The sequence below is a fragment of the Vibrio sp. CK2-1 genome (assembly GCF_021726515.1).
GTDB lineage: Bacteria > Pseudomonadota > Gammaproteobacteria > Enterobacterales > Vibrionaceae > Vibrio.
In genome coordinates, this window is the sequence record NZ_JAKKCJ010000002.1 from 1 (window position 1) to 57,671 (window position 57,671).

A 57,671-nucleotide genomic window follows, 5' to 3' on the forward strand; every position below is an offset into this window, starting at 1 on the left:
CGACGTTGATAGGTTGGGTGTGTAAGCGCTGCGAGGCGTTGAGCTAACCAATACTAATTGCCCGTGAGGCTTAACCATACAACACCTAAAGGGTTTTGGTTGGACTGAATAGAAGAATACATATTGATACTTGAATGAGTGTGAGAACGAGTTAGAGATAACAGACAGCTTTCCGAATTAAGTTAAACGCTTAAGCGTTTAACAAAAGAATTTGCTTGGCGACCATAGCGCTTTGGACCCACCTGATTCCATGCCGAACTCAGAAGTGAAACGAAGTAGCGCCGATGGTAGTGTGGGGTTTCCCCATGTGAGAGTAGGACATCGCCAGGCTTTATTTTGAAAGAGCCCGTATTAAACGGGCTTTTTTATGTTCGAAGCAAAATTATTGCTGAGAATATATGCTGATATAGCTCAGCCCGGTAGAGCGCACCCTTGGTAAGGGTGAGGTCCCCAGTTCGAGTCTGGGTATCAGCACCACTATTTAGCATTGCAACGGCCTCATCAAATTAGCCGTAACAGTTTTGCTTAGCGACAATAGCACTTTGGACCCACCTGATTCCATGCCGAACTCAGAAGTGAAACGAAGTAGCGCCGATGGTAGTGTGGGGTTTCCCCATGTGAGAGTAGGACATTGCTAGGCTTATATTTTAAGGCCTCCCTGAATTGGGAGGCCTTTTTCGTATTACGCTTTTATAAATTTATTTTGTGATACCTGCCATAATGCCTTTATTAGCGGATTTTGCAGCTGAGATCGTTGACAACAAATCCCTAGTTTAAAAGGTTTAATCGGTGCGACCTTCAAACGTTGAATTTTATCTTTAACTGGACTGTTATTGATGACCACATCAGGAGCTATTCCCACTCCTAAACCAAGTGCAACCATACTAACAACCCCTTCATGACCGGATGTTTGAGCATAAATAGTAGGCTTAAACTTCATCTCTCTAAACCAAGTATTACTCCTATCTCGAGCGGTGCCGGCTTCTGGAATGATAAAAGGAATTTGAGTCCAATCAGGTTGTTTTTTTTGCAGTTCAGCAGTGAAACTACTATGGGCATTTGGAGCAATGACAGATAAGGGAATTTCACCGATTGTTTCAAACTCTAAACGCGCAGGTAGCTGTGTCGGCAAAGCGCTTATCACAATGTCGGCCTCATCGCGTAATAACTTATCAATCGCTTGTGCCGGATCTCCGGTTGAGAGTTTCAATTCGATTTTAGGGTAGGCCAGCCGGAAGTCGGTTAAAATTTCGGGTAAATGACTAAAGCTCGCAGTCACCGAGCAAAATAATCGAATTTCTCCGGTTAACTGCTGTTCATTACCTTGTTGGCTATTGCAAAACTGAGTCCACTCTTGAGTGATATGGGTGGCAACTGGAAGGAGTTTTTTTCCTGCTTCCGTTAGCTCAACACTTCGGTTATCTCTAACCAGTAGCGATTGTCCTACCTCTTCTTCTAACTTTTGGATCTGCCTACTTAAAGCGGACGGGCTAATATGCATCGCAGATGCCGTCTTACTGAAGTTTTGACTACTGCATAGATGGACAAATAAGTGAAGACTACGAATATTCATTGTGATCCTATTAACGTTATTGCACTTTTCGCAATGATTACTTGTGAATATATCACTTTGAGCAATTGAATTCGTGTTTTAATATCAAATCATCGAGTAAGGACATCTTTATAGCAACGCTTACTCAACGTTATTATGGATTAATTAAAGACAGGATTTTTAGATTATGGCTAACTATTTCAATACCTTGAATCTACGTGAGCAATTAGACCAATTAGGTCGTTGTCGTTTTATGGATCGCGAAGAGTTTTCACAAGAAGCTGATTACCTAAAAGGTAAGAAAGTCGTAATCGTAGGTTGTGGTGCTCAAGGCCTTAACCAAGGTTTAAATATGCGTGATTCAGGATTAAATGTTGCGTATGCACTTCGTCAAGCAGCAATTGATGAGCAACGTCAATCGTTTAAAAATGCTAAAGATAACGGTTTTGAAGTAGCAAGCTATGAAGAATTAATTCCTCAAGCTGATCTAGTAGTAAACTTGACTCCAGATAAGCAGCATACGAATGTGGTTGAAACTGTGATGCCATTGATGAAACAAGGTGCAGCGCTTGGTTACTCTCATGGTTTCAACATCGTTGAAGAAGGCATGCAGATTCGTAAAGATATTACGGTAGTGATGGTTGCGCCTAAATGTCCTGGTACAGAAGTTCGTGAAGAATATAAACGTGGTTTTGGTGTTCCAACGCTTATTGCTGTGCACCCTGAAAATGATCCACAAGGTGAAGGTCTAGAAATTGCTAAAGCATGGGCTGCGGCAACAGGTGGTCACCGTGCAGGTGTACTAGAGTCTTCATTCGTAGCAGAAGTAAAATCTGATTTAATGGGTGAGCAAACTATTCTTTGTGGCATGCTTCAAGCAGGCTCAATCGTTTGTTATGAGAAGATGATTGCAGATGGTATTGATCCTGGCTATGCCGGTAAGTTACTGCAATTTGGATGGGAAACTATCACTGAAGCATTAAAATTTGGTGGCGTAACTCACATGATGGATCGTCTATCAAACCCTGCTAAAGTAAAAGCATTTGAGCTATCTGAAGAGCTTAAAGACCTAATGCGTCCACTGTATAACAAGCACATGGATGACATCATCTGTGGTGAATTCTCACGTACTATGATGGAAGACTGGGCTAACGATGACAAGAACCTACTAGGCTGGCGTGAAGAAACGGGTCAAACTGCGTTTGAGAATTACCCTGAATCAAATGTAGAAATCTCAGAACAAGAATACTTTGATAATGGCATTCTAATGATTGCAATGGTTCGTGCTGGCGTTGAGCTAGCATTTGAAGCGATGACAGCTTCCGGCATCATTGATGAATCAGCTTACTACGAGTCACTACACGAATTGCCACTGATTGCTAATACGGTTGCCCGTAAGCGTCTATATGAAATGAATGTGGTTATCTCAGATACCGCTGAATACGGTAACTACTTATTCGCGAATGTTGCCACGCCGCTACTTCGTGAAAAATTCATGCCGAAAGTCGGTACAGATGTAATCGGTAAGGGCTTAAAAGAAGAAAGTAATCAAGTTGATAACGGTCAGTTGATTGAGATTAATGATGCGCTACGTAACCACCCAGTTGAGTGGATTGGTCAAGAGCTACGTGGGTACATGAAGGATATGAAACGTATTGCCGTTGGTGGCTAAATTACTTGTTATATCTCAGACTTTCGGTGTCGTTGGTGCTCATTGACTATCGTCAACTCCGCGCCAACTCCTAGAAAGTCAGAGATATTCCGACGTAATTCCGAACTAGATAAAAAAGGCTTGCCTATTGATGGGCAAGCCTTATTTTTTCGAAATTCGAAACTATTCTTTTTCGCTTAATTTACTTTCTAAGTCAGCTAGTTTTGCTTCGAGGTCATTCAGTTTTTGACGAGTACGCAGTAGAACTTGGGTTTGTACATCAAATTCTTCACGTGAAACCACATCTAACTTGTTGAGTTGTCCTTGGATCACTTGGCGAACTTTTTGATCAACGTCGGAACCAAGGTCTTTTACTGGCTGAGGCATTGATTCGTGAATTTGTTTGGCAATTTGCTCAATTTTCTTAGCATCAAACATCTGGTTAGCTCCTAAATAATATTGCGTTATTTTATGCAAATCTGTTCAAAATGTCTCGGCTTGTTATCGCGAAATAAAACAAAGGCTACCAATTTAGCTGGTAGCCTTTGTATTTAACTTATCCAATATGAAGAGTTAGTGTTTAGGCTCTTCGATAGCTGGAATACTTTCATCGAACTCTGGTAGAGGTTTATGTTCACTTGCTAAGTAGCTGTAAATGACAGGCAATACAAACAAGGTAAACAAAGTACCAATGGCAAGGCCCGCTACGATAACAATACCAATACTAAAGCGCTGAGCCGCACCTGCACCGCTGGCATAAAGTAGAGGGATTAAACCTGCAATCATCGCTGCTGTCGTCATTAAGATTGGACGAAGACGAATTTTTGCAGACTCCATTACCGCTTCCATTTTTGATTTACCGTGATGTAGTTGCTCTTCTTTAGCTACCTCACAAATCAAAATACCGTGTTTGGTGATAAGACCAACTAGTGTGATCAACCCTACCTGAGAGTAGATGTTCATGGTTGCCGCACCCCAAGCAAGGGCGATCAATGCACCACAAATTGCCAGTGGTACCGATACCATGATGACTAACGGATCTCGGATGGATTCAAATTGAATCGCAAGTACCAAGAAGATAATCGCTAGCGCCAAACCAAATGTGGCATACAGCGCACTACCTTCAGTCACGTATTGTCTTGCTTCCCCTAAATACTCATGGCTATAGCCTAGAGGTAGTTTAGTTTCAGCAATGTTTTCGAACCAATCAACCGCTTGCCCCATAGAAGCTGTTGGTGCTGGAACCGCACTAATATTAGCTGAGTTCAGCTGATTTAAGTGAGGTAGCGACAGCGGTTGAGCGATAACGTCAATATTAACTAAGCCGCTAAGTGGCACCGAATGTCCGTTAGATGCTCGAACATAATAGCCATTCATCGATTCAGGGTTGAGGCGGAATTTACGCTCTACTTGAGGTATTACCTCATAAGATCGGCCATTGAGATCGATACGGTTAACATAACCGTCAGACATCATAGTACCAATGGTCACTGCGATATCTTGCATAGTCACGCCGTAAGCTCCGGCTTTATCTTTATCAATATTGATTTTCATGGTTGCTGAATCAAAATTGAGATCCAATGTTGAGTAAACAAACAATGGGCTTTTGCCTACTTCTACCAAAATGTCACTGGCAATTTGGAATAAGCTTTCAAAGCTGTTTGGCGTAGTGATCACAAACTGCATTGGTAAGCCTGAACCCGCACCTGGTAACTCTGGCATTTGGAAAGCCGATACTGCCATACCTGGGATATCTTTCATCAGATTACCCACACGCTCGGTGACTTCCGATTGGCTCGCTTCACGCTGGCTCCACGGTTTCATCGAAGCAATACCAAAAGCTTGGTTAGATGCAGGAACACCGGTGAATGCCTGAGCGTATTGAATCTCTGGTTGATCAACCAATACATCGTTTACTTCATTCATGGTGTTTTGTAAGTAGTCTAAGTTAGCATTAGATGGACCTGTACCCATTAATACCACAACGCCTTTATCTTCCGATGGTGCTAATTCACTAGGAATGAACTTAAACAGTAGTGGCAAACTTGCCATAACAATGACCGCAAATGCGATTAGCACTGGTCGATGTTGCATTACTGCACGCAACATACGCTCATAGCGATTGGTCATGCGATCTAATACGCTGTGTACTACGACTTCAAAGCGACTCGGCTCTGAGTGGGCTTTAAGCATCTTAGAACACATTACCGGTGATAGTGTTAAGGCAATAATTCCCGACACAAATACTGCACCTGCTAGAGTTAAGGCAAATTCCTTAAATAATGAACCCGTAATACCGCCCATCAATGCAATCGGAGCATATACCGCACCTAGCGTTAATGTCATCGCGATAACTGGAACCGCAATCTCACGAGTACCAATAATCGCCGCCCTAAATGGTGGTTCGCCGAGTTTTATATGCCGATCGACGTTTTCCAATACCACGATGGCATCATCAACTACCAGTCCTATAGCCAGTACCATTGCCAGCAGGGTCATCAAGTTCCATGAGAATCCCATCGCCTGCATAACGACCGCTACACCAACCAAAGATAATGGAATGGTGATGATTGGAATGATAACCGCGCGAAGTGAACCTAGGAATAAGGTGATCACCACCAATACGATTAATGCAGCTTCCAATATGGTATGAATAACTTCATTGATTGATTCATTGATCGCAACCGTTGAATCATAAAGGATTCGCATTTCAATATTGCTAGGTAGGTTTTTTTCCAAGTCAGGCAATAGTTCTAAAATATCATGTGCAATATTGATCGGGTTGGCAGTTGGTGAGGCATCAATTGCCGCCACTACCGCTTCATCACCATTTGAAGTCGCACGATAAGTATCATGGCTTTTGGCTAATGAAACCTTGGCGATATCAGTTAGTCTAACTACTTGTCCCTTATCAGACTTGACCACTAAGCGTTCAAGTTCTGCTGTATCTTCGACCTGAGTGTTAGCACTACCGTTGTAAACAACAAATTCACCAGTAGATTGACCGGTTGCTGATTGGTAGTTGTTGGCATTTAAAATGCCCATGACATCCGTCGCGGTTAAATCGAAGGCTGCCATTTTGGATGGATCAAGCCAGATACGTAACGCGTACTTTTGCCCACCATACAGGTTGACCTTAGAAACACCATTAACGGTAAATAACTGAGGGTTAATTACTCGCTCAAGGTAATCGGTAATTTGGCTAGACTCCAGTTCATCAGAGGTAAAGCCGATATAAAGTACCGAAGTTGTTGAACCTGTCGACATGGTTACCGTTGGATCTTCCGCTTCTTTCGGTAACTGTGAACGAACCGAGTTAGTTTGTGCCAAAATATCGGCTAACGCACCATTAGGATCGGTATTCAGTTTCATCGTCACCGTAATGGTCGATAAACCTAACACTGAGCTGGAGGTCATGTAGTCGATATTATCGGCTTGGGCGATCGCTTGCTCCAAAGGCTGAGTAATAAAGCCTTGGATCAAGTTTGCGTCCGCACCATAGTAGCTGGTCGTTACCGTTACAACGGTGTTGGTCATTTCGGGGTATTCGCGAACGGACATTTTGAAGATGGCTTGAAAACCAAGCAATGCAATCAAAAGACTGATCGATACCGCCAAAACTGGACGTTTTATAAAAACATCAGTAAAGCGCATAGTGCCTCCAGTTACAGCATTGGGGTTTGGGCAGGTGGAGTGGTTGCGTCACTCTCCACAACTTTAACTTTCGAGTTATTACTCAAACGAACTTGTCCCGAAGTGACAATGGTTTGGCCTGGTTTTAAGCCTTCCATAATATGAGCAACACTGCCCGCACGTTCACCCACTTTTACTACTGTTTGGGTAACACGCTGTACGCCATCTTTTTCTTCAAGCACATAAATACTGTCGCCATAAAGGGTATATGTGATTGCTGTTTGAGGAGCGATGATTTGATCTTTTAATGTTGGTAGCACAATGCTAGCGCGGGCAAACATACCACTACGTAACTTGCCATCATTATTCGGAATATGTGCTTGTACCTGAATTAAACCGCTTTGTGCGTTAACTGCAGGGGAAATAGCACTGATAGAGCCTTCAAAGGTTTTATCGGCAAAAGAGTCGACAGTAATATTTACTTTCTGATCGACGTGAATTTTGCTGATATCAGTTTGCGGAACCGTAAAGCGTAAACGCATCACGCTGGTATCTTCTAAGCGTACTACTTCAGTACCTGTCTCTAAAAATTGACCAAGAAAGACATTACGTAGACCAACGATGCCATCGAAAGGAGCGGTAACCGTACGACGATCAATTGATGCTTTCAGGCTTGCAATATCGGCTGATAGAGACAAGTAGGTTGCTTGTGCTTCATCGTATGCTTCTTTTGATACCGAACCTTTTGCATAAAGATCTTTATAGCGAAGATACTTAGCTTTCGCTGCAGGCAACTTAGCTTGAGAGCTTTGTAATTGTGCTTTTTCTACCTTAGAGTCAACTTCAACCAGTACATCGTCTTTTTTGACACTAATGCCAGAATCAAAATGAATGCTATCAATTTGACCGCTGGTTTGTGCCGTTAACGTTACGCCTTGAATTGGCTCGATGAAGCCAATGGCATTGATGGTTGGAACCCAATCTTCGGGATCAACTTTAGTCACGGTTACCGGAAATTCCGGCTCTGGCATATTTGCCATGTACTCGGCAATTTTTTTCTGCTTAAACATATTAAAGCCAATCACACTACCAAACAGTAGTATTGCGATGATCAGCATAACGAAAGTCCACTTTTTCATTTCGTCAGAACTCCAAAATTAATGTTGAATAACCGCATCCCAACTCGCTTCAATCGCGGAGTCAAGGGCAGTATCAGTGATAATGTAACAACCAAGTACGTGTTTTCTGGCTATTGATAAACAAACATCTAAACTCAAACTAGCAAGTAAGTGATTATCTAATGGTTTAAAAACACCGAGAGCTTTCCCTTCATTAAACATAGCTTCAATTTTATGGAATAGCTTACGTTCCATTTCTGAGCCACAGCTTGGCCTCGTGGGTAAAGATTCATACTGGATTCGGTTGAGAATTACATCGACTTCATTTTGAGTCGTAGTAACATGAGCAACATTTCTCCAGATTAAAATGAATCTTTCTTTGAGAGGCATGTGTTCTTCAACACCTTGCTGTACCATATCAGCTACACGCTGTAGGACATGTATGCGCACCGCTTCAACCAAGTCATTTTTATCTTGGAAATAACGGTAGATGGTTCCCGCGGCAACACCGGCTTCTTGAGCCAGTTTGTTCATAGATAACCCTTGAAAGCCATTTTTAGCAATCATATGTTCAGCGCTATTCAATATGAGTTGTCGTTTATCTAACAGCGAATTGTCTTTAGAATTAACCATAGAAAAACCAGGTAATGAATGAACGTTCATTCATTATATTCAGGATTTATTGATTAGTCAGTAAAAATAAAAAATAAGTATTCATTTGTTACACCTTGATTAGGGTAGCAGGCGTAGAGAAAAGTATTGAGCTCAGTATGAAGTTAAACCCTCGACAAGATGAAGCAGTAAAATATGTCTCCGGCCCATGCTTGGTGCTCGCGGGTGCAGGCTCGGGCAAGACTCGTGTGATCACCAATAAAATGGCCTACCTTGTGCAGCAATGTGGCTACCAAGCGAGGCATATCGCAGCGGTTACTTTTACCAATAAAGCCGCAAGAGAAATGAAAGAGCGTGTTGGCCAAACCTTAGGCAAGAAAGAAGCTCGCGGCTTGATGGTGTCAACCTTCCATACGCTAGGTCTCAATATCATTCGCCGTGAATATAAATCATTAGGATTAAAAGCCGGCTTCTCGCTATTTGATGATCAAGACCAGTTAGCCTTGTTGAAAGATCTAACCGAAGAGCAACTCGATGGTGATAAAGATTTACTGCGCCAACTATTAAGCAGCATTTCTAATTGGAAAAATGACATGCTGACCGCCGATCAAGTCAAAGCGCAAGCACGTTCAGAACAAGAGCAGTTGTTCGCCTTTTGTTTTGAAAAATACTTGAACCAAATGAAAGCCTATAATGCGCTTGATTTTGATGATCTGATTGCCATGCCAGTACTACTACTGAAAACCAATAGTGAGGTGCGTGAGCGTTGGCAGTCTAAAATTCGCTACTTGCTGGTGGATGAATATCAAGATACCAACACCAGTCAGTATGAATTAGTACGTCTCATTGTCGGTGAAAGAGCGCGTTTAACCGTGGTAGGAGATGACGACCAATCGATTTATTCTTGGCGTGGTGCTCGCCCACAAAACCTAGTGTTGCTTAATCAAGATTTCCCACAATTAAAAGTGATTAAGTTGGAGCAAAATTACCGCTCAACCAGTCGAATTCTACGTTGCGCCAATATTCTTATCGCCAATAATCCACACGTATTTGAAAAAACGCTTTTCTCTGAAATTCCCGATGGCGAAAAGCTAAAGTTGCTTACCGCCAAAAATGAAGAGCATGAAGCCGAGCGAGTCACCGGTGAAATCATTGCGCATCGTTTCTTAAATCGTACTCAATATAAAGACTATGCGATTTTGTACCGTGGTAATCACCAATCTCGCTTGATTGAAAAGTCGCTCATGCAAAACCGGGTGCCGTACAAGATTTCAGGCGGCACTTCATTTTTTGCTCGTGCTGAAATTAAAGACATGATGGCCTACCTGCGCGTTCTGGTTAACCCAGATGATGACAATGCCTTCTTGCGAATTGTGAATACACCTAAGCGTGAAATTGGCCCTGTGACGCTCGAAAAGCTTGGTAGTTACGCCAATATGCGCGGTAAAAGTTTATTTGAGGCCAGTTTTGAGTTGGGGCTTGAGCAACATTTATCTGGCAGAGGCTTAGAATCACTGCGACGCTTTACCGCTTGGATTGTTGAAATTGCTGATAATGCGGAAAGAGGCAATACAGTTGAGGCAGTACGCTCATTGGTGCGTGACATCAATTATGAGGATTGGTTATACGAAACTTCATCGAGCCCTAAAGCAGCAGAAATGCGCATGAAGAATGTCTCTGATCTTTATACGTGGATCACTGCAGATTTAGAAGGCGATAACTACGATCAAGAAGTAAAGACTCTAAAAGAAGTGGTTCAACGCCTAACGCTACGTGACATGATGGAGCGCGGGGAAGGCGATGATGATGCCGACCAAGTCCAGTTGATGACATTGCATGCCTCTAAAGGTTTAGAGTTCCCTTATGTCTATTTAATGGGAGCAGAAGAGGGCATCTTGCCACACCAAACCAGTATCGATGAAGAAAATGTCGATGAAGAGCGTCGTTTAATGTATGTCGGTATTACCCGTGCGCAGAAAGAGCTGATCTTTACGATGTGTCGTGAGCGTCGCCAATATGGTGAGCTAATTAAACCAACACAAAGCCGTTTCTTAGATGAACTGCCTTTTGATGATGTTGAGTGGGAATTACAGAAAAAACCACAAAGCGCAGAAGAACGGATGGAGAAAGGCCAAGCCCATATTGCGAATTTACGGGCTATGTTTAAAAAGTAGTTAAGCTGATTTGTTAGGTGAGATAAACTAGGTGTTTAATAAATAAGAAAGCCTCGTACTAGCAGAGTACGAGGCTTTGTTTATGCGTCACGGTATTTATAAGCCAGCAATCATGTGCTCGATAGCCGCTTTGATCTCATCATCAGAACAATCCATACAAGTCCCTTTCGGTGGCATTGCATTAAAGCCTTCGATGGCATGCTTAATTAATGTATCTTCACCTTGTGCAATACGTGCTCCCCAATCTCCAGCATCACCTTTCTTCGGTGCGCCACTGACGCCAGTACCATGACAAGCAACACAGAAAGTGCCATACACAGTTGCGCCATCACGAGGACCTGATGCTTCAGCAGTAGCAGGTTCACTGCCCGCTAGGTAGACATCTCCAACAGGTTTAATACGATCAGCGATCGCAGCTCGTTCACTATCACTTATTCCAGAAGCAAAAGCGAAAGAAGAAAAGGTAAGTGTCGCGGTAAGTATCATTAAGGTTTGGCGAATCATATCCATAAACTCACTATATGCTTAGGCCGATAAAAAAGACCTAGATAAAAACAAAGCTTCATTGCTCTTCGAAGGAGCAGTATATCGTTATAAAATTGTAAATAAGTCGTGATTGTATCCTTTTAATAACGTGGCATAAACTATAAGATTGCAGTGACATGGTGTGCGTCACATCCTAAATAGGTTTATTTATTGCTTAATTGTTGAAAAACGCACCAAACAGTAAAAAAAGTTCAAAAAACACTAGACGGCCTAGTGTGATATACGTATTATTCCACTCCGCCGATAGGGCATGCGCCCGTAGCTCAGCTGGATAGAGCGTTGCCCTCCGGAGGCAAAGGTCGAAGGTTCGAATCCTTTCGGGCGTGCCATTCGGAAAGCGGAAATATCGGTACAAAACATTGGTGGCTATAGCTCAGTTGGTAGAGTCCCGGATTGTGATTCCGGTTGTCGCGGGTTCAAACCCCGTTAGCCACCCCATATTTTAGGTACGAGTTTATAGTCCCTAGTTACTAGGAAGATTAAAACTGGCACCTCTAGGAACTAGAAAACTAGGGACTAGGAACTTATATCGGTGAATAGCGCAGCTTGGTAGCGCATCTGGTTTGGGACCAGAGGGTCGGGGGTTCGAATCCCTCTTCACCGACCATTTTAAATAAACTTTTGTGATAAACAGAAGTTTCGGTGCAAGAAACCCGACAAATCGTGGGTTCGCCTGATATTAGAATCTTGGCTCTTCACCGATCATATTTTAAAGCCTCACTCAGGTGAGGCTTTAACTTTGGTGGCTATAGCTCAGTTGGTAGAGTCCCGGATTGTGATTCCGGTTGTCGCGGGTTCAAACCCCGTTAGCCACCCCATATTTTAGGTACGAGTTTATAGTCCCTAGTTACTAGGAAGATTAAAACTGGCACCTCTAGGAACTAGAAAACTAGGGACTAGGAACTTACATCGGTGAATAGCGCAGCTTGGTAGCGCATCTGGTTTGGGACCAGAGGGTCGGGGGTTCGAATCCCTCTTCACCGACCACCTTTAAAAAGCCACATCGAAAGATGTGGCTTTTTTGCATCTAAGCCCGACGGGTCGTGGGTTCGTCTGATGTTAGAATATTGGCTCTTCACCGACCACTTTATAAAAAGCTCTGCAGAAATGCGGAGCTTTTTTACATTTTAATCTCGCCAGATCGCGAGGTGAGTTTGATATTAGACTCTTGGCTCTTCAGCGACTACTTTTAAGAAGTTATATCGAAAGGCGTGGCTTTTGGGTATTAAAATACTGCCGCCTCTAAAGCTGACTGATTATTAGCTTTAACTTTATATCTATGTATTTCTGCTACTTTATTTATTGGTTATCTCAATATTATTTGCTTATTTATGCATTGATTGCATGACAATCTGCTGTGATCTACTGCATGCTTTTTAAGCTAAATCTGTTGTGTTGTTTATTTTGTCAGCAATATTATCTATCCTTTGTTGAAATTTTGTTAATAAATGTGCTTTGTACGGCTTTTTTTGGCGTTTAATATGCTGTTTTATTGCATTTTCATTAATTGTTTGCCAAATTGGAATGCACAATTTGTCTTCCCTCCTTTTTTTATGGGGATTACAACGAATGGATTCGTTTTTTTACAGACAAGGCAGAAAGCTGTCAAAGCAGTAGAGGTCTGGTAATGCCACTTTTAGAAGTTAAAGATTTGCGGATCGAGTATCCGTCGCGTCACGGTGTTCACGCCGCAGTAAAATCCCTTTCTTTCAGCATTGAGCGCGGTGAAATAGTCGGTGTGGTTGGAGAATCTGGAGCGGGTAAATCGACCGTCGGTAATGCGGTTATTGATTTATTAAGCCCTCCAGGTCGTATCGCTGGTGGCGATGTTTACTTGGATGGAGAGAAAATTTCAGGTTTAACGCCTGAACAAATGCGTTCGGTGCGCGGTTCTAAAATTGGGTTTATCTTCCAAGATCCAATGACGTCATTGAATCCTCTATTTACGGTTGAGCATCAACTTACCGAAACCATTCATGCCAATATGAAGGTATCGGAAAAAGAAGCTTACGAACGTGCATTAAACCTAATGAACCAAGTCGGTATTCCTCAACCTGAAAACCGCTTAAAACAATATCCGCACCAATTTTCTGGCGGCATGCGTCAACGTGTGGTGATTGCCATCGCGTTAGCTGGCGAGCCCGATTTAATTATTGCAGATGAACCAACTACCGCGCTTGATGTATCGATTCAAGATCAAATTCTTAGCCTTATTCGCGACTTGTGTATCAAGAATAATGTCGGTTGTATGCTGGTGACCCATGACATGGGCGTAGTTTCTAACGTTACCGATAAAGTCGCGGTAATGTACCGTGGTGACCTTGTTGAATTTGGTCCAACCGCCAAAGTACTTGGCACGCCAGAGCATACTTATACACGAAGCCTTATTTCTGCTGTGCCGCGTTCAGATAAAAAATTCGACCGTTTCCCACTTGTGAGTTATATCGAAGAGGCGCATGAACTTGAGCCGCTTGATGTTAAAACCCACTGGCTTGGTCAAAGCCAAGATCAGCGTGATTACACGGGCCCACTGTTGAGTGTTGAAAATGTTAGCTTACGCTTTACCACCAAAGACTCGTTGTTCGAATCACGTAGAGAATATGTGCAAGCTTCTAATAATGTCAGTTTTGATGTTCATGAAGGGGAAACCTTTGGTTTAGTTGGGGAGTCAGGTTCGGGTAAATCAACCATTGCTCGTGTCATTGCCGGACTATACGCACCAAATGAAGGCAAAGTGACCTTTGAAGGGATTGATTTAACTGCAATTAAATCAGAGCGTGAACGTCGACCATTCCGTCGTCAAATGCAGATGGTGTTCCAAAACCCATATACTTCAATGAATCCTCGCATGAAAATCTTCGATATCATTGCTGAGCCGATTCGTTTTCACAAATTAACTCGTGATGAAAATGAAACGCGCAAGATCGTACATGATCTGTTAGATCACGTAGGTTTAGGCCGTATGGCAGGGGTGAAGTACCCACATGAATTCTCCGGCGGTCAACGTCAACGTATTTCGATTGCTCGTGCTTTAGCAACTCGCCCACGTTTATTGATTTGTGATGAACCGACTTCTGCACTTGATGTATCGGTTCAGGCACAGATCTTGAATCTATTAAAAGACTTACAAGATGAGCTGAACTTAACCATGTTATTTATCAGTCATGATTTGCCAGTTATTCGCCAAATGTGTGATCGCATTGGTGTGATGAAAATGGGGCAATTATTGGAAGTGTCTCCAACCGAACAGCTGTTTACTGATCCGCAACACGAATACAGTAAACAATTGATTTCTTTAATGCCGGAATTTACTGGCCTTAGAGAAGATATGCAAATCGCTTAACGGCGATATCGTATGGGCCGCGAGAGCTCGCTGCCTATGCGACCACAGATGTATAAACACAACACACTCTAAATAAAAACAAGGGATGTCCTCCCGCATGAAGGAGTTATGCAAATGAAAATGATGAAGAGCAAATTAGCCGTAGCATTAATGGCTGCGGGTTTGAGCTTTAACGCAATGGCTGCTGATATTACCGTGGCTTATGATGCTGACCCAGTATCAATGGATCCGCATGAGCAATTATCAGGTGGTACTTTACAGCTGTCTCACATGGTGTTTGACCCGCTAGTTCGCTATAACCAAAAATTTGAGTTTGAAGCTCGTTTGGCTGAAAAGTGGGAGCGAATTGATGATAAAACTATGCGTTTTCATTTGCGTAAAGGCGTGAAATTCCATTCAGGCAATACAATGACGGCCGATGATGTGGTGTGGACTTTCGAACGTTTACAAAACTCACAAGATTTTAAAGCCATTTTTGAACCGTTTGAAAAAGCAGTAAAAGTCGATGATTACACAGTCGATCTTGTGACTAAAGGTGCTTTCCCTCTAGTGCTTCAATCTGCTACTTACATCTTCCCAATGGATAGCAAGTTCTATTCTGGTAAAGATGAAAATGGCAACGATAAAGCTGCAATTGTGAAGCATGGTAACTCTTATGCATCGACTCATATTTCAGGTACTGGTCCTTTCGTTGTGACTGATCGCGAACAAGGCGTAAAAGTCGATTTCGAACGTTTTGCTGACTACTGGGATAAAGATTCAAAAGGTAATGTTGATCACCTAACACTTAAACCAATCAAAGAAAATGCTACTCGTGTGGCTGCTTTGCTTTCTGGTGGTGTGGATATGATTGCTCCAGTTGCACCTAATGACCATGAGCGAGTGAAAGGTGCCGATGGTATTGATTTAGTGACGCTTCCTGGTACACGTATTATTTCTCTACAAATGAACCAACAAAGCAACCCTGCACTAAAAGATAAGCGTGTCCGTCAGGCAATTGTTTATGCAATTAATAATGAAGGGATTGCTAAGCGAATCATGAAAGGCTTCGCAACCGCTGCTGGTCAGCAGAGTCCAGCAGGGTATGCAGGTTACGATGCTGAACTGAAACCTCGTTATGATTTGAAAAAAGCTCAAGAGTTGATGAAAGAAGCGGGCTACGAAGATGGCTTTAGCTTAACCATGATTGCGCCAAATAACCGTTATGTAAATGACGCGAAAATTGCTCAAGCAGCGGCAGCCATGTTGTCAAAAATCGGCATCAAGGTTGATTTGAAAACCATGCCTAAAGCGCAATACTGGCCTGAGTTTGATAAGTGTGCAGCGGATATGCTAATGATTGGTTGGCATGCGGATACCGAAGATTCTGCAAACCTAACCGAATTCTTAACCATGACTCGTGATGAGAAAACCGGTAAAGGTCAATATAACTGTGGCCACTACTCAAACCCAGAAGTCGATAAGCTGATTACTGAAGCGAATACTGAAACCGACCCAGCGAAGCGTAGTGCTGAACTGCAAAAAGTTGAACGTATTCTTTATGATGACGCCGCTTTTGTACCACTACACTGGCAAAACCTAGCATGGGGCGCGAAGTCTAATGTTCACATTACACCAATTGTGAATGCGATGAACTTCCCATACTTTGGTGATTTAGTGGTAGATGAAAAATAAGCTAATTTAACGAAATTAATTCGTTTTTAATTAGTGAGTAATAGGCCGTATTTTCTTCGAATCTTGATATACGGCCCTATAAAAATAAGCTGGTTACTTCTAAGAAATATGGAGCTAACCAGCATTTAATGGATTATTTAAGGGGCAAGGAATGTTAACGTTTCTGGTCAAGCGCCTATTTCAGGCACTGATAGTGATGTTTGTGATCAGTCTAGTAGCGTTTTCCATACAGGATAACCTAGGTGACCCGTTACGTGAGTTAGTCGGGCAATCAGTTTCAGAAGCTGAGCGACAAGCATTGCGTGATGAATTGGGACTCAATGACCCATTCACAGTTAAGTATTCTCGTTTTGTGGTGGATGCACTGCATGGCGATTTAGGCACATCTTACTTTTTTAAAAAACCTGCGGCAGAAGTGATTTTGGATAAACTTCCAGCCACATTAGAACTGGTTTTTGGCGCGACACTAATCATTATCTTTTTGTCGATTCCACTCGGCGTCTATTCTGCGATTAACCCTAAAAGCATTTTAACTAAAGTGATCATGGGCTTTAGTAGTATTGGTATTTCGATTCCGGTTTTCTTAACCGCGATTATGTTGATGTACGTTTTCTCGATAGAGCTAGGTTGGCTGCCATCTTACGGGCGTGGAGATACTAGTGATATTCTAGGTTGGGATTCTGGCCTGTTTACACTCGATGGCTTAGCGCATTTGGTCTTGCCTTGTATTTCTTTGGCTTCAATCATGTTGCCGTTATTTATTCGCTTAGTCCGTTCTGAAATGCTGGAAGTACTAGGCTCTGAATACATTAAATTCTGTCGAGCGAAAGGCTTGGCGATGAACAAAATTTATTACCAACATGCACTGAAAAATACCATGCTACCGGTATTAACGGTTGGTGGTGTGCAGATTGGTACTATGGTGGCATACACCATTTTGACTGAAACCGTATTCCAATGGCCGGGTACAGGCTTTCTTTTCCTTGAAGCGATTAACCGTGTCGATACACCGTTAATTACCGCTTACGTTATCTTCGTTGGTTTGATCTTTGTGGTCACCAATACCATCGTCGATTTGCTTTATGGTTTGGTTAACCCAACCGTCAATATCACAGGAAAAGGAGCATAATTATGAATCAGCAAACTTCATCTGTTGTTCCTACTCGTTGGGAACGTTTCAAACAATCAGATATCTTGTATTACTTCCTACGTGACAAAGTAGCGATGGTCAGCTTTGCGGTATTTATGGCATTTTTTGTGGCCGCTATTTTATCGCCGTTGATCGCGCCAACTGACCCGTATGATTTAACCTCGATTGATATTATGAACTCTGAACTGCCGCCGTCTTGGATGGCAGAAGGTGACCCAGCATTTTGGTTGGGTACTGATGACCAAGGGCGTGATATTTTCTCAACCATTTTATATGGCTCACGTTTGTCATTAATGATTGGCTTTTGTGCGGTAGCGGTGCAGCTGTTTTTGGGCATCATTATTGGTTTGTCAGCTGGTTACTTCGGTGGTCGAATTGATAGCTTCTTAATGCGTTTTGCTGATATCCAATTATCTTTCTCGACGATGATGGTAGCGATCATTGTTTCGGCGATTTTCAAAGCCAGCTTCGGTGGGGAATTTTATGGTCAGTATGCCGTGTTAATGCTGATTGTGATTATCGGTGTCGCGGAATGGCCACAATACGCACGTACAGTTCGTGCATCCGTATTAGCAGAGAAGAAGAAAGAGTATGTGGAAGCGGCGCGTGTGATGGGTTTCCGTTCACCTCGCATCATGTTCCGTCATATTCTACCGAACTGTTTATCGCCAATTTTGGTTATCTCAACGGTGCAAATTGCCAACGCGATCATGTCGGAAGCGGCGCTGTCTTTCCTTGGTTTAGGCTTGCCGGTTGACCAACCATCATTGGGCTCATTAATTAGCATTGGTTTTAACTACATTTTCTCTGGCTCTTGGTGGATCACTGCCTTCCCAGGAATTGTATTGGTAACCATAGTGTTAGTGATTAACTTGCTTGGCGACTGGTTGCGAGACGTGTTTAACCCTAAGCTATACAAGGGTTAAATATCCCTCGTACTTGGTGTTGCTCAAAGTAAAAGAGTTACTCAAGCGAGATAAATTTACGTATGATGAAAACCGTAGAGGAGTAACTTCTACGGTTTTTGTTTATTGGGAGTAAAGGAACACTATGCTACGTCTAGCCATTATCGGGACAAACTGGATCACTGAACGCTTTGTACAAGCCGCATTAGAAGTGAATGAATTTGAATTAACTGCCGTATATTCGCGCAACGAAGCGAGAGCGGCAGAGTTTGCTGCGCCGTTTAACGCCCAAGCGCAGTGTTTTACCGATTTACAGACCATGGCGCAAAGTGATGCGTTTGATGCGGTCTACATTGCTAGTCCGAACTCTCTGCACTATGAACAAAGCGTGCTGATGCTAGAAAATGGTAAGCATGTGATTTGTGAAAAGCCTATCGCCTCGAATATCACTCAAGCTGAGCATATGTACCAAGTGGCTCAGCAAAATGGTGTGGTGCTGTTTGAAGCATTTAAAACGGAATACCTACCTAACTTCCAGCTCATTAATCAGAACCTTGAGAAGCTCGGTAAACTGCACAAAGTATTTATCAACTATTGTCAGTATTCATCTCGTTATCAGCGTTATTTGGATGGTGAAAACCCGAACACTTTCAATCCGGCCTTCTCAAACGGCTCAATTATGGATATCGGTTTCTACTGTGTCTCTAGTGCGGTAGCGCTATTTGGCGAGCCTGAAACGATTAAAGCGAGCGCTCACTTACTTGACTCTGGCGTTGATGCTCACGGTACGGTGATTTTGAGCTACAAAGAACATGATGTAGTGATTTCCCACTCTAAAGTTTCAGATTCGAATATCCCAAGTGAGATCCAAGGAGAGTCTGGTTCAATGATTATTGAACACATTTCGGAATGCGATCATATTGTGTTGAAATTGCGTGGCGAAGACGCAGTGACGCTAACCGTCCCTCAAGTGGAAAACACCATGACTTATGAAGCGACCATTTTTGCTGAGCAAATCAAGCAAGGTAAATTGTGTGAAAAAGCTAAAGCGAGAGCGTTGGGCGTGTCGCGCATCAGCACTGAAGTGAGAAAGCAAGTTGGCGTAGTATTCCCTGCGGATAAGTAATACATTTTGGACTAAGAATAAACAAAGCCCCAGTTAATGCTGATTAACTGGGGCTTTGTTGTTTTGAGGTGTAAGTTTTGAATAGTAAATTTTGGAGCGGAAGTTCGGAAGTAAAGGCTTAGAAGTCGAAGACTAGAAACGACCATTAACCATTAAAATTAATTGGCGGCGATCACCAATTATCCCTGTGTATTCCATAGCGGCAGACAAATGTTTATTGACGTTAACGTTAAAACCTACAATGCCACCCCATTTATCGGTGTTTTCCTGGTGAACTTCAAAAGCAATCGTATGAGGCGCATCAAAATCTTGGCTTGCCTCCATCGTCTCCAAGTTAAACCCACCTTTAAGAGTCTGGTTGATATCCATATAACTTGCGCCAGTATAGAGGTTTAAATCGATCCCATGGTTTAAGTCGAAAGTGTAACCCACACGAGGTTGAATATTAATTGTACCGCCAGAAACTTTGGTTTTTTCCATATTGGTTTGGGTGTAAACAATTGGCATAGTGTAGAACCAATCACCACTGGCACCGGCTAACATCGCACCTAGGCTGTAGTTATAACCTTCAATTTCTGCCTCGGCACTTAAAGTCCAAGGGTCACCACCGAATATATCGGGAGGCGTATCTGGAAGTAGTGCGCTGCCCGCTTTACATTTACGAGGATTTTTCGCGCAGTAGGCTTGTATTCCATCATTAATCGCATTGGTCACCGGATCGCTAGTCACCACACTACCTTTCGGCATGCTCATATTAATATCAATGGTGCCTTTAATTTTCCCAACCGTAGCAAACACATTTAAGAATGGAAGAACCCAAGCATCGAGTTTAAGTTGTGGGGTATTGGTTTTACTACGGAAGTTATCGAAAGAAAGAAAATCGATATCGACATTCGCTGGGCCGCCATAACCGACTTTCATGTTACTAATGGTTTGATCTTGTTCTATGTGACTATAAAGAAAGCTGATACCAAAAGGCAGAGGTAAATCATAACCATTATAAATCGCTACTTGGCCACCAATAGGCAAGATACGATCCCAAACTTTATCGCTATTGGCCGGGCGATTAGGGCCATTAGAGATCGCTGGTGGTTGATTACTCGTTGCTCTAGGAAGTGACGGTTGCGAGCTTTGTGGGACAGTTTGTACCTCACCTATCTTGCTGGTAGAGGCATAAGCAAAAGACAATAAGGCACTCGCACTATAAATAAGAATACTGCTTATGGTTTTAACTAAATGGGGATTCCAAGAATAAAGCGAGAGAGACATAGAATAAGGTCCATTTATTGCTATCGAGATATTGATGTAAAGATTAGTCTGCGTTGATAATTAGCCACATCAATATGTATAAGGTTTGCGCTGGTAATGGTAATGGATATTCACATAGATTACACATAAATTTGCTAATACGGAGTAACTTTATACTCAAGATCCTTAAAGGTTCAGCAAAAGCAGATTTTATTCTTATTGAAACTCGAATATTGAGGTTACTTAGATAGCTTAGCTTATTTTTGGATGAGGGGAGGTTTGGTCGTGACGAATGGACGGTCCGATCAATTTGAAACACGAATATAAAAGCCAATATGGCCATCGTGGTCTTCATAACTGGCTCTGCCGCCTAGAGCAATGTTTTCAGTGAAGTAGTAGTTCATTTCAGCAGAGGTTTGGAAATAGGTACGGTCATAGGCATATTTAGCGCCAATGTCGGCACCAAGGTCAATGTTGCGAGTCAGGCTATAACGTAAGCCAGTTAAGCCTTTTACACCAACACTGTGATCATCGTAATCAATGCCGATAATTTCTTCTGCAGTCGAACTGGTTTCACGATCTTTGTACCAATCATAACCAAGTTCACCACCGACAACCCAATCGAGTGAAGGGTTCAGCGGCATACGATACAAGGCACCAAATGCGACATCACTTTGGCTAAATTTGGAATCGTAGGCATTTTCACCGGTTGGAAAGTCGCCATCATTGAGAAAGTAGTTTTGATAGTGGCCAGTAAAGATCCAGCTCTCATTGATCATATAACTGCCGCCTAGCTTGATATCCAAGCCATCCGTTTGCCAACCGGCACCAATCTGCAAATTATTATAATTATACGGTGAGTCGTAGGCGCGATAATCTGGATTGGTTAAGCTCGTTATCGGCGTTCCTGTCCAATATGAGAGCATCGAAAAAAGCAAAATGAACATAGTGAGAGTCTGTCCCTAGAGAGAATATTTAAATTTTACGCTAATGCTTAATATAAAGACTAGTTAAAAACGAGTATTAAACATAAATAAAAATTGCTTACGATCGCCGCCTAAACCAGTGTATTCCAGATCGGCCGATAAGTATTGATTAACATCTAGAGCTAAACCAATAATGCCTGCCCACGGCTTTTGATTTTCCTGATGTACGCTAAATGGCAAGCTGTTATCGGCATTGATATCATCAATCGCTTGTCGTTTATCTAGGCTAAAACTACCGAAAATATCTTGGCTGGTTTTCATATAGCCAGCACCAGTATAAAGACTTAATTTAGTCCCGTAGTCTAAATCAAAACCGTAGCCAACCCGGGGTTGAATATTAATAGTACTGCCATCGACGGTAGTCTTTTTCATGCGAGTTTGGGTGTAGCTCACTGGCATAGTGTAAAACCAACGGCCAGATGCTCCGGCAATCAAGGCACCAAAAGTATAGGTGTAACCATCGAGTTCTGCGGTGGCATTAATCGGGTAATCGTGGCTAAAAGTATCGTATATTGTATCGCGTAATTTTTGACAAGCTGCTCCGGCAATTCCCGGTTTACAGGAGTTGAGGTGAGGACCAAGTTGATCGAGCAAACGCTTTCCACCTATCGTCATATCTAAATCCGCTTCACCTTTCAGTTTACCTATCGTGGCAAACACATTTAAGAACGGCAGTACCCAAGCATCCACTTTAACTTGCGGGGTTTTGGTATCGGTATAGAAGTTATCGAAGCGAAATAAATCGGGGTGAATATCTGCCATCGGAATAGATAGGTTACCGCCAAGAGAGTTAGCACCTACTTTGATGTTGCTGATATTTTGATGCTGTTGTACTTGGGTGTACAAAAAGCTAATCCCAAAAGGCAACGGCAAATCATAACCATTATAGATAGCTTGCTGACCACCAAAAGGTAGTACATGGTCCCAAACACGCTTGTTTTTCTCGGCAGCTGCCGATGGCTTATGCACATTACTCGATGACGTTTGAATAGTAGAAGAAAGAAGGGGGGCGTCATCCGTAGTGGGTTGATTGCTTGATTGATTTTCAGCCAGCATGACACTAGTGTTCGTTTGCAGAACTTCCGCGTAGGCTGGTGTAATACAGGTAAGTGCAGCACCAAGCATCGAGATAAGTCGAGGCATTGCTTTGGCGGCGGCAACAAAAATTGGTTTCATTTGATGATGTCTTTTTATTATATGTATAAATAGCGAAAAATATCGTTGTTATCCATACCAGATATCAGTGAGGAAAAGGGCTCACTGACAATGAATCATCCTAATGCATTGGTATTGCTATATTGAAACCTGGGGGTATCAGGTAATTTGAGTCAAGGTTGTCGATAATAGATGGCGTCTAAATTAACCTTACGACTATTGGTGTTATATTACACGCTTGGGCAGTAAGTGTCACTGTTGTGATGAGGTTCACAAGAATTATTGCAATGAGGGAGTGAAGCAGCAACCAGATGATTGCTGCTTTTTGATAAAGAATTTAGAAGTAGTATGCGGTCGTTAAGCTAAAGGTTGCTGCATTTGCATAGCTATCAATTTGGTATTTAGCATTAGCGCCGACAGTAAAGCCAGAAACGATTGCATATTCAATACCAATACTGGCGATGCCGCCAAACTCATTGCTAGAGCCTGACTCACCTTTAATGTGGCTATAGTTTTGATCTACATCTGTCGCAATCACTTCTTCTTCATAACTATAGCCAGATGAGTAGTCATATTGAGTGTATGAGACACCTGCACCTACTTTCATTGTCCATTTATCATTAAAGTTGTGGAAGTACATTGGCATTAAAGTAAATTGCTTAGCTTTAATATCGGCATCCCAATCTTGCTCTTTTTCTATACCGTTAGAGATAGTTTCACTACCTTTAGAGTCATCCATATCAAACTGACGGTAGCCAAGTTCTAATCCCCAGTTATCATTAAATTTGTAGCCAAGGTAGCCACCTAGTACAGCATCGTCTGATTCTGGATTTAATTGTTCACCATTTACCGTAGGCTCAAAATCGTGATCAGTATGCAACATGCCATACTCAAGACCAAGGTAAGGGTTAGCAAAAACTGGGGCAGCAAATAGAGCAGCAAGTGCAATAACTTTTTTCATTTTTATGTCTTCCTAGAAACTGTTTTTATAAAGGGGAATATCATTTGATGGCGCTAGAATAAGAAAGGCGGCGTGAAAGAAGTGTGAAGAAATGAAAAATAGAATAAAAAAGAGAAAAAAAGCCCCACTAAAAAGTGAGGCTGTTATTTAAGTTGCTGATAGTTATGGAACTATCTCATGGTAACAAATTCTTCCGAACCGGTTGGGTGGATCGCGACGACTGAATCAAAGTCTGCTTTGGTTGCGCCCATCTTCATTGCTACGGCAAAACCTTGGATCATTTCATCAACCGTGAAGCCAATGCCGTGTAGGCCAACGACTTTCTCATCGTCGCCTGCACAAACGAGTTTCATTTTGCATGGTTGACGGTGTGAGGTAACCGCGGTGTACATTGCAGTAAAGCCAGAGGTGTAAACTTTGACATTGTCTTCGCCGTATTGCGCTTTTGCATCTTGCTCGGTCAAACCAATGGTGCCGATTGGTGGGTGGCTAAATACTACGGTTGGTACTAGGTTGTAATCCATCTTAGCGTCGGTTTTACCGTTAAATAAACGTTCAGATAATTGACGACCGGCTTTAACGGCTACAGGCGTCAGTTCAATACCGCCTTCCATGATGTCACCCACACAGTAGATGCCTTTGACGTTGGTTTCTTGGTATTCATCCACTTTGATGTAACCGCGATCATTGGTCGCTACGCCAGTCACATCTAAGTTAATGGCATCGGTTGCCGGATGACGACCAATTGCCCAAATTAGAGTATCAACGTTTTGGCTTTCACCGTTTTCTAGGTGAAGAGTAATGCTACCGTCAGCTTCTTTTACCACTTCTTTCGGTACAGAGTTAGTGTGTAGCGTTGGGCCTTCGGTGTTCATCACTTCAACTAAAGTATCGACAATCATAGGATCGAAGCTACGTAGCGGTGATTCTTTACGAACAAATAGGTGAGTTTCCGTACCAAGTGCGCTCAGTACGCCAGCAATCTCAACTGCAATGTAACCTGCGCCTACCACGGCAACGCGTTTTGGCTGTTCGTTAATCTCGAAGAAACCGTTTGAATCAATACCGTGTTCAGCACCTGGAATATTTGGAATGGTTGGACGGCCACCGACTGCGATCAGAATATGATCGGCGGTGTATTGCTCGCCGTTAACTTCAACGGTTTTCTCATCAACAAACTTAGCGAAGCCACGGATAACATTGATTTTGTTATTACCTAATACGCGGTCGTAAGATTGGTGAATACGGCCAATGTAGGCTTGGCGGTTTTCTACCATTTTGGCCCAGTTAAAGCTTTTTAGCTCAACATCAAAGCCGTAATCTTTTGAGTACAGGTTAATCGCTTCCGCTACTTGTGCGCCGTGCCACATTACTTTCTTAGGTACACAACCTACGTTGACACAAGTGCCACCCAGATCTTGTGCTTCAATCAGTGCCACTTTTGCGCCGTACATGGCTGCTCGGTTAGCCGATGCAATACCGCCACTACCGCCACCAATACAAATGTAATCAAAATGCGTTGTCATTCTGTTCTCCGTAACCTGTTATGTCTGTCTTTATTTAATGAGGGTCGCAGATGGATTATGCAACCCTAGTTCAATTTATTGCTGCTTATTCTGGAACGATCCACTCAACTTTATGGTGGCCTGTGCTTGGCGCGATCGCCTGTTGTAGCATAGGCAAAATTTCGGTCATTTGGCTTTCGAGTTTCCACGGTGAATTAATCACTATCATGCCCGATGCCGTCATACCGCGCTCAAGACTATCAGCAGAAACGCCTAATTCAATTTGCAAAATATTACGAATATCGAGCTTTTTGAGATCGGCAATCATGTCATCAATCGTATGACGATAAACCACAGGATACCAAATGGCATAAATACCGGTCGCCCAGCGCTTATGGCTTTGTGCAATGGCTCTTACCACATCTTGATATTCGTGAGCTAATTCATAAGGCGGATCGATGAGCACTAAACCACGACGTTCTTTAGGTGGTAATGTTGCTTTTAAATGTTCAAAACCGTCTTTTTGATGAATGTTAACCTGACGATCACGATGAAATTCTTGTTCTAAAAGCGGGTGATCACTTGGGTGAAGTTCCGTTAATACCATGCGGTCTTGATTGCGTAAGTGAGCACGTGCTACGCGTGGAGAGCCCGGATAGTAACGCAGTTCATCACTGTCATTGAGTGCTTTGATTGCATCTAAGTAACTCGTCACTTCTTCAGGTAAATCTTGTCCCCAAATGCGTGCGATACCTTGTTTGTATTCACCGGTTTTTTCTGACCATTCGTGAGTTAAGTCGTAGCGGCCGACACCAGCATGCGTATCATGGTAAACGAACGGCTTATCTTTTTGCTTTAAAGCATTCAAAATTAAGCTTTGTACTATGTGTTTTACCACATCGGCATGGTTGCCAGCGTGAAAACTATGGCGATAACTCAGCATGGTTTATCTCTTGAAATTGGGTCAATATTACCGTCTATGATACCGAATATTATTGAGCCTTGCCTGATAAAAGAAAGCCCAAAGCAGTTTTTACTTTCAGCGCCATTGAAATTTGCCTAGTTAGGCTACATTTATCTATCTATAAGTAGAAGCAAACCCAGTGACTCATTTCACTATACAAGGAAAGCATTCATGTCTAATCCGTTACTCTCGTTCGTCGAATCTAAAGATGGTTTACCCCCGTTTTCTCAAATTAAACCAGAACATGTCCAACCTGCTGTAGAGCAAGCGATTGCTGATTGCCGTGCCCAAGTTGAAAAAGTACTTGCTGGTGGTGAAAAGCCAACGTGGGATACCCTTTGTGAGCCACTAACAGAAACCGATGATCGTTTAAGTCGTCTTTGGTCACCAGTTAGTCATTTAAATTCGGTTCAAAACAGCGAAGAATTGCGTGAAGCTTATGAAGCCTGTTTACCATTACTGTCTGAGTACGGCACTTGGGTTGGTCAACATAAAGGACTGTACGAAGCGTATAAAGCACTTAAAGCCAGTGATGAATTTGCTAGCCTCAATACCGCGCAACAAAAATCGATCACCGATGCATTAAAAGATTTTGAATTATCGGGTATTGGTTTACCTGCTAATGAACAAAAACGTTATGGCGAAATCAGCAAGCGTCTCTCTGAGCTTGGTTCTAAGTTCTCGAACAATGTGCTTGATGCGACTATGGGTTGGACGAAGCATATTACCGAGGAAGCGGAATTAGCCGGTATGCCAGAATCTGCAATGGCGGCAGCAAAAGCCAATGCAGAAGCGAAAGAGTTAGAGGGTTGGTTACTAACACTAGAAATGCCATCTTACATTCCTGTAATGACGTACTGTGACAACCAGGCATTGCGTCAAGAAATGTACGAAGCCTTTGTGACTCGTGCTTCTGATCGTGGTCCAAATGCCGGCAAGTGGGACAACACAGAAGTGATGGCGGAAGAATTAAAACTTCGTCATGAAATCGCGCGTCTGCTTGGTTTTAGCTCTTATGCTGAAAAATCTCTCGCCACCAAAATGGCAGAAACACCAGCGCAAGTCTTAGAGTTTCTTAATAACTTGGCGACCAAAGCGAAACCTCAAGGTGAGCGTGAAGTTGAAGAACTACGTCAATTTGCTGAGCAAGAATGTGGTGTCACTGAGCTAAACCTGTGGGACATTGCTTACTACAGCGAAAAGCAAAAACAAAAGCTGTTCCAAATTTCCGATGAAGAATTACGCCCATACTTCCCTGAATCAAAAGCGGTATCTGGCTTATTTGAAGTATTAAATCGCGTCTTCGGCATGACAGTGACTGAAAAAACGAGCGTTGATGTTTGGCATGAGTCGGTGCGTTTCTTTGAAATCACCGATAGCAAAGGTCAATTGCGCGGTAGCTTTTACTTAGATTTATACGCTCGCGAGCACAAACGTGGTGGCGCTTGGATGGATGAGTGTCGCGTACGTCGCACGCTGGCTGACGGTGCAACTCAATCACCAGTGGCTTACTTGACCTGTAACTTTAACAAGCCAGTCGGTGATAAACCTGCCTTGTTTACACATGATGAAGTCGTAACTTTGTTCCATGAATTTGGTCACGGTATTCACCACATGCTAACTCAAGTTGAAGTGGCTGCGGTATCAGGCATTAACGGCGTACCTTGGGATGCGGTTGAGCTACCAAGTCAGTTCCTAGAAAACTGGTGTTGGGAAGAAGAGGCACTCTCGTTCATTTCTGGTCATTACCAAACCGGTGAAGCGCTTCCAAAAGAAATGCTGGATAAAATGCTTGCAGCGAAGAACTTCCAATCGGCAATGTTTATCCTGCGTCAGTTAGAATTCGGTCTATTCGACTTTACGCTGCATTCACAATACGACCCAGAAGTTGGCGCTAAAGTGCTGGAAACGCTGGCGGATGTGAAATCTAAAGTAGCGGTATTACCAGGTTTAGAATGGAACCGTTTTTCACATGCCTTCAGCCATATTTTCGCTGGTGGTTATAGCGCGGGTTACTACAGCTACTTGTGGGCAGAACTGCTTTCAAGTGACGCTTACTCACGCTTTGAAGAAGAAGGGATCTTCAACAAAGAAACCGGACAAAGCTTCTTGAATAACATCCTAGAAATGGGCGGCAGTGAAGAGCCGATGGAGCTATTCAAACGCTTCCGTGGCCGTGAGCCGAAAATTGATGCGTTATTGCGTCATGCGGGGATAGAGGGCTAACTTCGGTTCTCGAATATCGGGCGCTTCGCTGCTCGTGACTTGAAAAAGATAGAAGCGATTTCATTAAATGGGATCGCTTCTATTGTTTTATTCTAGTGTGAGAGTGACATGCTTATTCGAGCAACGAGCAACGAGCAACGAGCAACGAGCAACGAAATATCTACCTAATCATCCCCTTGGTTTTCTCTCCTACCAATACATCCGACAACTTATTCAATACCGATCCCGTTTGATGCCAATAATGCCAGTACAAGGGCACCTCAATTCCTTCACGTTCGGGGAATATATCCACTAATTGCGCTGCAAAAGGTTGGGCTTGAATCACTGGCAACAATCCATAACCTTGACCATTTAAGATCATGTCGGCCAGCCCTTCGCTTGATGGACAAATATGGTAGGGGAATTGGGTAGGTAAGCCCCATTTTTGAAACTGCTGTTTTTGCAGCTTATCGTCTGCGCCAAAAATTACCGCTGGAGCAATCTGTAATATGTCAGCAAGATCTTGTTCCGATTGCGAAGTCTGGAAGTATCTTTTATTAAAATCGGGAGAACAATAGAAACGATATTCCATCGAACCTAAATACTCACAACGAATGCCAGATAAGGTTTTATTCGAACTGCATAAACAGCCCATGGCTAATCCTTCTTCGAGGTGCTTTAAGCCTTCGCTTTGATCTTCAATTAAAATATCAAACATTACATTATGTTGTTGATGGAAATCTTTGGTCGCTTTAAACCACCAAGTGGCAAGGCTATCAGCATTGATGACAATTTTGAGTGGGTGAGATACACCGTCTTCACCGAGTAGGTGGTGCAGTTCAAATTCGAGTTGCTTGACCTTCATGGCGTGATTAACCAGATTTTGCCCGGTTGGTGTGAGGGTTAAGTTCTTACCTCGTTGCACGAGAATGGCACCAACCCTTTGTTCTAGGTTAGTAATTCTTTGTGAAATGGCCGATTGACTAATATTGAGTTCTTGTGCCGCAGCTTCAAAACTTTTCAGCGCTGCAATTCTTTCCAGTGATTCTAATAACTTGTAGTCAAACATGCCCACGCCTTGCTTAAGTAATTCTTATGAAGCTTCAATTATTTTAATTTTAACTTAAGTATTTTGTAGCGCAATATTAGCGTACATCAAATGTGAGTGAACAATAATAACTAGGAATAGAAAACATGTTGAGTGTGGTACTAAAGGGCGCGTTTGTATCCGGTAGTCTCATTGTGGCGATTGGTAGTCAGAATGCCTTTTTGCTTAAATCTGGTTTGAAAAATAACTATGTAATGCTGGTGGCGACCTTATGTTTCTTAGGGGATGTATTGCTGATCAGTACTGGTGTGCTTGGGGTTGGCGCATTATTACAGCAAGCCCCTGTGATGACAGAAATCTTAACCTTGTGTGGTATCGCATTTTTATGTTGGTATGGTTTTTTATCCGCGAAATCAGCGTGGCGCGGGCAAAGTCATTTAGATATTGATAACTCGGAAGTCAGTCGCAACTGGGTCAAGGTGGCGTTAATGACCTTGGCGATGACGTTTTTAAATCCGCATGTTTATATCGACACCATTTTGGTGTTAGGTGGCATTACCTCATCATTAAACTTTGAAGAAAAACGTTGGTTCTTAGTTGGCGCGTTAACCGCCTCTGCGATTTGGTTTTATGGCGTGGCGTATATTGCCAAAAAGCTGATCCCATTTTTTGCTAACCCGAAAACCTGGCAGATTTTGGATACAGTGATTGCGGTGATTATGTTTTCGATTGCGGCGGGGTTGGTGAAGACTTTAGTTCCTAGTTCCTAGTTCCTAGTTCCTAGTTTCTAGGAGCGTGGCTCGGTGCTCGGGCACTACGTTGCTCGTAGCTCGAACGGCGGTGGAAGATAGTAATAAAAGTTGTCATCCCTGAAACGACGAAGGAGTTATCAGGGATCTATATTCAGCGCGCTGTGATTAGATTCCTGCTCTCGCTATGGCTCGGCGGGAATGACGGGAAAATGAAGAAGCTCAGGTTGCTTTGGATTTTAGTTTTTCGAGCCAAGAGCAATAACGCGGCCGAGATTCCGAGCTTCGAATAACGATAAAAAAGGCTTCCATACTCTCATGAATTGAGAAGTAGGAAGCCTTTTGATTAAGGGAACGAGTTAAATCTTTTTCAAGCCACGAGCAGCGTAGCGCCCGAGTCTCGAGCTACGTTACGAAAACTGATTCATCGTATTATTCTCTCCAGATGCTTTCAGAGCTTGGTCACCTGAGAAGTACTCTTTGTGATCATCACCGATGTTCGAGCCTGACATATCCTGATGTTTCACCGAAGCCAAACCTTGACGCAGTTCTTTACGCTGAACGCCTGCTACGTATGCCAACATGCCTTGCTCACCGAAGTAGTCTTTCGCCAAGTTATCGGTTGAAAGTGCTGCGGTGTGGTAAGTCGGTAGCGTAATCAAGTGGTGGAAAATACCCGCTTGCGCCGCCGCATCACGTTGGAAGCTTTGGATTTTGGCATCCGCTTCTAGTGCTAGTTCTGAACCGTCATACACTTGGCTCATTAACTGGTCACGATCGTAAGCCGATACATCTTGACCTGCTTCTGCCCACATATCGAATACTTGCTGACGGAAGTTAAGCGTCCAGTTGAACGATGGGCTGTTGTTGTACACCAACTTAGCATTTGGAATGACTTCACGGATACGATTTACCATACCAGCGATTTGACCAATATGCGGTTTTTCGGTCTCAATCCATAGTAGATCGGCGCCGTTTTGTAGCGAAGTAATGCAATCTAGCACTACGCGATCTTCACCTGTGTTTGGCTTAAAGCGAACTAGGCCATTTGGTAGTCGAGTCGGTTTAATTACCGCATTACCTTGTTTTAGTACCATATCACCTGAGTTCAATTCGCTTAGTGATTGGATCTCAATCCCATCAATGTAGGCATTGTACTGGTCGGCTAAATCGCCTTCGCTTTGTGATACTGGGATTTTTTGGGTAAGACCCGCACCTAGTGAATCTGTACGCGCTACAATCACACCATCTTCCACGCCAAGTTCTAGGAATGCGTAGCGAACTGCGTTAATTTTCGCTAAAAAGTCTTCATGTGGCACCGTTACCTTACCGTCTTGGTGACCACATTGTTTAGCATCTGACACCTGGTTTTCGATTTGAATACAACATGCACCTGCTTCAATCATTTTCTTCGCCAGTAGGTAGGTCGCTTCTTCGTTACCAAAACCGGCATCGATATCGGCAATGATAGGCACTACATGAGTTTCAAAATTATCGATCTGCTTTTGTACCGCTTGTACTTTGATTTGATCGCCTGACGCTTGCGCCGCATCAAGATCTTTAAATAGATGATTTAGCTCACGCGCATCCGCTTGTTTTAAGAAGGTGTACAGCTCTTCAATCAGCATTGGCACTGAGGTTTTCTCGTGCATGGATTGGTCGGGTAGTGGACCAAACTCAGAACGCATTGCGGCTACCATCCAACCTGAAAGGTATAAGTAACGGCCACGAGTCGTTTCAAAATGCTTCTTAATTGAAATCATTTTTTGTTGGCCGATAAAGCCATGCCAGCAACCTAGAGACTGCGTGTAATTGGCAGAGTTTTGGTCATAAGCATCCATATCTTCACGCATAATTTTTGCCGTAAAGCGTGCAATATCAAGCCCAGTGCGGAAGCGGTTTTGTAAGCGCATACGAGCGACGTATTCTGGCGTGATAGCATTCCAGGTACTTTGGCTTTCAATGGTTTTTTGCGCTTCAGTTAGTTGGTGCTTATAGCTATTTGGGGTTGTTGTATTTGGCATAATGATTCCCTTCTATATTTTCGTTGCTAGAGCGCTTCGCTTCTCGTGTTTCGTCGCTCGGACGCTCTGCGTTTTTCGTTATTGGATTTGGTATGTTTTTATCGTTTTAGGTGCGCTGCACTTCGATAAACGAGCAGCGTAGCGCCCTAGATTCGAGATTCGTTTTAGCTTTTTGCCCAAACTCGATACTGATGCAACAGCGGTTCGGTATACCCACTCGGTTGATTACGGCCTTGGAAAATCAACTCTCTTGCGGCTTGAAATGCTAGGCTTTGCTCAACATTTGGCAGCATAGGTTGATAACCTTCTGAGCCTTCGTTTTGTGCATCAACTACCTGAGCCATTTTGTGCATGCTGTCCATCACTTGCTCCGGGCGGCAAACTTTGTGCAATAACCAGTTAGCAATGTGTTGGCTGGAAATACGCAAAGTGGCGCGGTCTTCCATCAGCTCGATGTTATTAATATCGGGCACTTTTGAGCAGCCAATACCCATCTCAACCCAGCGAACTACGTAGCCTAAGATGCCTTGAATATTGTTATCGAGTTCCGCTTCAATTTGTTGTTGAGAAAGCGTTTCTTCTAGTAATTCAAGGGTTAATAAATCCGCTTGGTTAGTCGGAGTGCGCTCAGCAATCATTTGTTGCTCGGCAAACACGTCTACTTGGTGATAATGCAAAGCGTGCAATGTGGCCGCGGTCGGCGAAGGTACCCAAGCGGTATTAGCGCCCGATTTCGGATGAGCCACTTTAGCCGCCATCATGGCTTTCATTTCTTCTGGCATTGCCCACATGCCTTTGCCAATCTGCGCTTTACCAGTAAAACCACACGCTAGACCCACTTCGACATTGTTGTTTTCATAAGCTTGAATCCAGGTTTGCTGTTTAATATCGGCTTTCGGTTTAAAAGCGCCGGCTTGCATGCTGGTATGAATTTCATCGCCAGTGCGGTCTAAAAATCCGGTGTTGATGAATACCACGCGTGATTGTGCGGCGCGGATACACTCTTTTAAATTAACGGTAGTGCGACGTTCTTCATCCATAATCCCCATTTTGATGGTATTTGGCGCAAGACCGAGCATGTTCTCTACACGTTCGAATAGCTCATTGCTGAACGCCACTTCTTCTGGACCATGCATTTTCGGTTTAACAATATAAATGCTGCCAGTACGACTATTGGTGACGCGACATGCTTGTGGGTTCTTAATTTCAATCGCGGCAATAAGTGCTGTGATCACCGCATCAATTAAGCCTTCCGGCATATTTTTACCTTGCGAGGTTTGCACCAAATCACTGGTCATTAGGTGACCAACGTTACGAACCAATAGTAATGAACGACCATGCAAGTTGTAGTCATCACCATTTTTATGGGTGTAACTACGGTCGCAGTTCAGGCGGCGGATCTGGGTTTGATTGCCTTTGCTGATCGTGGCGGTTAGGTTGCCAGTGATCAGGCCAAACCAATTTTGATAGGCTTCAAGTTTGTCTTGGCTATCGACCGCGGCAACGGAGTCTTCAAAATCCATGATGGTCGAAAGCGCCGATTCCACTTGAATATCATCTAGGCCGGCAATGTCATGCTTACCAATTGCGCCTTTGCGGTTAATGATTAACTCAATGTGCAAACCGTGGTTTTTCAACACGATAGAAGTCGGCTCTACATCTGGGTTACTAGAGGCAACGAACTGACAAGGCTGAGCTAAACCCGATTGACTACCATCAGGGAACGTCGCTAATAAGTGATGGAAATACACCGAATAGCTTTGAACATCGTGATGTGAGCCTTGTTTTAGTGGGAAGTTGTCATCTAAAAAGGTTTTAGCGAAATCAATCACATGTTTGCCACGAGCTGGGTTGTATTTCTTACCCGCTTTTAAGCCTTCCGATTGAGTAATGATGTCGCTGCCGTACGCTGCATCGTAAAGACTACCCCAGCGAGCATTGGCGGCATTAAGTGCAAAGCGAGCATTCTTAATCGGTACGACAAGTTGCGGCCCCGCGAGTGTGGCAATTTCTTGATCAACATTTTGGGTGCTGATTTGAAAGTCGTCGCCTTGTTCCACTAGGTAACCAATTTGCTGTAAAAATGCCTGATATTCGCCTTGATTAAATTGAGGGTGACTTTTGTGCCAGTCATCAATTTGAGTTTGTAGGCGAGTACGAGTTTCTAGCAATGCTTGATTCTTCGGCGCAAGATCATTGAGAAGTTGGCTGAAATTAGCCCAAAATTGCTGCTGATCGAGACCGGTTAGTGGCAATACTTGTTGATTGACGAATTGAACTAGCTCGGCATTGAATTGGTGTTGAGTGGCTAATGTTGTCTGTGTGCTGGTCATTGGACCATCGATAGTATGTGCTAAGTTCATATTCATTCCCTCATGTTGCGACTCGTTTTGTAGCAGTGGCGATGATTTGATATTGGCTTTTTGACTATTTGTTTTTTGAGTCACCGTTTATTCTTAATAAGTGACCGCTGTCTTAAAGTTGAACATCAAATGCTGCTTTTTCATCCTGTGACTAAAAGAATAGCGATAAACTGACTAAAATTTCACAAAGAAAATTACACAGTGTAAATTTTACAAATACGAGGTCAGGGATGAAGGCATCAAGTTCGTTAAATAGACAGTCACACTTTCTCGGCACCAAAGTTCGTAACCTACGGAAACGTAACGGTTTAACCTTGGAAGATTTATCATCACGTTGCATTAAAATTGATCCTGAAGATGCGCCTTCGGTGTCATACCTTTCGATGATTGAACGAGGCAAGCGAGTACCAAGTGAAGCCATGTTGGATGTGATCGCGCAAGTATTTCAAAAGCCGTTACAGTGGTTTTTGGATGATGCCAGTGAAGAGCAAGAAATTACTCCAGAAAAGGGCAGCCGTGGTGGCATTAATGGCATGGTGCTTGAACCAAGCTTCTTGTTTTCTAATGATATTTTACAAATTGCCATTCCAGAAATGCTGTCGCAAACCGGCACTACTGGGCATCAATTTGCGCACCTGTTGATTCGAGCTCACCAAGAACATCATCAAAACCATTTTCCAGATTTAGAAAAGGCGGCAGAAAAAGTCGGACAAAAACGCATGCCGTTGTCGGTCGAAGATTTATTAGATATCTGTCAAGAGGTTGGAGTAAAGATCAAATGGTTTGATGAGCCATCGCAAGATGTGGAGGACACTCATGGGGTGAAGTCCAAGCATATTGTGCGTTCTTACGCGGAAGCGCCGGGTGTGATCCGAATTAACCGCGCACTGAAAGCTACGCCAGAAAAACTTAAATACGATTTAGCGGTACACATCGGCCATAAAGTGTTGCACAACAGTGATGGTGAAAAGCATGTGATTGCCTCGGATAATCGTAATTTATCTACCTTAATGCCGGATCAAACACGAGATGTGAATAACCTCGATTCCAAGCATATTCTGCAAGCGTGGCGAGATTTTGAATGTTCCTTTTTTGCCGGTGCGTTGCTGTGTCCGAAAGTGCCATTTCGTCAGTTGCTCGACCGTCATGGTTATGAGATCAGCGTGAGTAAATTAATCGGTGTGTCAGAGTCGGTGGTGATGCGTCGTATGACCGCGGTTTCACCGTATCCTCATTGGCATTATTTCGATGCTTATAATCCGGGTAAGTTGAAAGCGGTTTATCGCGGCAATGGTATTCCTCTACCTTGGGGCAATATGCGAATGGTAGAAGATCCGTGTCAGCATTGGTCGGTTTTCCGCATGATAGGCATTCCGGGTAACACGCCAGTGGCGCAAATTTCGGTGCTGAATCAAGATGGCGTGCCGCATATTTATTGTTGTGAGTCGGTTAAAGTTAAAGACATGGCGGGCAATTATCATGTGTTGTGTTCGGGGGTCGATTTAAACCCAGCGCTAGAAGCACAAGGGGAAGATGCAGTTGCCATCGCCACTGCTTTGCAAAAAGAATGTGTGCGTAAAGGCGGGCAATGTGAGATCCCTTATCAAATTAAACAACAACTACTCACCGTAGCGCGGATCTTAAATATCAATTGGATTGAACGCGGCATTGAAAATCAAGCGAGGGTGATTTGTTCGCGCGGTGGAATGTGCCCAAGGCAGCCGAGGTGTTATAAAGATAAAGCCGAAACTCGTAGCTCGAATGCTAGAGTCTCGACTTTGTAATGATAGCTAAATCGATCCTCTCGAGTTACGAGTATTCGAGAGACGAGAAACGTATATGTTCCTAGTTTCTAGGTGCTGGATTAAGGTTGACTAGGTGTTACAAAGATAAAGCCGAAACTCGTAGCTCGAATGCTAGAGTCTCGACTTTGTAATGATAGCTAAATCGACCCTCTCGAGTTACGAGCACTCGAGAGACGAGAAGCGTGTATGTCCCTAGTTCCTAGTTTCTAGGTGGTGGATTAAGGTTGACTAGGTGTTACAAAGATAAAGCCGAAACTCGTAGCTCGAATGCTAGAGTCTCGACTTTGTGATGATAGCTAAAGCGACCCTCTCGAGTTACGAGCACTCGAGAGACGAGAAACGCTTACGCTCCTATCACCCCGCCATCTTCACGAGTAATTTTCACTACCGTAGAACGTGGAATGCCATCAACTGCTGAATAAGAACCGGTTGGATGTTGCACGCCGATAAACATAGTTCGGTAGTCTGGGCTGAAGGTGAGGCCGGTAATTTCACAACCGGTTGGGCCGGTTAAGAAACGTTTGATTTCACCGGTATTTGGATCGCCGCACAACATTTGGTTGTTGCCCATGCCTTCGAAATTACCTGCGTTTGAGTAGTTGCCATCGGTTTGAATCCATAGGCGACCATCTTTATCAAAGCCTACACCATCAGGGCTGTTGAACATGTTTTCAGGGGTAACATTGTCGCTACCTGAACGAGGATCATCACTGGCATAAATTTCTGGGTTACCTGCTAACACATAGATATCCCAGAAGAATTGGTCGGAATCGTGTTTGCCATTTTTCGGCTGCCAACGAATGATGTGACCATAAATATTATCTTCACGCGGGTTGGCAGGATTGGCCGGTTGGCTTGAACTTCCACGCTGGGAGTTATTGGTGAGGGTACAAAATACTTGTTCATTATCAGGATGAACTGCAACCCATTCAGGGCGATCCATTGTAGTCGCACCGACTTGAGTGGCGGCTTTACGTGCAAAAATAAGTACATCCGCTTGGCTATTAAAACCATTTTCTGGGGTTAGGCCATTTTTGCCAAAGGTCAGTTCAAGCCATTCACCTTTACCATGCATATCACCATCGTTGGCGTTAAATTTCGCCACATACAAAGTACCTTCATCCAGAATATCTCGGTTGTCTTCCGGTTTGTGCGCTTTATATTTGCCTTTCGAAACAAATTTATAAATATGCTCGCCTCGTTCATCATCGCCTAGGTAGACAACGACACGACCATTTTTATCAATCGTTAACGCGGCATTTTCATGTTTGAATCGCCCTAATGCGGTGCGTTTTTTCGGTTTGGAATTTGGATTCATTGGGTCGATTTCAACTACCCAGCCATGACGATGGTTTTCGTTCGGTTCTTTTTCAATATCAAAGCGCTCATCAAATTGATGCCAATTAAACCAGCTATTGCCAGAATTAATGCCGTATCGCGCATCATCTTCTGGCACTTCAATTTCATTTTGACTACCAAAGAGACCATTAAAGTTTTCTTCACAGGTTAGGTAGGTTCCCCAAGGAGTCGCGCCATTAGCACAGTTGTTAAAAGTGCCGAGAACTTGTGTGCCAGTTGGATCTGCGTGGGTTTTTACTTTATCGCTTCCTGCCGCTGGGCCAGTTAATTCCATTTCGGTGTAAGAGGTGATGCGACGGTTTAAGCGGCCATCAACATTAACTTCCCAGCCTTGTTCTCCTTTGCGTAATTCAACAATAGAAACACCGATAGCCGCTTGAGAACGACGAACTTTTTCCGCGGTTAGGTTTTCGCCTTGGTCATCAAATAAAGTACGGTAACTGGTGTTTTCATTGTTGACCGCTAATACTGCACGATGTCGGCTAAGAGGTAGGAAAGTCATGCCATCATTGTTGTCGCCAAATTGCATTTCTTGATCGGCTGCTGAGTTTGATTGAGAAAATGCCGCAGCCGCAGGCTTGATAGCATCACCCCAAGCAATTAAATTTTCGGCGCGATAACCTCTAGGCACAATTACGCTATCTTGAGTTGAGGCTGCGACAGGAGAAAAGCCAAGTAACTCAGGTGCTTTTGGTGGGCGAACCATGGCATTCGCAATGGGAGAGGCGGCAAAAAATGCGGCTGAGCTGCCTGCTGCTGTCGTTTGTAGAAAACGGCGACGGCTCAATCCTTTCTCAATGATTTGTGAAAAATCGCTCATATCAGTTTTCGATGGGTGTTGCTTGCTCATAATTGACTTCCTATTGTTATTGTCAAAGATGAGCAGAGGTTAATGATGAAATGTAAAACTAATGTTGCAGAAAAGTGGCTGTCAAAATAATTTCATATTGAAAGGGCTAAACTGAAGTCGCCCGTTTTCATATTATTGGCTTACGGATTAACGTTTCGATTAATCGGATTTTGTAATGAAATCAAGGTTTCGGTGGACTGTACTTCATCAATCGCTTGTAGTTTATCAATCAATACATATTGCAGCTCTTCGATGTTTTTACACATCAATTTGACGAAAATATTGTAGGCACCGGTGGTGTAGTAGGCTTCGACCACTTCATCTAACGCGTTGAGCTTTTCAATGGCCGAGTGGTAATCCCGCGCCGCATTTAAATTAATACCAATGAAACAACACACGTCATAGCCTAGCTTTTTAGCATTCACCACCACTTCAGTGCCTTCAATGACTTTGGCGGCTCGCATTTTTTCCACTCGAACATGCACTGTCGCCGGACTAACATCAAAGCGCTTTGCCATTTCAGCATAAGGCGTTCGTGCGTCTGCCATTAAAATCTTCAAGATCGCTTTATCAAGTTCATCTAATCGAACATTCGGATCGGGCATGTGGATTCCTTAACTCACAGTATTAATCTGATTTTTTGCTTTGGCTTACGAATATAACAAACAAAACAGCAAAATAGTTGGTAAGGTTAATAACATAAGTCATTATTGTTAAAGCGAGTGATTGCTCGCTTTTTTATTTAGGTACTGAATCACTCGGTGCCAAATTCTTACCAAAGACGTAGTTTGTACTGAATGAATGTAGATTTTCGATATTTTATTACTTTAGCTTTTTCCTGCGCGAGTAGTCTCGCTTGGGCAACTGACAGCGGAGCAAAATCAAGCATAGAGCCTACTATGCCAGAAACAAACTCAGCGGTGATCAGCCAAGCTCAGTCTAGTTCTGTAGGCATTCCTCACCCGAATGATATGCTGCAATTTCTCGCCTATTTCATTGTATTAGCAGTGGCTTTGTTTTTTATTCTTCGTCATTTTAAGCGTGTTCGTATTACTGAAAATCAATCACAGCAAAGCCAGTATTTATTGGAAACGGTTTATGATTTAAGTCGACAAGCCATTGGAATTGTTGATGAAAAAGGGCTGTTAATCTCGAGTAATCAGACCCTGCAAGAATTAGTGTATGACCCGAACTTTGATTATGGCCACCCAGTTTGGACCTATGGCGGCTGGGGAGAGGCGAGTGGTGAAAAAGTTCAGCAGGCGTTTCTCAAAGCACAGCAAGAAGGCGTCGTTCGTCTTGAAGTTGAATTAATTAGAACCAGTATTGGGCCAATTACTTTAGATTTAAGCATTAAAAAATTACCAATAGCGGATGGCCATGATGAGCAATATTTATTTGAAGGCAAGGATATTACCGCTCGTAAATTGGCAGAAAAACGCTTAATTGAAAATGAAGCCAAGTTTAGAAATTACTATCAATTACAGCCAGTGATGATGCTGACTATTGATGAGCATGATTGCATTCAAGCCGCCAACAAATTTACCTCTGACATATTAGGCTACGATAACCTGCAAATTTTAGGGCGAAAACTACAGAGTTTCTATGCTAAAAGCACCGAGCTCAGTGCGCTAGAAAAGCTACGTCAGCCACAAAAAAAACATGCTTTAGTGGCGCGTCGTGAAATTCAATATATTGATAATACCGGTCAGTTAGTCTGGATAAGAGAAAATATCCGTCAAATCCCAGAAACTCGTCAGCTACTCATTGTCGGTGAAGATATTACCGAAACCCACCTGTTAGCGGAGCAGCTTGAATATCAAGCTCACCACGATGGTTTAACCGGCTTGTATAACCGATATCATTTTGAGCAACAACTCGTCACGGCGTTAAAGGAAGTGAAAAGCAACATACGTGCGCATGCCTTATTTTATCTTGATCTTGACCAGTTTAAATTAATCAATGATACCGTCGGACATGAAGCTGGAGACGCGGCGATTGTCTATAGTGCAGAGTTGTTAGAGCAGCTAATTCCAAAAAAAGCGACATTGGCAAGAACCGGTGGTGATGAGTTTGCTATTTTATTGCGTGACTGTGATGAGGAAGAAGTGAAGCAATTTGCTCAGTCGATTCTTAATGGTTTCAATCAAAGTCAGTTTATGTGGCGAGGCATTCACTTTAACTTAAATTGCTCGCTCGGGATCCGTAAAATTGATTACACCGCGGAATCGGTGCAAAGAATTAATGCTCAAGCGGATACAGCCTGCCATTTAGCCAAAGAAGAAGGGCGTAATCGAGCGCATTTCTATAGTGGTGATGATGAAAACTTCCGCCATCGAGAATTGGAAATGGCCTGTGTTAGCCAAGTCTATGACGCATTGGCCCATGACCGATTAGAGCTTTATGCGCAGCCGATTTTAGATATTGCGCCATCGCCAAGTGACAAGCTGCACTTTGAAATTTTAGTACGTTTGCGTGATGAGAAGAATGAGCTGATGTCACCGGGAATATTTATGCCGGCGATCGAGCGTTATAATCTGGCTCACTTGATTGATCGTGAAGTGTTTAAACAAACCTTAGCCTGGTTTGAGGCGCGACCGGATGCGATTGATAAGCTAGGTCGTTGCTCGATTAACCTTTCTGGCCAGTCGATGGGCGATAAAGACTTTATTGCTTTTCTGATTGAGCTGCTGCAAAACACTACTGTGCCGACAGAAAAAATCTGTATTGAAATCACTGAAACGGCTGCGGTCGGGAATATGCAACAAGCCTCCCAGTTGTTTACTCGTTTAAAGCAGCTAGGTTGTAAGATCGCATTAGATGATTTCGGTTCAGGCTTGTCTTCTTTTGCTTATTTAAAAACCTTGCCGTTAGATATCGTGAAAATTGATGGCTGCTTTGTACGAGATATGCATCAAGATGAAGTGGACTATATTTTAGTGCAATCCATTCATAACCTAGTTAAGCAACTTGGTAAGCAAACTGTGGCTGAATTTGTGGAAAATGATGAGATATTATCGTGCCTAGTCGATCTAGGCGTCGACTATGCTCAAGGCTACTTAATTAGTCCTCCTCAGCCATTAGAGCATCTGGTCGAAAGTTTTATTGCTCAACCCGCTTCATCTTATCTGCCGGATAACGGATAATGCCGCGTCATTATTTGAATCCGTATAATTTTTGGAGTTTGTGTGCAGCTGAACTTATGTTGTGATAACCCTTCTCAGCAAGCTCAATTAGATGAGATTGCTGCACGTTGGCAACTTACCCATCAGCCTGATAGCGTGTTTGCTTTGGTGCTTACCGAGCAACGTTTGGAGCTGCGTAAATTAGATGAACCTAAGCTAGGCGCGATTTATGTCGATTTAGCTGGAGGCGCAGTAGCGCATCGTCGCAAATTTGGCGGTGGTAAAGGGCAAGCGATCGCCAAAGCAGCAGGCTTAAACAAAGGTGCCACACCAAGCGTACTGGATGCCACTGCCGGATTAGGACGCGATGCGTTTGTATTGGCATCGTTAGGTTGCAAGGTTCAAATGGTAGAGCGTAATCCTGTGGTTGCCGCTTTATTGGATGATGGTTTAACTCGCGCCAAGCAAGATCCTGAAATTGGCGAGTGGGTCAGTGAACGCATGAGTTTATTGCACGCTTCGAGTCACGATGCTCTGCAGCAATTAATGGCGCAAAACGATTTCATTCAGCCAGATGTCGTCTACCTCGATCCAATGTACCCTCATCCTGAAAACAAAAAGAAAAGCGCATTAGTTAAAAAAGAAATGCGGGTGTTTCAATCTTTGGTGGGGGCGGATAATGATGCAGATGGCTTATTAGAACCTGCACTGCAACTGGCCACCAAACGAGTAGTAGTCAAACGTCCAGACTATGCACCGTGGCTCAACCAGCATAAACCTAGTATGGCGATTGAAACTAAGAAAAATCGTTTTGATGTGTATGTTCTCAACAGTATGGTGACACAAAGCTGACACTTTCGAGGGAATTAACGTGCGAGCATGGAGTCTGAATACAAGTTACCCCAAAGATATTTATACTCAGACACTAAAGGTGATTATGAAATTCTCTCAAGCTTTATTGACCGCTTCGTTATTCATTCCTTTATCTTCGCTTGCGGTAGCAGCCGAGCCACAACAAGATGTCGCCCAATTACTGCAAGATAAAATCGTAGTCGGCGAAAAAGAGTGGGTCACGGTTTTAGATACCGATCAGCGCACTATCGCCAAAATAGATACCGGCGCGACCACTTCTTCAATCAACGCTATTGATATTCATGACTTTGAAAAAGACGGCAAAGATATGGTGTCGTTTAAAATCAAAGCTAAAGATGATGTCAGCAAAGAAATCACCTTGCCAGTTAAGCGCTGGGTGCACATCAAACAATCTTCAAGTCCAGAAACCTCACGTCGCCCAATTGTTGAACTAGATATTAAGCTGGGCGATAAGACCTACACCACACCATTTAACTTGGTAGATCGTGACCACATGATTAATGCGATTTTGATTGGTCGCTCTTTTCTAGATCCAATTGCTCTAGTGGATGTAGAACAGAAGTACATTCACAAAAAGAAAAAATAATCTGAAAATCAAACCTTTGTCATAACTGCTTTCAAATGCGAGTAATTTTCACTTGTATTTAATGATATTTAACTCTATAAAGAAATGAGAATCGTTGTTATTTGTCTTATCGTAATTGCGATTGGTCATTTCAGTAGGGTGTGTAGTTATGGCAAAGTCTTTATGTAAATTTTCTCGCCGCGATATTAAAGCCGGAAAAATCGACAAGTTAGTGTTGGATTCGCAATTTTATTGCGGCTCTTGCGCACGTACGTCGAATCAAAAAGGCGCACTATGCAAACCTGTCTCTCTTGCCAAGCTTTCTCAATCTAATCAACTCGATAAAAAAGTGACTCAAGCATTATTGCCCATTCAGGCGAGCAATGTGCCTGACGTGATCGCCAAAGCTAAAGCGATGAAAGCCCAACGCGAATATAACCAACAAGCGACCATCAAGCCGCTTAATAATGGTGTGAACTTAGTAGTGCCATCAAAAGTGATTGCTAAGCCTAGTATTGAGCCAACCATGCCAGAACTAGAGGCTCAACCTTTACTTGCTCCAAATGAAATTAAGCAGCAACTACAAACCTTGAAGAAAGGCTTAAAAGCACAGAAGAAACAACAGAAACAAATGAAAAAACTGCTGAAAAAGCAGCGTAAGTTAGCTAAGAAGCATAAGAAAGTTTTAAAACAAGAGCTTAAATTGAATAAGCAAGAAGCCAAGATAGCCAAACAAGAAGCGCGTATTGAAAAGCGTTTATCTAGCTTTAACACGGTTGAACCAATCCAGTTTCCAAAAAATATCACCGGCAAAGTGGTCGGCCTGAAATCTCTGCATTAAAAAAGTTTTTGGTTTGTATGAAGCCGGAGAGTTTCGATTCTCCGATCTGATTACAGCTGATATTTTTCCCTAAATAAATGCTGCCCCAAAGTAGTTTTGCGTAACCAACCCCATCCCCGCTTCCCCTTATATTAACTCCTGCTGCCAAGTGGCTTTATCTATCAAGGGGAAGAGCTATTCTTTGTCGCTTGTAGCTACAATGCCAACTACAGATTACCGAACATTATTTGAGCGTCATTCCAGCCGAGCCTAAGCGAGAGCAGGAATCTACTAATCACGCGCTCAATATTGGAATGTTCTTTTTTCGCAGATACCACTACACAAAAAGCGCTCACAAATAACTCCCTCCCTTTACCAATGAAAAATACTTGGCATCAAGATTTACAGCCAAGGGAGGGCGGGGGAGGGTTGATGTGAGAAATTTATTTATACCCCAAAGGAGTTTGGCGTAATCAACAGCTCTTCATCATGAGTTGGCTTTGGTGAACTATACGGATTATTTCCGCATTTTACGCTGAATAAATATGAGGTGAATTCATATGTTATGAATGAATTTAGTTATTTAGCTTGCTGTTCAAAAAAGTGACTGAGAAGATAGATGGAAAGACTATACGGATTTTATCCGTCTATTAAATAGTTAGCCGTCATGGAGATTGCTATACTCAAAGTGATAGAATAGTATCACTTTAGTATTCCTTTGGAGCAGCTCTCATGAAAGTAGAACTAGTGACATCACTTAAACGTCAAGCAACTAAGATCCTCGCCGATCTCCACGACACCAAAGAGCCAGTGTTAATTACTGAGCATGGTAAGCCATCTGCGTATCTAGTTGATGTTGATGACTACGAATTTATGCAAAATCGTATAGCTATTCTTGAGGGTATTGCACGAGGTGAGCGTGCACTAGCTGACGGTAAAATGCTAAGTCATGATGAAGCCAAGGACAAAATGTCAAAATGGCTGAAGTAATCTGGACAGAACCAGCGTTATCTGACCTCAATGATATCGCTGAATATATAGCACTTGAAAATATTGTTGCGGCAAAGCAGTTAGTACAAACGATCTTCTCCAAAGTCGAACGCCTACAAACTTTCCCAGAGTCAGGACGTATTCCACCCGAATTAGAACATTTAAGTTATCGTGAAGTTGTCGTTAATCCATGTCGTGTTTTCTATAAACAACACGGTGACAAAGTGTTTATTCTGTTTGTTATGCGTGCAGAGAGAGACTTGCGTAAGTTCTTGTTGAGTAAGCAATAACCTTCGGGAATGAGCGGCTAATAAACTGGTTAAGAGTGATTCGCAACGTGTGGCATTTTCAGTATGCGTTGCTCACACCTTAACAGGGCGTTGGTATGACTATGAGTTTAGAGGAAAAGCAATATGAATTATGATGAGTTCAACCATTTTTGTGGCTCTTTTGCTGCAACGAGTCACGTTGTTCAATGGGGTAATTCAGATGTATGGAAGGTTGGGGGTAAAGTCTTTGCTATAGGCGGTTGGGGCGATGGCTCTCAAGCGGCGTTCACTTTTAAAACTTCCGACTTAAATTTCGACTTTCTAAGTGATTGTGAAGGTTATAAACCCGCTCCTTATTTTGCTAGTCGTGGAATGAAGTGGATCCAGCAAGTCGAAACTTCGGGTAAATTAGACGACGATCTAAAGTATTATTTATCGGAGTCTTACCGCATTGTCGCGAGTGGTTTAAGCAAGCGTAAACAACGAGAGTTAGGCATAGATCACCTAGTTGAACTACGCTCATAACAAACATTTAAGGCTTCAAGATACTTTTACTAATCTGCTATAAGTGGCTTTATTTCAGTTGAGCATACTGCATCACCAATTCAGCAATGCTTTTGGCGGAAAACTTCTTCATTAAATTCGAGCGGTGGACTTCGACCGTTCGCACTGCGATACATAACTCCTCGGCGATTTGTTGATTCTTCATTCCTTGCACCACCAAACCTAAAATAGCCTGCTCTCGCTCAGTTAACGATTCAAACGCCTTTTGTATCGTCATTGCTTGAGTGGCTTGTTCTGAATAATCACACGCCTTATTGATAGCCTCTACCAGTACCTTGCCATCTACCGGCTTTTGTAGAAAATCTACCGCGCCTTGCTTTAATGCTTCTACTGCCATGGGCACATCGCCGTGGCCGGTTAAATAAATCACGCCTAATGGACTATGTTGTTGCTGCAATAGTTGGTGGATTTGCTGGCCTCGCATACTTGGCATGCGGCTATCGAGTACTACACAACCAGCTTGATCGAGTTTCGCTTGTTGGAGAAAGCTTTCACCATCGGAAAAACAGTGCACTTGGTAGTCAAATTCTTGCAGCAAGAAGGCCAGAGAATCGAGCACGGATTCATCGTCATCAACTAGGTAAATCGGTAATTGAGTCATAGTGATCCTTTAACTATTTTGTTGATGGGGTGACGGTTGTAAGTAGGGGAGTTGAATATGCGCTTCACACCCGTGTGGCTCAATAGGAGACAAAGTAAAATGGCCATGATGATGTTCAATAATATCGTGGCAAATCGATAGCCCCAAGCCTAGTCCTTTTTCTTTAGTGCTGACAAAGGCGCTTTGTAATTCGCTGATAGGCTGAGCTAGACCTGCGCCATTATCACGCAGATAAATATCCAACTGTTGCTCGGTATAATCAATGACTATCTCAATGCAGTTAGTTGGCTCTTGAGGGTAGCTGAGACATGAATCGGCAGCGTTATTGATGATATTGACTAACACTTGCTGTAAACCTACCGCATCAGCATAAATCTCTCGCGGGTTGCCATTTGAGACCACTTCGATTTGTATCTTTTTATCCGTTAAGTCGTGGCTGAGTAGGGCTAAGGTGTCATCGATTAATGCATTGATGTTTAGGTTATGCTTAGCTACGGTACGTTTGGTGATTAAGGTTCGTAAGCGCTGCACAATTGCATCGACTCGCACTACTTGCTGCTCAATCTTATCCATAATTGGCGTTAGGCTGGTGGCATCCGCGCCTTTTTCAATCCGCAGTTTTGCTCCTTGGCTGTAATTGCGAATCGCAGAAAGGGGCTGATTAATTTCATGGGCTAGATTAGTACCTAGACCGCCAACAATCGCTACCCGCTGGGCATGTTCTAGCATTTGGCTTTTTTGTTTTAGTTCGAGTTGCGCTTGATTGAGGAGTTTCTGGTTGCGGTTAAAGCGAAACTCCAACCAAAAATGATAAATGTTCAGCGCGATAAATAAAATTGCTGCGCCCCAAGCCCATTGTTGATGCTGTTTGAGCCACATTAAAGCCTGTTGCCACCAAGGGGTTTGTTGTGGATGAATATTTAAATCACGATACATTTTCACCACGCTTAATGAACTGATCGGAGATGACCAACCTTGTGATTTAGCGGCAACCGCAGCAGGGCTATCTTTGGGTAGATTTAATAACGCTTGAGTTACCGCGGTGGCGACGACTTCATTGGCTTTGCTGGTTTTGGCAAATGACCAGTTGGGATACAGCGGGGTAGACACTGCGCATGGAAAGTCTTGCGGGGCGCTATTGTTGATCACCCGAAATTTCGATTTATCGATCAGCCCTTCTTTATCCATATTCTCTAATAAGCATACCGGAGTAATTGCTACGTCGGATTGATGATCGCGTAGGTGATACAACATGGCATCAATCGGAAAGCCCAGATAATCAATTTTTTTGAAGAATAGGCTCGGGTCTTGTTGTTTGGATTTTAAATACTGACTTAAGGTAAGAAACCCGCCAAACGCATCCGGTGAAACGGCAACCGCGTGACTATTTTGCAAATCTTCTAGGTCGATAAACGGACTGTCATTTCTGACAACTAAGGTGCTGCCGAGTGCTTGATTGGTGCCATTGGGCCACGGGCTTTTTAACGTCGCGATCCAAGATAACGGATATTGCCACCCCAATTTTACTGATTGGCCGGGATTGGTGATCACAAACTCGGCGCTGTTGGTTGTGATCACTTCTTCCATTTGCTCTAGGTTTCTCGGCCGTAGAGAAAATTGGTATTGAGGTAATTGTTGGTTGAGCCAATCAATGGTCGGTTGCCAGCGTTGTATTGCTTGAGGATTACCGCGAGTCGCCAGTACGGCAACTTGAATCGGATGAGCTATAGGTTGAGATTGAGGCTGTGAACTTTCAGCATGAGCTAAAGAAAAGTGGCTTATCCCGAAAATAATAAATAACAGGGGAAGCGACCATCTAGCTTGAGTGAGTGGTTTGATAAAGCGGTTCACATGCTTTCCTCGTTTGAAATAGTTCTGGCAAAACTTGTTCTAGATCAAGTCAGGTTGGGTTATGTGGAAAACCACAATAGAGCAAAAAGTATCCATTGGCGAGAATACCCCTTAAGAGTTATCACCAGCAAGGCTAATCTCATGGATCAAACTAAACGACGCTTTCTCCGAGGTCTCGGCGCAGTTTCTGCCGGGGCTGCCATTATTCCGGTGGCGACCGCCGCACCTATCATTCGTAATAACCAAGAGCCGGGCCGTCAAGGCATGAAAGGCAAGCGTTATGCAATGGTAGTCGACCTGCGTAAATGTGTTGGTTGCCAAGCCTGTACAGTAGGTTGCAGCATTGAAAACCAAGTACCGATTGGTCAGTTCCGCACTACTGTGAAACAGTATGAAGTCACTTTAGATGACGGTTCAACAGCCAAGAAAGAAAGCAAGGTATTCACTTTACCACGTCTTTGTAACCATTGTGAAAACCCACCTTGTGTGGCGGTTTGCCCAGTACAAGCGACCTTCCAACGTGAAGACGGCATTGTGATGGTCGATAACAAACGCTGCGTAGCTTGTGCTTATTGTGTGCAAGCTTGTCCTTACGATGCTCGTTTTATCAATGAAGAAACCCTTACTGCTGATAAATGTACTTTCTGTGCTCATCGCCTAGAAGAAGGTTTGCTTCCTGCTTGCGTAGAAACCTGTGTTGGCGGCGCGCGTGTGATTGGTGATTTAAATGATGCCAATAGCCAAATTAGCCAGCTGATGCGTGAATTTAAAGATGAAATCAAAGTGCTAAAACCGGAAGCTGGTACGCAACCGCATGTGTTCTATATCGGTTTGCAAGATGAGTTTACCTCGCATATTGAAGGTAAAGCGGCGATTTACGATCCTCAAGGAGAGCACTAATGAATATTACTGAAGTTTTAATTCCGTCTCAGACGGTGGCTTGGCTCCCGTGGGCAGTGCAATACTTTTTCTACATTGGCTCGGCTTATGCGGTGGCGATTTTATTTTTCGCGAGCTTAGTGCTACGCGATAAGACCAGTCACACATTACGTGCCGCCTTGGCATTATGTTTAGGCATTTGTGCGATTGTTGGCCCGTTAGCCTTAACCGCTGACTTACACCAACCGGGTCGTGCTTGGCATTTCTTTCCTCATTTAACGTCTTGGTCTTGGATGTCGCGTGGCGCAATTTTATTGCCAATTTTCTCTATGCTAGCGGTATTAGCGGCGTGGTTATATTTACGCCCTGATATTAGCAAGCTAGCCAATAGCGATAATAAATACCTTCGTCTTGCTGGTTTGCTCACACTAGGTCAGTGGCAAGCTTCCGCTAAATTAATTACTGCGGTTGCTGGGGTAACGGTTCTTTCTGGCTTGTCGATTGCTTTGTACACCGGAATGGAAATCTACGCGGTTGTGGCTCGTCCAATGTGGCATCAACCTGCGTCGCCTATCTTGTGGTTTGTGACCGCTTTCTTTGGTGCGATTGGTTTTACTTTGTTCATTTTGAACTTAATGCCGAACCAAGATAAGACCATTGAACTGACTTCAACCGATATGAGTTTACTGAAACGTTGCGTGGCGATTTGCTCAGTGTTGTCGTTAATCCTATTACCTATTTGGGTATCCAATGGCGCTTATATGAACTTACTGCAATACGGCAGTTGGTTTAGCAACCTAGTGTTAATGATGGCTGCGTTTGTCGCTTGTTTAGTGATGGCGATGTTCGTGATGCGTGGTCAGCAATTTAAACGTCTTTCATTACTGGCTTGTAGTGCACTTACTATTGCTACCTGTTGGGCGATTCGCTGGATGACAATGATTGAAGTGCAAACTTTGCCGAAATACGACCAAGGTCCGTACCCTTATGATTTGCCATTAGGCGCACCGGGTATGCTGGGGGTAGTTGGCATGGCGGGTTTATGGCTATTGCTGGCGGTGATATTAACCGAAGTAGTGCAATCTAAATCTGACAAGTCAGTCGCATCAAACACTCCTTTATCAACTCAAGAGTAAGAGGTCATCATGGATAACAAACGTCGTAAGTTTATAAAATCTGGTCTTGCTGTTGGGGGCGGTGTTGCGTTTGCTGCAGGCTATTCTTCAACTGCAGCGCATACTGCAAAAGGTATTGTCGAGGGCACTGCTGGTGAGAAAACCAAACACATTCACTTTGGTAACTCACTTGACCCTGAATATCAGGTGAAGAACGGCAATCTAATTGCTAACCCAAAACAACGTGTCGTGCCATCAATGTGTTTGGGGTGCTGGACGTTATGTGGCGTGCGTGTCCGCGTTGATAACGAAACTGATGAGATCTTACGTATCTCAGGCAACCCTTATCATCCACTTTCAAGTGAGCAAAAAATCCCATTTGAAACACCAGTTAAAGATGCCTATTTATCCTTAACTGGTGAAGCGGGCATTGAAGGTCGCTCGACGGCTTGTGCTCGTGGTAATGCCATGATGGATGCGCGCACTAGCCCATATCGTATTACTCAACCATTAAAACGTGTTGGTAAACGTGGTGAAGGTAAATGGGAGCCGATTAGCTATGAGCAACTATTAAAAGAAGTGGTTGAAGGTGGCGATTTGTTTGGTGAAGGTCATGTCGATGGCTTAAAAGCGATTCGTGATATTAAAACGCCGGTTGATCCGAATAACCCTGAATACGGCCCGCTAGCCAACCAATTATTGATGACCAATGCGAGTAATGAAGGTCGTGATGACATCATTAAACGTTTTGCTTTTAATAGTTTTGGTACTCGTAACTTTGGTCATCATGGCTCGTATTGTGGTTACGCATTCCGTGCCGGCTCTGGCGCATTTATGAATGATCTAGATGGCTTCTCTCACATGAAGCCTGATTTTGAACATGCAGAATTTGCGTTATTTATTGGTACTGCGCCAGCGCAAGCCGGTAATCCATTTAAGCGTCAAGCACGTCAATTGGCCAATGCACGTACTCGCGGAAATTTTGAATACACAGTAGTGACACCTACTCTTCAAATGTCGACTAGTCTTGCCACGGGGAATAATAACCATTGGTTAGCCATTAAATCGGGCACCGATTCCGCTTTAGTATTGGCGATCATTCAGTGGATGATCAGCAACGACAAATACGATAAAAATTTCCTTGTTCAGCCAAGTGCTGCTGCAATGAAAAAAGCCGGTAATGCCCATTGGTGTAACGCGACACATTTAGTGATTGTTGAGCAAGGCCATGAGCGAGAAGGTAGTTTCTTACGTGCTTCCGATCTTGGTTTGGCTTTCAGTGGCGATAAATTGTCAGATGGCGATGCCTATGTGATTCTTGATCAAGCCACTGGTGAGTTAACTCTGCATACTCAAGATAAACCTGCGCAGTTGTATGTTGATCAAAAGGTCAACACGCCAAATGGTGAGATTGCGGTTCGTTCATCGATGCAACAACTCAAGCAAGCAGCGTTTGAATACTCTATTGATGAATTCGCTGAGCTTTGTGGTATTCCTGCTAATGAAATTACTCAGTTAGCGGCTAAATTGCATAAACACGGCAGTAAGTCTGTGGTCGATACTCATGGCGGTAACATGCACAGTAACGGCTTCTACAATGCCTTTAGTATTGTGATGCTTAACGCCATGCTAGGTAACATCAACAAAAAAGGCGGCATGAAAGCTAAAGCGGGTGGTTATCCTACTTCGGCTGCTGGCCCACGTTACGATTTCACTAAGTTTGATGGCATGGTTGCGCCGAAGGGAGTATTTCTTTCTCGCTCTAAATTCCCATATCAAAAAACCACTGAATATAAACGTCGTGTTGAAGCTGGTGAATCGCCATATCCAACTCGTGCACCTTGGTATCCAATTTCTGCGCCATTGCTTACTGAGCATTTATCGGCGGCGATTGATGGTTATCCGTACCGCTTAAAAGCTTGGATCAACCACATGGCGAACCCACTGTATGGCGTACCGGGTTTAACCACGTTGTTACGTGACAAATTGTGCGATCCGAAAGAGTTGCCTTTGATTGTTTCGGTGGATGCGTTTATCAATGAAACCACGGCAATTTCTGACTATATCGTGCCAGATACCGTGACTTATGAAAGTTGGGGTATGGCTGGTCCTTGGCATGATGTTCCGACCAAAGCGGTCACCGCTCGTTGGCCGATTGTCGAAGCTCGTACTGAGAAAACTGCCGATGGTCGTGAGATTTGCTTAGAAACCTTCTTAATTGATATGGCGAAAAGCATGAAGCTAGGTGGCTTTGGTGATAACGCGATTAAAGATGCGCAAGGTAACTGGCATGGCATTCATAATGCGGCAGACTTCTACCTACGTTCAGCAGCTAACCTTGCTTATGTTGCTGGTGGAACGCCCAATGCTAGCAGTGAAGATATTTACTTTTCAGGGCTAGAGCGTTTACTACCCGATATGCAGCGCGTGTTAAGCAAAGATGAATTCGCTAAAGTAGCCTTTATTTATGCTCGCGGCGGACGTTTTGAAAATGCCACTGAAGCTTACAAAGGTGATGTCATGAAATATCAATGGCAAAAACCGGTGGCGATTTGGAATGAAAAACTCGGTACTTCGCGTAATACCATGTCAGGTGAGTTGTATTCTGGTTGCCCAACTTGGTATCCACAAAAACTGGCAGATGGTACGCCAATGGATGAGATGTATGCTAAGTCAGAGTGGCCGTTTACCTTAACCAACTTTAAGTCGAATATTCATAGCGCGGTATCTAATCTTTCACCACGTTTGAATTCAATTAAAGGTAATAATCCGGTTTATATTCACCTAGAAGATGCCAAGCAATACGGCGTGCAAACGGGCGATCAGTTTACGGTTGAAACGCCAACTCACTCAATCAAAGTAACGGCAATGCTGGTGGATGGTATTCACCGTGGCGTACTCGGCTTTGAGCATGGCTTTGGTCATACCGAGCTTGGTGAACGTGCTCACTGGATTGGCGATAAGCAACAGCCAGTGAAAATGAAATCGAGCGATGGGGTGAATATCAACGATATCGGCTTGATTGATCCAACCCGTGAAGGGAAAGGCGTGGTACTTGATTGGGTAGTGGGTTCTGCCGCTCGTCAGGCGCTACCGGGTAAGATTAAGCTGTCTTAATTGAAAGTATCTTATAGTTAATAATCTAGAACGAAAAACGGACGCTCATTAATTTGAACGTCCGTTTTTTATTGGGGCAATATTTTCGTTTTTCGTTTACAGGCTACACGCTATAAGCCATCGCTTTACGTTTCACCCAAGTTTCATTTACCCATAGCGACAACATAATTACTGCGCCACCTAGTAATAAACGGGTTAAATCCACATCGCGATTCCAAATCAAAATGTTGACGATTAATCCTGCCGGCACCAGTGCATTATTCATTACCGCTAGTGCGCCAGCATTCACTAAACAAGCACCTTTATTCCACAAGAAATAGCCTAGTCCAGAAGCAATCAAACCTAAGTAGGTCAAGATTCCCCATTGCAGGTTGGTGGTTGGTAGTTTGTCGCTATTGCCCATTAAAGCAAAAGCGATAGAAGCGACGACAAATGCGCCAATATAGAAGTATCCAAACACTGTGCGTTGAGAGATTTCGACTTTGTTTTGCTCCATTACATGCTTATAGCCAACTTGGCCTAGGGCAAAACAAATATTGGCACCTTGTACCACTAAGAAACCATTGAGGAAGTTTTCATTGATGCCCGCAAATTTAATAATCGCAGCACCGGCAACAGCAATCACCGCAGTTAACAAATACCAAGGTGAGAAGCGACCTTTTAGAAGATCATAAATCAGCGTCACATAGATAGGTGTAAAGACGGTGAATAGCAATACTTCCGGCACGGAAAGCAACAGAAACGATTGATAATAAAAGCAGTACATCAAACCAAGTTGGATGCCGCCAATCGCCATTAATTTACCGATTAACTTAGCTGGAATATCTTTAAATTTAAGGAAAGGAAGAAAGACTAGGCCTGCTAGGGCAATACGCATCCAAACAGAAAACCAAGCATCAACTTGACCGGCAAGATAGACGCCGATCAAGCTAAATGAAAACGCCCACAGAAGAGTGACCGCAGAAAGATAGAACATAACTCACCAATTCAAATTAAATGTAAACTAAAAAATATTTCTGGAGTTTACATTAATTCAAATTGAAAACACATTAGTCTTCTAAAGGTACGATCAGCATATCGACAGAAGTATCGTTAATCAGCTGGCGAGACGTCGAAAGTAGCTTGCTCCAAAAATCCTTATGGTGACCACACAACACTAAATCGACATGTTGCTGTTCAATCGCATGAGAAATTTCATTACATAAATCACCGCTAGAGACGATGGTTTCAGTAATGGGGAAATCAATGCTCTCCACTAAGGTTTTAATTTTTTTCTGTGCTGCCTCAAGCATGGCATTTTGCGTTTCAGCAAAGTTGATTTCCATGAAGCCGGTATACATGTCAGTGAAATTGACATCAATATGAATCAGCGACAATTTAGCGTCACAGACTTTGGCTAATGCGGCGGCTTTATTGACGAGAATAACGCTGTCATCAGATAGGTCTACCGCTACAAGAATATGTTTGTACGTCATAATGCGCTCTCCAATTATCATCATTTCAGGGCTTATCGATTAAGATTTTAAGCACTGAGTCTGTATTGAGACTATCATTAACATAGCGCAAAAAGTGTTGGTTATCTCTCACTATCTTTCACTATTTTAAGGTGGTAAATGACTTTCCATTAATGCAATAAACAATTACTTTAGGTATAAAATTGATGCGGTCGAGCCTTTTGTTTAGGTGCCGTGTTATAATTTGTGGAGGTGTGTATCAAAATATTGAAGGAGTCACAAATGCTGTCTAAAGCAATGGTTGAACAATTGAATGAGCAAATTAACCTAGAATTTTTCTCATCTAATCTATACTTACAGATGAGTGCTTGGTGTGAAGATAAAGGCTTCGAAGGTGCAGCAGAGTTTCTACGTACTCATGCAACTGAAGAAATGGAACACATGCAGCGTTTATTCACTTACGTGAGTGAAACCGGTGGCTTACCAATTTTAGGTGCGATTGATGCACCAAAGCATAATTTTGATAGCCTAGGTGATGTGTTCCGTGAAACTTATGAACATGAGCAAATGATCACTCAATGCATCAATAAATTGGCTCACTTAGCTTTTACTAGTCAAGACTACTCAACCTTTAACTTTTTGCAGTGGTACGTGGCAGAGCAACACGAAGAAGAGAAATTGTTTAAAGGGATTTTAGACAAGCTAGAGTTAGTTGGTGAAGATGGCAAAGCCTTGTTCTTCATTGATAAAGACCTAGCTGAATTAGCAAAACAAGGTTCATCATCTGTGATGGCAGGTTCTACGACCGTTTAATCGATCGCGAAAAGCCAAGGCAACATAACTGTTGTTGAGATTGTCTTTTCCTCCTGTCATTTATGATGTTTGGAGGGAAAGATGATCAGTGCAGATATACTATTAACCGCGTTATCCATTGTTACCCTTATTAATTTAGTGCGTTATATCACCGCACTCCGCTCACTCATTTTTATTATGAGAGAAGCGCATCCTCTTCTTTACCAGCAAGTCGATGGCCGAGGCTTTTTTAGCACTCACGGCAATATGACCAAACAAGTTCGTCTCTATCACTATCTGAAAGGTAAAGAGTATCTTCATCATCACGAAGAAGTCTTTATTAATAAATGCAGTAAAGTTCGCGAACTGTTCGTGTTAACTTCCGGATTAGCTGGGCTCACTTTGTTGATGGCATTTGTGGTTTAGCTTCACTGTATTGGTTAATATTTCTGCTGAACAAATGATGTGACATTGAAAGGATGTGCGTTAAAATCGCGCGTCCTTTTATTTTGCCTATTGTTTTAGGCAAGCAGAGCAAGAGAAGTAGTTATGAGTACTCATTATGATGTGGTGATTATCGGTGCTGGTGCCGCGGGCTTAATGTGCGCAGCGGAAGCCGGAAAACGAGGTCGCACAACCTTAGTGATCGATCATGCGAAAAAACCAGGACGTAAAATTCTGATCTCTGGTGGCGGTCGTTGTAACTTCACTAACTACGATGTCAGTGCCAATAACTACCTCTGCCAAAATCCGCATTTTGTGAAATCGGCGCTATCGCAATACACCAATTGGGATTTTATCAGCCTAGTGTCGAAATACGGCATTGAGTTTGAAGAGCGTGAACACGGACAATTATTTTGTGTCGATTCCGCTAAGCAAATTGTTGATATGCTACTCAAGGAATGTGATTACCCAAATGTTTCACAGCGTTACCGTTGTGATATTCACGATATTGAAAAAACCGATAGCGGATTTCGCTTTAAAGCCAACAACGATGAAATCACTTGTGAATCATTAGTGGTGGCAACTGGCGGACTTTCGATGCCAAAACTCGGTGCCACCCCTTTTGGTTATAAAGTGGCAGAGCAATTTGGCTTGTCGGTGATCAATACTACCGCTGGGCTAGTACCATTTACCCTGCATAAAGAAGACAAAGAAGACTTTGCCGAGCTTTCTGGCATTGCCATTCCGGCAGAAATTACCGCGCAAGATGGTACTGTCTTTAAAGAAGCGCTGCTGTTTACTCACCGTGGCCTATCTGGCCCATCGGTACTACAAATTTCTTCATACTGGCACCCGGGTCAAACTGTCACCATCAACCTGATCCCAGAGACCGATGTTTTAGAACTATTAACCCAATCTCGTGAAAAACATCCCAACCAAAGTTTGAAAAACACCTTAGCTAAAGTACTGCCGAAGCGTTTAGTTGAAGTTCTAATTGAGCGAAAAATGCTGCAAGACAAACCTCTTAAGCAATTTAACCAAAACCAATTGCAAGCCATCGATCAGCAACTACAAAACTGGCAAGTTCTACCAAACGGCACCGAAGGTTATCGCACCGCAGAAGTCACACTAGGCGGCGTTGATACCAAACACCTGTCATCAAAAACCATGCAATGCAATAGCGTTGAAGGTTTGTACTTTATCGGTGAAGTGATGGACGTAAGTGGCTGGCTCGGGGGCTATAATTTCCAGTGGGCATGGGCCTCTGGTTTTGTGGCTGGGCAGTGGGTGTAGGTGTTTAATCAAACAACTTCAAGAGCCTCCAGGTTCACATTTTGGATGACAAAGAAATTGAATTGCTTCAAGTAAGAGAAAACATATCTATACACTACTGGTTGAGGGGTTAGTAGCGCATTTCCCTGTCATCTTAAGGGCGTCAATATAAAGAATAGATGGAGAGGGTGTAATGAGCAAAGATTTCCCAGTAGAACAGAACCCACTACTTAA

44 protein-coding genes, 6 tRNA genes, 3 rRNA genes and 1 pseudogene (1 of these 54 running past the window's edge) are annotated in these 57,671 nt (G+C 43.2%); 33 read left to right on the forward strand and 21 right to left on the reverse strand.

Annotated elements, in window-relative coordinates; translation table 11 throughout:
• From L3V25_RS04795 to rrf (L3V25_RS04810), 4 genes are all read left to right on the forward strand, one after another.
• Positions 1 to 78, forward strand: a 23S ribosomal RNA gene (locus L3V25_RS04795); the annotation flags it as partial.
• A 136-nt stretch (positions 79 to 214) separates the two neighbouring features.
• Positions 215 to 330 (forward strand): 5S ribosomal RNA (gene rrf / locus L3V25_RS04800).
• Positions 331 to 400: 70 nt separating this feature from the next.
• A tRNA-Thr gene (locus L3V25_RS04805) sits at positions 401 to 477 on the forward strand.
• A gap of 47 nt (positions 478 to 524) precedes the next feature.
• Positions 525 to 640 (forward strand): 5S ribosomal RNA (rrf, locus tag L3V25_RS04810).
• Between the two features lie 42 nt (positions 641 to 682).
• Here rrf (L3V25_RS04810) and ilvY read toward each other — a convergent pair.
• Entirely contained in the window at positions 683 to 1,573 is an 891-nt protein-coding gene (ilvY, locus tag L3V25_RS04815) for an HTH-type transcriptional activator IlvY (protein ID WP_237294370.1), read from the reverse strand.
• 166 nt (positions 1,574 to 1,739) lie between these two features.
• On the opposite strand from ilvY, the gene ilvC reads away from it, so the two are divergent.
• A complete protein-coding gene (ilvC, locus tag L3V25_RS04820; RefSeq protein WP_237294371.1) occupies positions 1,740 to 3,224 on the forward strand; it encodes a ketol-acid reductoisomerase in 1,485 nt (494 codons plus the stop codon).
• Between the two features lie 162 nt (positions 3,225 to 3,386).
• On the opposite strand, the gene L3V25_RS04825 is transcribed toward ilvC, so the two are convergent.
• The 4 genes and pseudogenes from L3V25_RS04825 to L3V25_RS04840 form a co-directional block, all read right to left on the reverse strand.
• Complete coding sequence (locus L3V25_RS04825; protein ID WP_027696353.1) at positions 3,387 to 3,641, reverse strand: accessory factor UbiK family protein; 255 nt, start codon at positions 3,639 to 3,641, stop codon at positions 3,387 to 3,389.
• Positions 3,642 to 3,821: 180 nt separating this feature from the next.
• A pseudogene (locus tag L3V25_RS04830) lies at positions 3,822 to 6,857 on the reverse strand (multidrug efflux RND transporter permease subunit); the annotation flags it as partial.
• A gap of 11 nt (positions 6,858 to 6,868) precedes the next feature.
• Complete coding sequence (locus tag L3V25_RS04835) at positions 6,869 to 7,975, reverse strand: efflux RND transporter periplasmic adaptor subunit (protein WP_237294373.1); 1,107 nt, start codon at positions 7,973 to 7,975, stop codon at positions 6,869 to 6,871.
• Positions 7,976 to 7,993: 18 nt separating this feature from the next.
• Complete coding sequence (locus L3V25_RS04840) at positions 7,994 to 8,617, reverse strand: TetR/AcrR family transcriptional regulator (RefSeq protein WP_237294374.1); 624 nt, start codon at positions 8,615 to 8,617, stop codon at positions 7,994 to 7,996.
• Between the two features lie 107 nt (positions 8,618 to 8,724).
• Between L3V25_RS04840 and rep the strand changes: the two genes are divergently transcribed.
• Positions 8,725 to 10,740 carry a DNA helicase Rep gene (gene rep, locus L3V25_RS04845; RefSeq protein ID WP_237294375.1) on the forward strand — a complete coding sequence of 672 codons (2,016 nt, stop codon included), beginning with the start codon at positions 8,725 to 8,727 and terminating at the stop codon, positions 10,738 to 10,740.
• Between the two features lie 96 nt (positions 10,741 to 10,836).
• Here rep and L3V25_RS04850 read toward each other — a convergent pair whose 3' ends face one another.
• On the reverse strand, positions 10,837 to 11,250 hold the full coding sequence (locus L3V25_RS04850; RefSeq protein WP_237294376.1) for a cytochrome c5 family protein: 414 nt from the start codon (positions 11,248 to 11,250) through the stop codon (positions 10,837 to 10,839).
• Between the two features lie 288 nt (positions 11,251 to 11,538).
• Here L3V25_RS04850 and L3V25_RS04855 point away from each other — a divergent pair.
• The 10 genes from L3V25_RS04855 (at position 11,539) to L3V25_RS04900 (ending at position 19,484) form a co-directional block, all read left to right on the forward strand.
• Positions 11,539 to 11,615 (forward strand) — tRNA-Arg (locus L3V25_RS04855).
• A 33-nt stretch (positions 11,616 to 11,648) separates the two neighbouring features.
• A tRNA-His gene (locus tag L3V25_RS04860) sits at positions 11,649 to 11,724 on the forward strand.
• Between the two features lie 92 nt (positions 11,725 to 11,816).
• Positions 11,817 to 11,893 (forward strand) — tRNA-Pro (locus tag L3V25_RS04865).
• Between the two features lie 135 nt (positions 11,894 to 12,028).
• A tRNA-His gene (locus tag L3V25_RS04870) sits at positions 12,029 to 12,104 on the forward strand.
• Positions 12,105 to 12,196: 92 nt separating this feature from the next.
• Positions 12,197 to 12,273: transfer RNA gene (locus L3V25_RS04875), tRNA-Pro, on the forward strand.
• A 640-nt stretch (positions 12,274 to 12,913) separates the two neighbouring features.
• Entirely contained in the window at positions 12,914 to 14,629 is a 1,716-nt protein-coding gene (locus L3V25_RS04880; RefSeq protein ID WP_237294377.1) for an ABC transporter ATP-binding protein, read from the forward strand.
• Positions 14,630 to 14,743: 114 nt separating this feature from the next.
• Entirely contained in the window at positions 14,744 to 16,303 is a 1,560-nt protein-coding gene (locus tag L3V25_RS04885; RefSeq protein WP_237294378.1) for an ABC transporter substrate-binding protein, read from the forward strand.
• A 151-nt stretch (positions 16,304 to 16,454) separates the two neighbouring features.
• On the forward strand, positions 16,455 to 17,432 hold the full coding sequence (locus L3V25_RS04890) for an ABC transporter permease (RefSeq protein ID WP_237294379.1): 978 nt from the start codon (positions 16,455 to 16,457) through the stop codon (positions 17,430 to 17,432).
• 2 nt (positions 17,433 to 17,434) lie between these two features.
• Entirely contained in the window at positions 17,435 to 18,379 is a 945-nt protein-coding gene (locus L3V25_RS04895) for an ABC transporter permease (protein WP_237294380.1), read from the forward strand.
• A gap of 124 nt (positions 18,380 to 18,503) precedes the next feature.
• Positions 18,504 to 19,484: a Gfo/Idh/MocA family oxidoreductase gene (locus L3V25_RS04900; protein WP_237294381.1), complete on the forward strand. Its 981-nt coding sequence runs from the start codon at positions 18,504 to 18,506 to the stop codon at positions 19,482 to 19,484.
• Between the two features lie 132 nt (positions 19,485 to 19,616).
• On the opposite strand, the gene L3V25_RS04905 is transcribed toward L3V25_RS04900, so the two are convergent.
• The 6 genes from L3V25_RS04905 to L3V25_RS04930 all read right to left on the reverse strand — a co-directional run bounded on the left by L3V25_RS04905 (position 19,617) and on the right by L3V25_RS04930 (position 26,282).
• Positions 19,617 to 20,753 carry an outer membrane beta-barrel protein gene (locus L3V25_RS04905; RefSeq protein WP_237294382.1) on the reverse strand — a complete coding sequence of 379 codons (1,137 nt, stop codon included), beginning with the start codon at positions 20,751 to 20,753 and terminating at the stop codon, positions 19,617 to 19,619.
• Positions 20,754 to 21,037: 284 nt separating this feature from the next.
• Positions 21,038 to 21,679, reverse strand: coding sequence for an outer membrane beta-barrel protein (locus L3V25_RS04910; RefSeq protein WP_237294383.1), 642 nt, complete (start codon positions 21,677 to 21,679; stop codon positions 21,038 to 21,040).
• Between the two features lie 63 nt (positions 21,680 to 21,742).
• The gene (locus L3V25_RS04915) at positions 21,743 to 22,894 is read right to left on the reverse strand and encodes a hypothetical protein (protein ID WP_237294384.1); all 1,152 of its coding nucleotides are present in this window, start codon (positions 22,892 to 22,894) and stop codon (positions 21,743 to 21,745) included.
• A 316-nt stretch (positions 22,895 to 23,210) separates the two neighbouring features.
• Entirely contained in the window at positions 23,211 to 23,834 is a 624-nt protein-coding gene (locus tag L3V25_RS04920) for an AcfA family outer membrane beta-barrel protein (protein WP_237294385.1), read from the reverse strand.
• Between the two features lie 170 nt (positions 23,835 to 24,004).
• A complete protein-coding gene (gene gorA, locus L3V25_RS04925; RefSeq protein ID WP_237294386.1) occupies positions 24,005 to 25,360 on the reverse strand; it encodes a glutathione-disulfide reductase in 1,356 nt (451 codons plus the stop codon).
• Between the two features lie 85 nt (positions 25,361 to 25,445).
• On the reverse strand, positions 25,446 to 26,282 hold the full coding sequence (locus L3V25_RS04930; RefSeq protein ID WP_237294387.1) for a 23S rRNA (adenine(2030)-N(6))-methyltransferase RlmJ: 837 nt from the start codon (positions 26,280 to 26,282) through the stop codon (positions 25,446 to 25,448).
• A 192-nt stretch (positions 26,283 to 26,474) separates the two neighbouring features.
• On the opposite strand from L3V25_RS04930, the gene prlC reads away from it, so the two are divergent.
• Complete coding sequence (gene prlC / locus L3V25_RS04935) at positions 26,475 to 28,529, forward strand: oligopeptidase A (RefSeq protein ID WP_237294388.1); 2,055 nt, start codon at positions 26,475 to 26,477, stop codon at positions 28,527 to 28,529.
• 160 nt (positions 28,530 to 28,689) lie between these two features.
• Here prlC and L3V25_RS04940 read toward each other — a convergent pair whose 3' ends face one another.
• Positions 28,690 to 29,577 carry an ArgP/LysG family DNA-binding transcriptional regulator gene (locus L3V25_RS04940; RefSeq protein ID WP_237294389.1) on the reverse strand — a complete coding sequence of 296 codons (888 nt, stop codon included), beginning with the start codon at positions 29,575 to 29,577 and terminating at the stop codon, positions 28,690 to 28,692.
• A gap of 125 nt (positions 29,578 to 29,702) precedes the next feature.
• Between L3V25_RS04940 and L3V25_RS04945 the strand changes: the two genes are divergently transcribed.
• Positions 29,703 to 30,326: a LysE/ArgO family amino acid transporter gene (locus L3V25_RS04945; protein WP_237294390.1), complete on the forward strand. Its 624-nt coding sequence runs from the start codon at positions 29,703 to 29,705 to the stop codon at positions 30,324 to 30,326.
• 389 nt (positions 30,327 to 30,715) lie between these two features.
• Here the strand turns inward: L3V25_RS04945 and L3V25_RS04950 are convergent, their stop codons facing one another.
• Entirely contained in the window at positions 30,716 to 32,329 is a 1,614-nt protein-coding gene (locus L3V25_RS04950; protein ID WP_237294391.1) for an isocitrate lyase, read from the reverse strand.
• 164 nt (positions 32,330 to 32,493) lie between these two features.
• Positions 32,494 to 34,662, reverse strand: a complete 2,169-nt coding sequence (locus L3V25_RS04955) for a malate synthase G (protein WP_237294958.1) — start codon at positions 34,660 to 34,662, stop codon at positions 32,494 to 32,496.
• Between the two features lie 260 nt (positions 34,663 to 34,922).
• Here L3V25_RS04955 and L3V25_RS04960 point away from each other — a divergent pair, with 260 nt between their 5' ends.
• On the forward strand, positions 34,923 to 36,476 hold the full coding sequence (locus L3V25_RS04960; protein WP_237294392.1) for a DUF3612 domain-containing protein: 1,554 nt from the start codon (positions 34,923 to 34,925) through the stop codon (positions 36,474 to 36,476).
• Between the two features lie 364 nt (positions 36,477 to 36,840).
• Here L3V25_RS04960 and L3V25_RS04965 read toward each other — a convergent pair whose 3' ends face one another.
• Positions 36,841 to 38,706 carry a PhoX family phosphatase gene (locus L3V25_RS04965; RefSeq protein WP_237294393.1) on the reverse strand — a complete coding sequence of 622 codons (1,866 nt, stop codon included), beginning with the start codon at positions 38,704 to 38,706 and terminating at the stop codon, positions 36,841 to 36,843.
• A 140-nt stretch (positions 38,707 to 38,846) separates the two neighbouring features.
• The gene (gene asnC, locus L3V25_RS04970; RefSeq protein ID WP_089125020.1) at positions 38,847 to 39,311 is read right to left on the reverse strand and encodes a transcriptional regulator AsnC; all 465 of its coding nucleotides are present in this window, start codon (positions 39,309 to 39,311) and stop codon (positions 38,847 to 38,849) included.
• A gap of 294 nt (positions 39,312 to 39,605) precedes the next feature.
• On the opposite strand from asnC, the gene L3V25_RS04975 reads away from it, so the two are divergent.
• The 7 genes from L3V25_RS04975 to L3V25_RS05005 all read left to right on the forward strand — a co-directional run bounded on the left by L3V25_RS04975 (position 39,606) and on the right by L3V25_RS05005 (position 45,873).
• Positions 39,606 to 41,852, forward strand: coding sequence for an EAL domain-containing protein (locus tag L3V25_RS04975; protein ID WP_237294394.1), 2,247 nt, complete (start codon positions 39,606 to 39,608; stop codon positions 41,850 to 41,852).
• Between the two features lie 42 nt (positions 41,853 to 41,894).
• Positions 41,895 to 42,683 carry a class I SAM-dependent methyltransferase gene (locus L3V25_RS04980; protein ID WP_237294395.1) on the forward strand — a complete coding sequence of 263 codons (789 nt, stop codon included), beginning with the start codon at positions 41,895 to 41,897 and terminating at the stop codon, positions 42,681 to 42,683.
• A gap of 85 nt (positions 42,684 to 42,768) precedes the next feature.
• Positions 42,769 to 43,290, forward strand: a complete 522-nt coding sequence (locus L3V25_RS04985) for an ATP-dependent zinc protease (RefSeq protein ID WP_237294396.1) — start codon at positions 42,769 to 42,771, stop codon at positions 43,288 to 43,290.
• 148 nt (positions 43,291 to 43,438) lie between these two features.
• Positions 43,439 to 44,110, forward strand: a complete 672-nt coding sequence (locus L3V25_RS04990; RefSeq protein WP_237294397.1) for a hypothetical protein — start codon at positions 43,439 to 43,441, stop codon at positions 44,108 to 44,110.
• A 711-nt stretch (positions 44,111 to 44,821) separates the two neighbouring features.
• A complete protein-coding gene (locus L3V25_RS04995) occupies positions 44,822 to 45,079 on the forward strand; it encodes a type II toxin-antitoxin system Phd/YefM family antitoxin (RefSeq protein ID WP_237294398.1) in 258 nt (85 codons plus the stop codon).
• Positions 45,067 to 45,369, forward strand: coding sequence for a type II toxin-antitoxin system RelE/ParE family toxin (locus tag L3V25_RS05000; protein ID WP_237294399.1), 303 nt, complete (start codon positions 45,067 to 45,069; stop codon positions 45,367 to 45,369). Before L3V25_RS04995 ends, L3V25_RS05000 begins: the two co-directional genes overlap by 13 nt.
• A gap of 123 nt (positions 45,370 to 45,492) precedes the next feature.
• Positions 45,493 to 45,873 (forward strand): MmcQ/YjbR family DNA-binding protein, encoded by a 381-nt coding sequence (locus tag L3V25_RS05005; protein ID WP_237294400.1) that lies wholly within the window; start codon positions 45,493 to 45,495, stop codon positions 45,871 to 45,873.
• Positions 45,874 to 45,922: 49 nt separating this feature from the next.
• Here the strand turns inward: L3V25_RS05005 and L3V25_RS05010 are convergent, their stop codons facing one another.
• Together L3V25_RS05010 and L3V25_RS05015 are read right to left on the reverse strand one after the other, a co-directional pair.
• On the reverse strand, positions 45,923 to 46,513 hold the full coding sequence (locus L3V25_RS05010; protein ID WP_237294401.1) for a response regulator: 591 nt from the start codon (positions 46,511 to 46,513) through the stop codon (positions 45,923 to 45,925).
• Between the two features lie 9 nt (positions 46,514 to 46,522).
• On the reverse strand, positions 46,523 to 48,364 hold the full coding sequence (locus tag L3V25_RS05015; protein WP_237294402.1) for a PhnD/SsuA/transferrin family substrate-binding protein: 1,842 nt from the start codon (positions 48,362 to 48,364) through the stop codon (positions 46,523 to 46,525).
• 141 nt (positions 48,365 to 48,505) lie between these two features.
• On the opposite strand from L3V25_RS05015, the gene dsrO reads away from it, so the two are divergent.
• From dsrO to L3V25_RS05030, 3 genes are read left to right on the forward strand one after another with little or no spacing between them, the layout of a single operon-like run.
• Positions 48,506 to 49,264, forward strand: coding sequence for a sulfate reduction electron transfer complex DsrMKJOP subunit DsrO (gene dsrO, locus L3V25_RS05020; RefSeq protein ID WP_237294403.1), 759 nt, complete (start codon positions 48,506 to 48,508; stop codon positions 49,262 to 49,264).
• On the forward strand, positions 49,264 to 50,379 hold the full coding sequence (gene nrfD, locus L3V25_RS05025) for an NrfD/PsrC family molybdoenzyme membrane anchor subunit (RefSeq protein ID WP_237294404.1): 1,116 nt from the start codon (positions 49,264 to 49,266) through the stop codon (positions 50,377 to 50,379). The genes dsrO and nrfD overlap by 1 nt, the downstream gene beginning before the upstream one ends.
• 9 nt (positions 50,380 to 50,388) lie before the next feature.
• Positions 50,389 to 53,475, forward strand: coding sequence for a tetrathionate reductase subunit A (locus L3V25_RS05030; RefSeq protein ID WP_237294405.1), 3,087 nt, complete (start codon positions 50,389 to 50,391; stop codon positions 53,473 to 53,475).
• A gap of 103 nt (positions 53,476 to 53,578) precedes the next feature.
• Here the strand turns inward: L3V25_RS05030 and L3V25_RS05035 are convergent, their stop codons facing one another.
• Both L3V25_RS05035 and L3V25_RS05040 read right to left on the reverse strand, forming a co-directional pair.
• Positions 53,579 to 54,451, reverse strand: coding sequence for a carboxylate/amino acid/amine transporter (locus L3V25_RS05035; protein ID WP_237294406.1), 873 nt, complete (start codon positions 54,449 to 54,451; stop codon positions 53,579 to 53,581).
• 73 nt (positions 54,452 to 54,524) lie between these two features.
• A complete protein-coding gene (locus L3V25_RS05040; protein ID WP_237294407.1) occupies positions 54,525 to 54,950 on the reverse strand; it encodes a universal stress protein in 426 nt (141 codons plus the stop codon).
• A gap of 261 nt (positions 54,951 to 55,211) precedes the next feature.
• On the opposite strand from L3V25_RS05040, the gene ftnA reads away from it, so the two are divergent.
• The 4 genes from ftnA to L3V25_RS05060 form a co-directional block, all read left to right on the forward strand.
• Positions 55,212 to 55,742, forward strand: a complete 531-nt coding sequence (gene ftnA, locus L3V25_RS05045; protein ID WP_237294408.1) for a non-heme ferritin — start codon at positions 55,212 to 55,214, stop codon at positions 55,740 to 55,742.
• Positions 55,743 to 55,823: 81 nt separating this feature from the next.
• Positions 55,824 to 56,147, forward strand: a complete 324-nt coding sequence (gene uspB, locus L3V25_RS05050; RefSeq protein ID WP_237294409.1) for a universal stress protein UspB — start codon at positions 55,824 to 55,826, stop codon at positions 56,145 to 56,147.
• 123 nt (positions 56,148 to 56,270) lie between these two features.
• Positions 56,271 to 57,458, forward strand: coding sequence for an NAD(P)/FAD-dependent oxidoreductase (locus L3V25_RS05055; protein ID WP_237294410.1), 1,188 nt, complete (start codon positions 56,271 to 56,273; stop codon positions 57,456 to 57,458).
• Positions 57,459 to 57,630: 172 nt separating this feature from the next.
• Positions 57,631 to 57,671, forward strand: partial view of a PDDEXK nuclease domain-containing protein gene (locus L3V25_RS05060; RefSeq protein ID WP_237294411.1) — the 5' portion only. It continues 1,012 nt past the right edge of the window; the window shows 41 of its 1,053 coding nt (coding positions 1–41); its start codon is at positions 57,631 to 57,633; its stop codon lies beyond the right edge, outside the window.

Bases quoted from the DNA above. Each gene is read 5' to 3' on its own strand.
- ftnA (WP_237294408.1), top strand. From the start codon at position 55,212: ATGCTGTCTAAAGCAATGGTTGAACAATTGAATGAGCAAATTAACCTA.
- L3V25_RS04850 (WP_237294376.1), bottom strand. From the start codon at position 11,250: ATGGATATGATTCGCCAAACCTTAATGATACTTACCGCGACACTTACC.
- L3V25_RS04975 (WP_237294394.1), top strand. From the start codon at position 39,606: ATGCCAGAAACAAACTCAGCGGTGATCAGCCAAGCTCAGTCTAGTTCT.
- L3V25_RS04930 (WP_237294387.1), bottom strand. From the start codon at position 26,282: ATGCTGAGTTATCGCCATAGTTTTCACGCTGGCAACCATGCCGATGTG.
- rep (WP_237294375.1), top strand. From the start codon at position 8,725: ATGAAGTTAAACCCTCGACAAGATGAAGCAGTAAAATATGTCTCCGGC.
- L3V25_RS04895 (WP_237294380.1), top strand. From the start codon at position 17,435: ATGAATCAGCAAACTTCATCTGTTGTTCCTACTCGTTGGGAACGTTTC.
- L3V25_RS04960 (WP_237294392.1), top strand. From the start codon at position 34,923: ATGAAGGCATCAAGTTCGTTAAATAGACAGTCACACTTTCTCGGCACC.
- L3V25_RS04890 (WP_237294379.1), top strand. From the start codon at position 16,455: ATGTTAACGTTTCTGGTCAAGCGCCTATTTCAGGCACTGATAGTGATG.
- ilvY (WP_237294370.1), bottom strand. From the start codon at position 1,573: ATGAATATTCGTAGTCTTCACTTATTTGTCCATCTATGCAGTAGTCAA.
- L3V25_RS05035 (WP_237294406.1), bottom strand. From the start codon at position 54,451: ATGTTCTATCTTTCTGCGGTCACTCTTCTGTGGGCGTTTTCATTTAGC.
- L3V25_RS04940 (WP_237294389.1), bottom strand. From the start codon at position 29,577: ATGTTTGACTACAAGTTATTAGAATCACTGGAAAGAATTGCAGCGCTG.
- L3V25_RS04995 (WP_237294398.1), top strand. From the start codon at position 44,822: ATGAAAGTAGAACTAGTGACATCACTTAAACGTCAAGCAACTAAGATC.
- L3V25_RS04965 (WP_237294393.1), bottom strand. From the start codon at position 38,706: ATGAGCAAGCAACACCCATCGAAAACTGATATGAGCGATTTTTCACAA.
- L3V25_RS04950 (WP_237294391.1), bottom strand. From the start codon at position 32,329: ATGCCAAATACAACAACCCCAAATAGCTATAAGCACCAACTAACTGAA.
- L3V25_RS04915 (WP_237294384.1), bottom strand. From the start codon at position 22,894: ATGAAACCAATTTTTGTTGCCGCCGCCAAAGCAATGCCTCGACTTATC.
- L3V25_RS04990 (WP_237294397.1), top strand. From the start codon at position 43,439: ATGGCAAAGTCTTTATGTAAATTTTCTCGCCGCGATATTAAAGCCGGA.
- L3V25_RS04920 (WP_237294385.1), bottom strand. From the start codon at position 23,834: ATGAAAAAAGTTATTGCACTTGCTGCTCTATTTGCTGCCCCAGTTTTT.
- L3V25_RS04885 (WP_237294378.1), top strand. From the start codon at position 14,744: ATGAAAATGATGAAGAGCAAATTAGCCGTAGCATTAATGGCTGCGGGT.
- dsrO (WP_237294403.1), top strand. From the start codon at position 48,506: ATGGATCAAACTAAACGACGCTTTCTCCGAGGTCTCGGCGCAGTTTCT.
- L3V25_RS05005 (WP_237294400.1), top strand. From the start codon at position 45,493: ATGAATTATGATGAGTTCAACCATTTTTGTGGCTCTTTTGCTGCAACG.
- L3V25_RS04840 (WP_237294374.1), bottom strand. From the start codon at position 8,617: ATGAACGTTCATTCATTACCTGGTTTTTCTATGGTTAATTCTAAAGAC.
- gorA (WP_237294386.1), bottom strand. From the start codon at position 25,360: ATGACAACGCATTTTGATTACATTTGTATTGGTGGCGGTAGTGGCGGT.
- prlC (WP_237294388.1), top strand. From the start codon at position 26,475: ATGTCTAATCCGTTACTCTCGTTCGTCGAATCTAAAGATGGTTTACCC.
- L3V25_RS04825 (WP_027696353.1), bottom strand. From the start codon at position 3,641: ATGTTTGATGCTAAGAAAATTGAGCAAATTGCCAAACAAATTCACGAA.
- L3V25_RS05030 (WP_237294405.1), top strand. From the start codon at position 50,389: ATGGATAACAAACGTCGTAAGTTTATAAAATCTGGTCTTGCTGTTGGG.
- L3V25_RS04955 (WP_237294958.1), bottom strand. From the start codon at position 34,662: ATGACCAGCACACAGACAACATTAGCCACTCAACACCAATTCAATGCC.
- L3V25_RS04985 (WP_237294396.1), top strand. From the start codon at position 42,769: ATGAAATTCTCTCAAGCTTTATTGACCGCTTCGTTATTCATTCCTTTA.
- L3V25_RS04835 (WP_237294373.1), bottom strand. From the start codon at position 7,975: ATGAAAAAGTGGACTTTCGTTATGCTGATCATCGCAATACTACTGTTT.
- L3V25_RS05000 (WP_237294399.1), top strand. From the start codon at position 45,067: ATGGCTGAAGTAATCTGGACAGAACCAGCGTTATCTGACCTCAATGAT.
- uspB (WP_237294409.1), top strand. From the start codon at position 55,824: ATGATCAGTGCAGATATACTATTAACCGCGTTATCCATTGTTACCCTT.
- L3V25_RS05040 (WP_237294407.1), bottom strand. From the start codon at position 54,950: ATGACGTACAAACATATTCTTGTAGCGGTAGACCTATCTGATGACAGC.
- ilvC (WP_237294371.1), top strand. From the start codon at position 1,740: ATGGCTAACTATTTCAATACCTTGAATCTACGTGAGCAATTAGACCAA.
- L3V25_RS04905 (WP_237294382.1), bottom strand. From the start codon at position 20,753: ATGTCTCTCTCGCTTTATTCTTGGAATCCCCATTTAGTTAAAACCATA.
- L3V25_RS04910 (WP_237294383.1), bottom strand. From the start codon at position 21,679: ATGTTCATTTTGCTTTTTTCGATGCTCTCATATTGGACAGGAACGCCG.
- L3V25_RS04945 (WP_237294390.1), top strand. From the start codon at position 29,703: ATGTTGAGTGTGGTACTAAAGGGCGCGTTTGTATCCGGTAGTCTCATT.
- L3V25_RS04900 (WP_237294381.1), top strand. From the start codon at position 18,504: ATGCTACGTCTAGCCATTATCGGGACAAACTGGATCACTGAACGCTTT.
- L3V25_RS05055 (WP_237294410.1), top strand. From the start codon at position 56,271: ATGAGTACTCATTATGATGTGGTGATTATCGGTGCTGGTGCCGCGGGC.
- L3V25_RS05010 (WP_237294401.1), bottom strand. From the start codon at position 46,513: ATGACTCAATTACCGATTTACCTAGTTGATGACGATGAATCCGTGCTC.
- asnC (WP_089125020.1), bottom strand. From the start codon at position 39,311: ATGCCCGATCCGAATGTTCGATTAGATGAACTTGATAAAGCGATCTTG.
- L3V25_RS04880 (WP_237294377.1), top strand. From the start codon at position 12,914: ATGCCACTTTTAGAAGTTAAAGATTTGCGGATCGAGTATCCGTCGCGT.
- nrfD (WP_237294404.1), top strand. From the start codon at position 49,264: ATGAATATTACTGAAGTTTTAATTCCGTCTCAGACGGTGGCTTGGCTC.